General features: G+C 69.9%; 50 protein-coding genes (1 of these 50 running past the window's edge). 31 read left to right on the top strand and 19 right to left on the bottom strand.

From position 1 onward, the window contains the following. The 5 genes from AW272_RS17425 to AW272_RS17405 all read right to left on the bottom strand — a co-directional run. A protein-coding gene (locus AW272_RS17425) for a hypothetical protein (protein ID WP_066366097.1) crosses the window boundary here: on the bottom strand, window positions 1-161 show its beginning. 811 nt of this gene lie to the left of the window's left edge; 161 of the gene's 972 nt are visible here — the first part of the coding sequence; its start codon is at window positions 159-161; the stop codon falls past the left edge of the window. Window positions 162-174: 13 nt separating this feature from the next. Further along, window positions 175-1,767: a hypothetical protein gene (locus AW272_RS17420; protein WP_066366095.1), complete on the bottom strand. Its 1,593-nt coding sequence runs from the start codon at window positions 1,765-1,767 to the stop codon at window positions 175-177. Between the two features lie 167 nt (window positions 1,768-1,934). Next, window positions 1,935-2,687: a collagen-like protein gene (locus AW272_RS17415; protein ID WP_174551827.1), complete on the bottom strand. Its 753-nt coding sequence runs from the start codon at window positions 2,685-2,687 to the stop codon at window positions 1,935-1,937. 205 nt (window positions 2,688-2,892) lie between these two features. After that, the gene (locus AW272_RS17410; RefSeq protein ID WP_066366091.1) at window positions 2,893-5,862 is read right to left on the bottom strand and encodes a hypothetical protein; all 2,970 of its coding nucleotides are present in this window, start codon (window positions 5,860-5,862) and stop codon (window positions 2,893-2,895) included. Beyond that, window positions 5,859-7,187: an SWIM zinc finger family protein gene (locus AW272_RS17405; RefSeq protein ID WP_066366089.1), complete on the bottom strand. Its 1,329-nt coding sequence runs from the start codon at window positions 7,185-7,187 to the stop codon at window positions 5,859-5,861. The genes AW272_RS17410 and AW272_RS17405 overlap by 4 nt, the downstream gene beginning before the upstream one ends. Before the next feature lie 239 nt (window positions 7,188-7,426). Here AW272_RS17405 and AW272_RS17400 point away from each other — a divergent pair, with 239 nt between their 5' ends. Further along, the gene (locus tag AW272_RS17400) at window positions 7,427-8,272 is read left to right on the top strand and encodes a DUF1707 SHOCT-like domain-containing protein (RefSeq protein ID WP_066366087.1); all 846 of its coding nucleotides are present in this window, start codon (window positions 7,427-7,429) and stop codon (window positions 8,270-8,272) included. On the opposite strand, the gene AW272_RS17395 is transcribed toward AW272_RS17400, so the two are convergent. Beyond that, window positions 8,260-8,532 carry an ArsR/SmtB family transcription factor gene (locus AW272_RS17395; RefSeq protein WP_083958409.1) on the bottom strand — a complete coding sequence of 91 codons (273 nt, stop codon included), beginning with the start codon at window positions 8,530-8,532 and terminating at the stop codon, window positions 8,260-8,262. The two genes, AW272_RS17400 and AW272_RS17395, sit on opposite strands and share 13 nt — an antisense overlap. A 17-nt stretch (window positions 8,533-8,549) precedes the next feature. Here AW272_RS17395 and AW272_RS17390 point away from each other — a divergent pair, with 17 nt between their 5' ends. Then, window positions 8,550-9,089 (top strand): carboxymuconolactone decarboxylase family protein, encoded by a 540-nt coding sequence (locus tag AW272_RS17390; protein ID WP_066366085.1) that lies wholly within the window; start codon window positions 8,550-8,552, stop codon window positions 9,087-9,089. Here the strand turns inward: AW272_RS17390 and AW272_RS17385 are convergent. After that, a complete protein-coding gene (locus AW272_RS17385; protein ID WP_066366082.1) occupies window positions 9,081-9,350 on the bottom strand; it encodes a LuxR C-terminal-related transcriptional regulator in 270 nt (89 codons plus the stop codon). The two genes, AW272_RS17390 and AW272_RS17385, sit on opposite strands and share 9 nt — an antisense overlap. A 49-nt stretch (window positions 9,351-9,399) precedes the next feature. Then, window positions 9,400-11,178, bottom strand: coding sequence for a BTAD domain-containing putative transcriptional regulator (locus tag AW272_RS17380; protein ID WP_066366080.1), 1,779 nt, complete (start codon window positions 11,176-11,178; stop codon window positions 9,400-9,402). Between the two features lie 150 nt (window positions 11,179-11,328). Here AW272_RS17380 and AW272_RS17375 point away from each other — a divergent pair, with 150 nt between their 5' ends. The 7 genes from AW272_RS17375 (at window position 11,329) to AW272_RS17345 (ending at window position 18,395) form a co-directional block, all read left to right on the top strand. Next, window positions 11,329-12,273, top strand: a complete 945-nt coding sequence (locus AW272_RS17375; RefSeq protein WP_169807561.1) for an ABC transporter ATP-binding protein — start codon at window positions 11,329-11,331, stop codon at window positions 12,271-12,273. Beyond that, a complete protein-coding gene (locus AW272_RS17370) occupies window positions 12,270-13,094 on the top strand; it encodes an ABC transporter permease (protein WP_083958408.1) in 825 nt (274 codons plus the stop codon). Before AW272_RS17375 ends, AW272_RS17370 begins: the two co-directional genes overlap by 4 nt. 23 nt (window positions 13,095-13,117) lie before the next feature. Then, complete coding sequence (locus tag AW272_RS17365) at window positions 13,118-14,257, top strand: YcaO-like family protein (protein ID WP_066366076.1); 1,140 nt, start codon at window positions 13,118-13,120, stop codon at window positions 14,255-14,257. Further along, on the top strand, window positions 14,257-15,468 hold the full coding sequence (locus AW272_RS17360) for a TfuA-like protein (RefSeq protein ID WP_066366075.1): 1,212 nt from the start codon (window positions 14,257-14,259) through the stop codon (window positions 15,466-15,468). The genes AW272_RS17365 and AW272_RS17360 overlap by 1 nt, the downstream gene beginning before the upstream one ends. Next, window positions 15,468-16,577, top strand: a complete 1,110-nt coding sequence (locus AW272_RS17355; protein WP_066366072.1) for a cytochrome P450 — start codon at window positions 15,468-15,470, stop codon at window positions 16,575-16,577. Before AW272_RS17360 ends, AW272_RS17355 begins: the two co-directional genes overlap by 1 nt. Continuing rightward, entirely contained in the window at window positions 16,574-17,563 is a 990-nt protein-coding gene (locus AW272_RS17350; protein WP_066366070.1) for a methyltransferase, read from the top strand. Before AW272_RS17355 ends, AW272_RS17350 begins: the two co-directional genes overlap by 4 nt. Window positions 17,564-17,705: 142 nt before the next feature. After that, window positions 17,706-18,395: a response regulator transcription factor gene (locus AW272_RS17345; protein WP_066366067.1), complete on the top strand. Its 690-nt coding sequence runs from the start codon at window positions 17,706-17,708 to the stop codon at window positions 18,393-18,395. Here AW272_RS17345 and AW272_RS17340 read toward each other — a convergent pair. The 4 genes from AW272_RS17340 to AW272_RS17325 form a co-directional block, all read right to left on the bottom strand. Beyond that, a complete protein-coding gene (locus tag AW272_RS17340; protein WP_066366065.1) occupies window positions 18,376-19,680 on the bottom strand; it encodes an NAD(P)/FAD-dependent oxidoreductase in 1,305 nt (434 codons plus the stop codon). The two genes, AW272_RS17345 and AW272_RS17340, sit on opposite strands and share 20 nt — an antisense overlap. Beyond that, window positions 19,680-19,955, bottom strand: coding sequence for a PqqD family protein (locus tag AW272_RS17335; RefSeq protein ID WP_157518604.1), 276 nt, complete (start codon window positions 19,953-19,955; stop codon window positions 19,680-19,682). The genes AW272_RS17340 and AW272_RS17335 overlap by 1 nt, the downstream gene beginning before the upstream one ends. A 27-nt stretch (window positions 19,956-19,982) precedes the next feature. After that, complete coding sequence (gene stsB / locus AW272_RS17330; RefSeq protein WP_066366061.1) at window positions 19,983-21,425, bottom strand: StsB family radical SAM/SPASM domain sactipeptide maturase; 1,443 nt, start codon at window positions 21,423-21,425, stop codon at window positions 19,983-19,985. A gap of 75 nt (window positions 21,426-21,500) precedes the next feature. Further along, on the bottom strand, window positions 21,501-21,791 hold the full coding sequence (locus AW272_RS17325) for a StsA-related sactipeptide RiPP (RefSeq protein ID WP_066366059.1): 291 nt from the start codon (window positions 21,789-21,791) through the stop codon (window positions 21,501-21,503). A 193-nt stretch (window positions 21,792-21,984) separates the two neighbouring features. On the opposite strand from AW272_RS17325, the gene AW272_RS42085 reads away from it, so the two are divergent. The 6 genes from AW272_RS42085 to AW272_RS42080 all read left to right on the top strand — a co-directional run bounded on the left by AW272_RS42085 (window position 21,985) and on the right by AW272_RS42080 (window position 29,760). Beyond that, window positions 21,985-22,185: an aroma-sacti cluster domain-containing protein gene (locus AW272_RS42085; protein WP_157518603.1), complete on the top strand. Its 201-nt coding sequence runs from the start codon at window positions 21,985-21,987 to the stop codon at window positions 22,183-22,185. Continuing rightward, window positions 22,182-25,250: an ATP-binding protein gene (locus AW272_RS17320; RefSeq protein ID WP_066366056.1), complete on the top strand. Its 3,069-nt coding sequence runs from the start codon at window positions 22,182-22,184 to the stop codon at window positions 25,248-25,250. The genes AW272_RS42085 and AW272_RS17320 overlap by 4 nt, the downstream gene beginning before the upstream one ends. Further along, window positions 25,247-26,155, top strand: coding sequence for a S8 family serine peptidase (locus AW272_RS17315; RefSeq protein ID WP_218010934.1), 909 nt, complete (start codon window positions 25,247-25,249; stop codon window positions 26,153-26,155). The genes AW272_RS17320 and AW272_RS17315 overlap by 4 nt, the downstream gene beginning before the upstream one ends. Next, window positions 26,145-26,744 (top strand): GAF domain-containing protein, encoded by a 600-nt coding sequence (locus AW272_RS17310; RefSeq protein WP_066366053.1) that lies wholly within the window; start codon window positions 26,145-26,147, stop codon window positions 26,742-26,744. The genes AW272_RS17315 and AW272_RS17310 overlap by 11 nt, the downstream gene beginning before the upstream one ends. Window positions 26,745-26,922: 178 nt before the next feature. Further along, complete coding sequence (locus tag AW272_RS17305; protein WP_157518602.1) at window positions 26,923-29,517, top strand: helix-turn-helix transcriptional regulator; 2,595 nt, start codon at window positions 26,923-26,925, stop codon at window positions 29,515-29,517. A 48-nt stretch (window positions 29,518-29,565) separates the two neighbouring features. Beyond that, window positions 29,566-29,760 carry a hypothetical protein gene (locus AW272_RS42080; RefSeq protein WP_157518601.1) on the top strand — a complete coding sequence of 65 codons (195 nt, stop codon included), beginning with the start codon at window positions 29,566-29,568 and terminating at the stop codon, window positions 29,758-29,760. Window positions 29,761-29,765: 5 nt separating this feature from the next. Here the strand turns inward: AW272_RS42080 and AW272_RS17300 are convergent, their stop codons facing one another. After that, window positions 29,766-32,801 (bottom strand): AfsR/SARP family transcriptional regulator, encoded by a 3,036-nt coding sequence (locus tag AW272_RS17300; protein WP_066366050.1) that lies wholly within the window; start codon window positions 32,799-32,801, stop codon window positions 29,766-29,768. 156 nt (window positions 32,802-32,957) lie between these two features. Between AW272_RS17300 and AW272_RS45590 the strand changes: the two genes are divergently transcribed. Beyond that, a complete protein-coding gene (locus AW272_RS45590) occupies window positions 32,958-33,092 on the top strand; it encodes a hypothetical protein (RefSeq protein ID WP_275527300.1) in 135 nt (44 codons plus the stop codon). Here the strand turns inward: AW272_RS45590 and AW272_RS17295 are convergent. Beyond that, window positions 33,089-36,076, bottom strand: a complete 2,988-nt coding sequence (locus tag AW272_RS17295; protein WP_066366043.1) for an AfsR/SARP family transcriptional regulator — start codon at window positions 36,074-36,076, stop codon at window positions 33,089-33,091. The genes AW272_RS45590 and AW272_RS17295 overlap by 4 nt on opposite strands. 207 nt (window positions 36,077-36,283) lie before the next feature. Between AW272_RS17295 and AW272_RS17290 the strand changes: the two genes are divergently transcribed. After that, window positions 36,284-37,225 carry a carbohydrate ABC transporter permease gene (locus AW272_RS17290; protein ID WP_218010933.1) on the top strand — a complete coding sequence of 314 codons (942 nt, stop codon included), beginning with the start codon at window positions 36,284-36,286 and terminating at the stop codon, window positions 37,223-37,225. After that, window positions 37,222-38,049 carry a carbohydrate ABC transporter permease gene (locus tag AW272_RS17285; protein ID WP_066366040.1) on the top strand — a complete coding sequence of 276 codons (828 nt, stop codon included), beginning with the start codon at window positions 37,222-37,224 and terminating at the stop codon, window positions 38,047-38,049. Before AW272_RS17290 ends, AW272_RS17285 begins: the two co-directional genes overlap by 4 nt. Here the strand turns inward: AW272_RS17285 and AW272_RS17280 are convergent. Further along, complete coding sequence (locus AW272_RS17280) at window positions 38,046-39,191, bottom strand: AraC family transcriptional regulator (protein WP_066366038.1); 1,146 nt, start codon at window positions 39,189-39,191, stop codon at window positions 38,046-38,048. The genes AW272_RS17285 and AW272_RS17280 overlap by 4 nt on opposite strands. A 79-nt stretch (window positions 39,192-39,270) precedes the next feature. Between AW272_RS17280 and AW272_RS17275 the strand changes: the two genes are divergently transcribed. From AW272_RS17275 to AW272_RS17235, 9 genes are all read left to right on the top strand, one after another. Beyond that, window positions 39,271-40,386, top strand: a complete 1,116-nt coding sequence (locus AW272_RS17275) for a Gfo/Idh/MocA family protein (RefSeq protein ID WP_066366036.1) — start codon at window positions 39,271-39,273, stop codon at window positions 40,384-40,386. Next, a complete protein-coding gene (locus AW272_RS17270; RefSeq protein WP_066366033.1) occupies window positions 40,379-41,209 on the top strand; it encodes a DUF6807 domain-containing protein in 831 nt (276 codons plus the stop codon). Before AW272_RS17275 ends, AW272_RS17270 begins: the two co-directional genes overlap by 8 nt. Then, a complete protein-coding gene (locus AW272_RS17265) occupies window positions 41,206-42,159 on the top strand; it encodes an NAD(P)-dependent oxidoreductase (RefSeq protein ID WP_066366030.1) in 954 nt (317 codons plus the stop codon). Before AW272_RS17270 ends, AW272_RS17265 begins: the two co-directional genes overlap by 4 nt. Continuing rightward, window positions 42,156-43,103, top strand: a complete 948-nt coding sequence (locus tag AW272_RS17260; RefSeq protein WP_066366028.1) for a Gfo/Idh/MocA family protein — start codon at window positions 42,156-42,158, stop codon at window positions 43,101-43,103. The genes AW272_RS17265 and AW272_RS17260 overlap by 4 nt, the downstream gene beginning before the upstream one ends. Window positions 43,104-43,115: 12 nt before the next feature. Further along, a complete protein-coding gene (locus AW272_RS17255; protein ID WP_066366020.1) occupies window positions 43,116-44,510 on the top strand; it encodes an ABC transporter substrate-binding protein in 1,395 nt (464 codons plus the stop codon). A 60-nt stretch (window positions 44,511-44,570) separates the two neighbouring features. Continuing rightward, window positions 44,571-45,761 (top strand): MFS transporter, encoded by a 1,191-nt coding sequence (locus AW272_RS17250; protein ID WP_218010932.1) that lies wholly within the window; start codon window positions 44,571-44,573, stop codon window positions 45,759-45,761. 234 nt (window positions 45,762-45,995) lie between these two features. Then, window positions 45,996-46,265 carry a hypothetical protein gene (locus AW272_RS43800; protein ID WP_066366017.1) on the top strand — a complete coding sequence of 90 codons (270 nt, stop codon included), beginning with the start codon at window positions 45,996-45,998 and terminating at the stop codon, window positions 46,263-46,265. A 413-nt stretch (window positions 46,266-46,678) separates the two neighbouring features. Beyond that, on the top strand, window positions 46,679-46,951 hold the full coding sequence (locus AW272_RS43180) for a hypothetical protein (RefSeq protein ID WP_066366015.1): 273 nt from the start codon (window positions 46,679-46,681) through the stop codon (window positions 46,949-46,951). A 167-nt stretch (window positions 46,952-47,118) separates the two neighbouring features. Then, the gene (locus tag AW272_RS17235) at window positions 47,119-48,315 is read left to right on the top strand and encodes an RNA-guided endonuclease InsQ/TnpB family protein (RefSeq protein ID WP_083958405.1); all 1,197 of its coding nucleotides are present in this window, start codon (window positions 47,119-47,121) and stop codon (window positions 48,313-48,315) included. A 39-nt stretch (window positions 48,316-48,354) separates the two neighbouring features. Here AW272_RS17235 and AW272_RS17230 read toward each other — a convergent pair whose 3' ends face one another. Next, window positions 48,355-48,996: a DUF305 domain-containing protein gene (locus tag AW272_RS17230; protein ID WP_169807560.1), complete on the bottom strand. Its 642-nt coding sequence runs from the start codon at window positions 48,994-48,996 to the stop codon at window positions 48,355-48,357. A gap of 178 nt (window positions 48,997-49,174) precedes the next feature. Here AW272_RS17230 and AW272_RS17225 point away from each other — a divergent pair, with 178 nt between their 5' ends. Next, window positions 49,175-50,965, top strand: a complete 1,791-nt coding sequence (locus tag AW272_RS17225) for an LVIVD repeat-containing protein (RefSeq protein ID WP_083958403.1) — start codon at window positions 49,175-49,177, stop codon at window positions 50,963-50,965. 115 nt (window positions 50,966-51,080) lie between these two features. Beyond that, complete coding sequence (locus tag AW272_RS17220) at window positions 51,081-52,421, top strand: cytochrome P450 (protein WP_066366010.1); 1,341 nt, start codon at window positions 51,081-51,083, stop codon at window positions 52,419-52,421. Here the strand turns inward: AW272_RS17220 and AW272_RS45055 are convergent. After that, window positions 52,418-52,582, bottom strand: a complete 165-nt coding sequence (locus tag AW272_RS45055) for a DUF5999 family protein (protein WP_157518639.1) — start codon at window positions 52,580-52,582, stop codon at window positions 52,418-52,420. The genes AW272_RS17220 and AW272_RS45055 overlap by 4 nt on opposite strands. A 167-nt stretch (window positions 52,583-52,749) precedes the next feature. Between AW272_RS45055 and AW272_RS17215 the strand changes: the two genes are divergently transcribed. Next, a complete protein-coding gene (locus AW272_RS17215) occupies window positions 52,750-54,114 on the top strand; it encodes a hypothetical protein (protein WP_157518600.1) in 1,365 nt (454 codons plus the stop codon). On the opposite strand, the gene AW272_RS17210 is transcribed toward AW272_RS17215, so the two are convergent. Further along, window positions 54,067-54,786, bottom strand: coding sequence for a phytanoyl-CoA dioxygenase family protein (locus AW272_RS17210; protein ID WP_066366006.1), 720 nt, complete (start codon window positions 54,784-54,786; stop codon window positions 54,067-54,069). The genes AW272_RS17215 and AW272_RS17210 overlap by 48 nt on opposite strands. Then, entirely contained in the window at window positions 54,783-56,831 is a 2,049-nt protein-coding gene (locus AW272_RS17205; protein ID WP_066366004.1) for a spermine/spermidine synthase domain-containing protein, read from the bottom strand. Before AW272_RS17205 ends, AW272_RS17210 begins: the two co-directional genes overlap by 4 nt. 167 nt (window positions 56,832-56,998) lie before the next feature. Here AW272_RS17205 and AW272_RS17200 point away from each other — a divergent pair. Further along, a partial coding sequence (locus AW272_RS17200; protein WP_245657604.1) for a lytic polysaccharide monooxygenase auxiliary activity family 9 protein occupies window positions 56,999-57,671 on the top strand: 673 nt, incomplete at its 3' end.

Below are 57,671 nucleotides of genomic sequence, written 5' to 3'. Positions count from 1 at the left end.
AGGGTCAGCTGGGCGACCGTGCTCCAGCGCGAACCGAACGGCCCGCCGTCGCCGAGCAGCGTGGTCTCCAGCGACCGGAACGCCGATTCGGCACCGCCACGCAGCAGCTCGGCGAGACCGGGGTCGTCGCCCGAGGAGCCGCGTTTGGTCTTGGTGAGCATCGATGGCCGTCCTTCACTTGTTTTGGGGCAGGCCGATGAAAGAGGTGTCGCCCAGGAAGTAGGCGAGGTAGCAGTTGGCGGGGCCGACCTTCGATTTGATGAACTCGGCGTGCTTCCCGGCCTTGCCGTAGCCCGTCTTGACGTATTCGGAGTGGGGCTCGGGGAAGGGCGGGTCCATGCCGAGGATCTTCCGGCCGAAATCCTCGTCGTTCTTGATCGCTTTCGCGAGCACCAGGAAGAGGTCCTTGGTGATCATGTCGGTGAAGCCCTCGATGAGGACCTGTTTGTTGCCGATGCCCTGGGCCGTCAGGGTGAAGCCGGGATGGGTGACGCGGTGCAGGAACTCGTGGATGATCGTGCGGGCCAGCCGCCACCGCCAGTTGCCCTGGGACGTCACCTCAGGGTTCGGATAGAACGGCGGCACGCTGATCGTCTCGGTCTCGTGGCTGTGCGAGGCCGTGTTCGACAGCAGCAACCCGACCTTCCCGGCGACCTCCTCGTCCTTCAGCATCTCCTCGTAGATCGACTCCAGCACCCCGTTGTCACGCGAGGGGTCGTAGTTGGCGCCGGTGAACGGGGCGCCGTAGTCGTCGCTCCAGCCGATGAGATCGCCCCGGTTGCGCATCCAGTTCATCAGCCCGGCGTGGGTGATCTGCTTCTCGTGGGTGCTGCGCAGGCTGTCGGCGTAGCGGAAATCGAAGTGCAGGGGGCTCTGCGTGTTCGCCAGCACGAAGACCCACATCCGGTCGGCCACGAACTTCTGCAGCAGGTCGGCCACCCCCTTCAACTCCGGGAAGTCGACCGGGACGAGTTTCTTGCCGTGGGGCGCGATCCACTGGGCGGAGAACCGGTCGAGGACGTCGCCGATCTCCTTCTTCATGGCCACGCGCAGCCGCTTCTCGTCGAGCGGCCCGATCGTGGACTCGTCGCTGCCGACGATGGTCCGGCCCGGGAAGTAGATCGATCGAAGCCCCTGTACGACATCTCCATCGGGCCGATCCCGGCTGAGTAACTGCGCCGCCATCCACCCGCCGCGCAGCACCACCTCCTGCTCGAACGCGCCGTTCTCGTCACCGGGGACGGCCGGGTTCCTGGCTTTGGCGATCATCCCGACCAGGTTAGCCACGACGATCTTCCCGTCCAGGCCGAGCGCCTTCAGCTTGCCGATGTTGTGCGCGTACACGGTGAGCGCGTGCATCAGCCAGGTGATCTGGGTGGGATCGAGCTTCCGCATCGCCCACTCGCCGAAATGGGGGTGGTCGCCGCCGACGGCGAAGTAGACGTTCTGGATGTAGATGGCGTGGCTGTCATTCTGGATCGCCTTGTGCACGCCGGTGTAGTCGATGGTCGCGACCACACCCGAGTTCCCGCCGATGTAGTCGGGCCGTCTCCGCTGTTCGCCGCCGAGGCTGAGGATCTGGATCTCATCGCCCAGCTGGGATATCTCGGACTGCTCCGGCCCGTTCTGGTTGGAGATGACCAGGTCGTTGGGGTTGGGCTCGGTGTTGTCGCGTTTGTTGACGGTGAGCTGGCTGTCCTCGGTGCCCCTGTCGTCTGTCTGGGGGGTCGACTTCTTCCTGTCCTTGCTGCGGCTGCGCTTGATCACTGCTTCTCCTTGGTGGTCAGGCGCCGCAGGTGGGACCTCGCCTGAGGCGAGGACCGTTCCATATCAGGCGGAGAAGCCGCCTGACGGCTGCGATCTTGGGTGTACGCGTACATGCTCCACCTCTGATCACAGCCGTCAAACTAACCAATAAGCGATATGTCTGTCGCTCAGCCCTTGCCGCAGAGCAGCGTGATGGTCAACGTCACCTTGCCGTTCGTGTTGTTGTACGGGAACACCACGTTCACCGAGTCGTTCAACGGCCCGCCCGCCTGCGAGAAGGGCCGCGACCAGGCGACCGAGTGGGGGTTGAGCAGCGGCACGTTCTGGGCCGCGACCTGGAAGTCCGAGTCCAGCATGACCTTGCCCGCCGGGCAGTTGACGTTCGTCGTGCCGGCGGTGCTGGCCGCGTACTCCTTGGTCACGACGACCTTCTGCAGCCCCGCGACCCCATCGGCGCCGGCAGCCCCCCGCTCACCCTGCGGCCCCGGGTCGCCCTTCACGCCCGGAACGCCCTGCGCGCCCGGCTCGCCTTTTGCGCCGGGAATGCCCTGGGGCCCTGGCTCGCCCTTCGCCCCCGGAACGCCCTGCGCACCGGTGAGCCCCTCCGGCCCGGTGGCGCCCTGCTGACCGGGAGCACCTGCTGGCCCGGTATCACCGGTCGCGCCGGTGGGCCCGGTCTTGTTCCAGGTGATCTGCTGGTAGCCCGACGGGCAGGCGCCCGTGGTGGGCGACGCGGTCGGCACCGGCCGTAGCATCGTCTGCTCGATCCGCCCCGGCACCCGGAGTACCCCGTCGACACCCACACACGCCGTGATCTGCGTGTCGTCCGCCACCGCGACCGCCACCCCGGCTCCACCGGCGACCAGCCCGGCGGCGATCCCCACGGTCAGCCACATCGCTCGTTCTCTACGTCGACGCACGTCTTCTCCCCTATGAGACTGAAGTCGACGTCACACGGTAGGTGGAGGCACACCGGGAGATCGTCCCCCTGACAGCGCCGGACGATCATCCCCCAGGTGGACCCGCCGTCCCGGCCATCCGGGACAACCAGGGCTTTGACCTGGGGAAAGACATGCGCGACTTCTGTCGGCTGGTGCGGCCGGGGTGGGGTCGGCCGCATCAGGCTCAGACCCGCGCCGGGTTGAGTTGGTCGCGCAGGCGGCGGCACTCCCGGGCGAAGCGACTCCTGCTCCTACCGGCCGCGTAGGCCGTGATCTCCGGGATCTCGCCCCTCGCGCCGACCCACGACGCCACGTCGGCGGCGAAGACGATCGCCTCCGAGAGGGGAGCGGTGACCCGCCGGCCCTCGCCGGGGATCAGCGACGGCAGGAGCGGACGCAGGATGTCCCACACCTGGTGGGGCGCCCCCTTGTGGGCGAGGTCGGCCAGAACTTCGAACAGCGGGCCGACTTCCAGGCTCTGCCAGTAGAGCAGCACGCCCAGCTGCCTGCCGAGCGCCGTGGCGGGGAGGGAGTCGCGGGCGGCCAGGCTCAGCATGAGCTCGCCCACCTTGCCGGTCGGCTGGGAGGACAGGAACTGCCCGAGGATGACGGCCGTCGCGTCACCCGTCGGGCCGTCGGTGGTGGCGATCGGCTGGAAGGTTTTGATGGACATGGTCGGGTGTTCCCACGACGTCACGGCGTGGAGTAGATAGTTGACCGACGCCACCTCCCGATGCGACGGCACGATCGAGGGGAACCACTTCAACGCGTCGGGGTAACCGCCGTAGGCACGCGCGGTCGGTGTCGCCAGCAGCACCTCGTCGATCAACCGGTGGCCCGTGGGCGCGGCCACCCGCAGGACCGGGACCATCCGCCGGTCACCGGCGTGGGACGGGCGCGCCCAGCCGAACCCTGTCACCGGGTCGGGCATGCCGTCACCGGCGTAGGACGGGCGGGCGTAGTCGAACCCTGTCACCGGGTCGGGCATGCCGTCACCCGCCAGCCATTCGGCCGCCGCGTGGCCGGCCGACGAGCCGACCTTAGCGGCCCGTTCGGCCGCCGCCGGGTGGGCGCCTCTCGGCAGGCGCATCAGCGCCTGGGCCAGGTCGGCCGGGAGCGGTTCGACGCCGGCTTCGGCGCAGGTCTCCAGGCGGTCGGCCAGGACCTCCGGGTCGAGGTGGCCGTTGCCGAGGGTGGGCGTCGCCAGCAGGACGGGCGGCAGGGCGTCGGCGCGCAGGGCGTCGAGGAGTTCGTCGAACCGGTGCAGCAGGAACAGGTGCAGCGGCGGGACATGTTCGGCCGCCGGCAGCCGCTCACCGTTCCGCCCCATCTGACCGGGCTCGACCCACGGACCGGCCGGGGGACTGACCTCCACGAAGTGATGGCCGTGGAAGACGGCCGGCCCGTCGGGCTCGTCGACGGACTCCACGAGCTCCACATCGACCAGGCTCGCCACGTGTTCGGCGACCGCCGGCTCCGGCGCTTCGTAGACGAGCCCCGGCCTTTCGACACCGCTTTCGGCCGGCCGGTGACCGTGGGCGCTCGGATCCGGGCCGGGGAAGTATTCGTAGGGCTCGGCCGAGAAGGCGACGACATTCCCGGTGAACGTCCACCGCCGGGGATCGAGAGTGCGCTTGGTGGCCACCAGGTGGTCTTCAGGTCGCCAGGGGATGTGTTGCGGTTCGTCCGGGGTCGCGCCGGGGGTGATCAGCTCGGTGTACAGGGCCTTGATCCAGTCGCGCGGGTCGACCCACACGTCCCACCGGGGCTGCCACCTGCCGCGGTTCTGGTGGCGGTGCAGTTCGGCGCGCAGGGCCTCGCGGTCGGCGGTCGCGCGGGTCACGAACGCGGCCAGCCAGCGTTCGGCGGTCACCCAGTGGGCGGCCGCCTCGATGGTGGTGGAGACCGTCGGCTCGGGGAACGGCTGGGGTGCGGCGACCTCCGGCAGCGGCGGGAACGTCACGGCGGGCCGGGTCTCCTCGGGTGCCGCTTCGCCGCTGAAGTGGGCCGACAGACGGGCGCCCAGGCCGGCGGGCAGAGACTCGATCGCGTCGGCGATCAGAGAGGCGTCGGTCACGTGTTTGACGGTCAGGTCGACCGCTCTCGACTGGACGTCGAACGACGTGTGCCCGTAGGCCGTCAGCAGTGCCGGGGTGAACTCCGCCACCGCGGAAGGGTTGCGCTTGAGTTCGGCGTCGAGCCACCTCAGGCCGACGGTCGCCAGCTTCGCCTCCGGGCGGAACGTCAGCGACTCGACCGCTTCCACCAGGTCGGCGCGGTCGATCGGGAACAGGCGCTTGACCTGCTTGGCGGCGAGGTCGGCCACGGTGCCGGGTGCGGCCGGCAGCAGGCGCAGGTAGTCGCGGAGCCGTTCGGCCGTCTCGTCGAAGGTGGGGGCGAGGAGATCGTGGAGGCGGACGAAGAAGCGGAGGTCCTGGGCGTCGCCGCCGCGCAGGAAGCGGCTGACGCAGCCGTCGATCGCCTGGTCGCGGGGGAGGTCCTTGCGGGCGCGGGCGAGCCAGCGGGTGGGAGCGGGGGTGAGGTATTCGTCGCGGAGTTCGCGGCCGGCGCCCTCGGCGTCGAAGATCCGGGGGAGGAGCTTCGGGGTCAGCGGGTCGCCGGGGTGGGTGATCGCCCGGAGCCAGGCGGCCACCAGCGGGTCGTGGTCGGGAGGCTCGGCGCCGGAGGCGCGCAGCAGGGCGATCGCCAGGGGCGCGATGCGGTCGTCCGGACGGCGGATGCGGCGCGCCAGGCGCACGGCGACGTCCTGCTGCCACTCGATCGGGCGGGACGCGGCGATCTTGACGGCGTCGGCGACGTTGACGTCGCGGGCCTGGCGGCGGTTGACGTCGCGGCTGGTGATCCACGAGACGGCGGCGGCGGGGCCGGTGATCGTGCCGAGGCCGGCGAGCAGCAGCGCGGTCGCCCGGCTGTCGAGCATCTCGTCGACCGCGCGGCTCCGCTCCCAGTCGCGCTCCCAGTCGTCGTAGAAGTCTCGGCGGTTCAGCTCCTCGATCTGCTCCGCGCGCAGGTCTTTCACCACGCCGGGCAGGTCGCGGCCGATCTCGCCGCGCTGCGCCTCGGTCAGGGTGAGCAGCCGTTCGCGCAGTTCGCGGAGCCGGTTGTTCCTGATCAGGGCGACGATCGCGCTCACAGCGTCGCCGCCACGTCGGCGCGGGCGACGATCCGGGCGGCGAGCACGTGTTTGCACGGCCCCCGCGACCCGCGATGGTCCCACCACCACGGGCAGGTGCACGACCCGTCGGCCAGCGACACCGCACGCAGGCCGCCCGAGGTCTGGACGGTCGCCGTCTCGCCGGTCACCCGCACGGCTCCCGTCTCGACCAGCGCGCGGGCCGCCGCCAGGCGGGGGTTGAGGCGGGTGGCGTGGACGCTGTCGTAGGGGAGTTCGCGGTGGAAGTGGGCCGCCTCGGCCAGGTCGTAGCCGACCCGGCCGGCCACGCCGAGCTGGGTGAGTGCGGCCTTGACGCGGTCGGCGGGCAGGCCCGAGCGGTCGGCGAGCAGGCCGATCTCGACCTCGGGCTCGAAGTTGAGCAGCATGCCGACCACGTCGGCGTCGTTCTCGGCCTCGTCGGTGGACAGGTCGTCGAGGACGGCGCCCTCACCGGAGAAGCCGCGCCAGCGATCCGGCGACAGGGTCAGCGTGAAGCGCATGCCGGGCAGTTCGAGCTCCCACGCGCTGGAGGCGGCCTCCGTGGGGCCGTACACCCGCAGGCTTTTCGCGAAGCGCAGTAACGGCAGCAGCGTGGCGAGCCGGTGGGTGCCGCCCAGATACACCGAGCCCGGCGCCTCGTAGTCGAAGACGCGCAGCTCACGGCCGGTCTGGGCGACCCAGACGTCGGCCTTCTTGGGCAGCCCGCGCAGGAACCGGACGGCCGTCATGCCGGCCGACTCGCCGCGCTGGTCCATGCCCGCCGCGATGACCTGCACCTCGGCGAACCCGCGCAGCCACCGCTCGGGGAGCGGCACCTTCTTCTCCACCACAGCGCCGTCGAACGTGGTCACGACCAGCTCGTCGGCCCCCACACCGAGGTGCAGCGGATCGCGCCCGCCTACCCGGGCGAGCGCCTCGCGCAGCGGCGGGTTGACGTCGACGTTGGTGGTGCCCCGGTCGAAGACCTCGCCGTCGAGGGCGCCGCCCAGCAGGTCGAGCCGGGCGTAGACCCCGCCGCAGGCCGAGAACGACTCGAACCGCAACCGGTCGCCGTTGCAGGTGACGACCGGATCGCGCACCCAGCTGGGCCGCGCCTGCGCCTGGTGGTAGCGCGCCAGCGCGACGTCGGCCACCCCGAGCAGCGCCGCCGCGGCGGGCGCCGCCTGGGTGACCAGACCGCTGAAGAACTTGGGGGCCGCGACCGGACCGGAAAGGGCCCGCCCGCCGGACGTGGAAAGCCCGAGACGCCCGTCGACAAGAGAGGAGGGCGCGGCGTAGCTGTACGCCTGCGTCGCTGAGGTCATGCCCCCGGACCCTAGGCACCCCGACCGACAATCTCACGAACCCGCAGGCCAGATCGGACGCACCTGGCCGCCGTCATCGGCGAGCCCGAATAACCGCCGCGCCCTAATCCCTCTGTTCGCCAAACCGGAAATGTCGGTAAATGGGTTACCCATCTCCCGAGTCCCAAGCCGAATTCACCAGACCCGAATCAGGTCTTGGGGGTGAGCTAGTTTGGATGGCATACAGGGGGAGGTCGGAATTGCAGCACATCCGTGTTTCCGACGGCGAGCGCGAACGCGCCTGCGCCATTCTGCGTGAGCACTACGTCGTCGGGCGGCTCAACGACCAGGAACTGTCGACCAGGCTCGCCGGCGCGCAGACGGCTGTCACCTGGGGCGATCTCAACGAGCTCATGCACGACCTGCCGGCGATCCCCGGCATGCCGCTGGCGCCGGTGGCCTACCCGCCGCCCCCGGTCGCCTACGCGCAGCCCACTCAGGTCACCTATGCGCCGGCACCGCCCGGCTACCAGCCGGCGATGCCGTTGCAGGATCCCGGCAAGGGCTACATGACGGCCGCGTGGATCAGTTTCGTCCTGGGGTTCGCGAGCTTCGGCGTCATGTGGGCTCCGGCGCTGGCCTTCGCGTTGCTCGCCCGGAGGGCCCGGGCGCGGGGCCACCGCGATCCGAACACCGGCTGGAAGATCGGCCTCGTGGCCGGGGCGGCCGTACTGGCGGCGCTGGTTCTGCTGCCCGCCGGGTTCGACGATGGAGACGATTCCTGGGAGCGTCCGGACAGGTCCGGCGAGATGTTCGACCCGAACGGGCCCGGGATCCACAAGGGCGTCCTGGAGATCGAGGCCGACAAGCAGGAGGCGACCGCCGAAGACGTGTCGCTGGTCACGGCTGAGAGCGAGACCACGAGCCCGAGCATGGTGCTGCCCATCCGGGAACCGTTCGACGTCGACACGCTCGACGACCTGTCCGTCACGGCCAAAGCGCCAGACGGCGTGCGGCTGACCTGCCGCATCACGGTCGACGGCACGGTCGTCAAGGAAGACGTGTCGAAGCCCGGAGGCGAGTGCGAGGCCTCCTACGACGACTGATCCCGATAGCGGGTCAGCCACCGGTCGATCTCGGCGAGCGGGGCCGGGTCGACCGCGTAGAGCCGCCGGGCCCCCTCGGCCCGCACGGTCGCGAACCCGTTCTCGCGGAGCACGCGCAGGTGCTGCGACACGGCGGGCTGGGTGATGCCGAACTCCTCCTGGACGATCGCGCCCACCTCCCCGGCGGGCCGTTCCCCGTCGGCGAGCAGTTCGAGGATCCGCCGCCTGACGGGATCGCCCAAGACGTCGAAGGCGTGCATGCCACTACCTTATATAAGTGGCCACTGATACGAACCGCATCCCCTTCCCCGAAGAACCGACCGAGGCCCAGCGCCGCGCCGTCGACGCCATCACCGCGGGCCCGCGCGGCGAGATCTCCGGCCCGTTCGTGCCGCTGTTGCGCAGCCCCGAGTTGATGACCCGGCTCCAGCTCGTGGGGGAGACGATCCGCTTCGGTGGCGTCCTCGACGAGGACCTCGTCGAGCTGGTCGTCCTCACCGTGGCGAGGCACTGGGACCAGCCCTACGAGTGGGCCTTCCATCACCCGATCGCGCTGGCCAAGGGGGTGCCGGCCGAGGAGATCGACGCCGTCGCCCGGCACGAACGCCCGTCTGACGACCGGCTGGCCGCCATGTGGGACCTCGTCGACGAGTTGCAGCGCACCAAGGACGTCTCCGTGGAGACGTACACGAGAGCGGTGGCGGTTTTCGGGGAGGAGCGCGTGGTCGCGGCGGTGGCCACGGCCGGTTATTACACGACGCTGGCCATGGTCATGAACACCGCGCACACCGAACCGTGGCGGGCCGGGTCAGGCTGAGCGCTGCGGAGACGGTCCCGCCTTCAGGATCCCCGGCGGCCACACGCCGACGTTGAGGAACCGGTGGGCGTACGAATAGGCCACCAGCTCGCTGCGGTTGGAGCAGGCGAACTGCTCGAGGAGTTTGCTGATGCGTTCGGCGATGGTGTAGCGGCTGAGGTGCATCTCGCGGGCGATCCGGGTGGTCGTATAGCCCCGGGCCAGCATGACGATCAATGAACGGTCGCGATCGTTTATCAGGTCGTCGTACGCAAGATCCATTCTGACTCCTCGCGTGATCGCTTGCTTCTCCGAGCGTAGGATTGCGCGCTTAACCGCTGGTATTGCGAGGCCTTGTGGCCGGTTTGCCCATCAGGATCGACGTGTAGAGCTGCTTGAGCACGGGGCTGGGGTCGATGCCCAGGTCGGCCGACAGCCTGATGCGGACGGCCTCGAACTGGGCGAGCGCCTCGGGGGCCCGGCCGCAGCCCGCCAGGGCGGTCATCCGGGCGGCGATCAGGCGTTCCCTGGCGGGGAAGAAGGCGGCCAGGCCGTCGAGGCGGTTCAGCACGTCGACGAACCGGCCGCGCTCGATCTGCAGTTCGGCCCAGTCCTCGTTGAGGGTCAGGTAGAGCTCGGTCATGCGGCCGACCGCGTCGTCGACGAGGGGGACGCCGGCGAACTCGGCCAGGGGGCGTCCGCGCCACAGGTTCAGCGCACGGTCGAGCAGGGTCAGCGCCGCGTCGCCCGCGCCCCTTCTGCGCATCTCGCGTCCGGCCGCCGCCAGGTCGCGGAAGCGGAGGAGGTCGAGTTCGTCGCGCTGGGCGTCCAGGCGGTAGCCCCAGCCCTCGTAGGAGATGCGGTCGCCCAGGCGTTTGCGCAGCTCCGAGACGTACACCTGGAGGTTCTTGCGGGCGGTCGCCGGGGGGCGGCCGGACCAGAGGGAGTCGATGAGGTGGTCGGTGGGGACGACCTCGTTGGGGTTGGACAGCAGGATCGCGGCCAGCAGGCGCGACTTGCGGGCGCCGATGTGGACGGGCGCGCCGCCGATGCGCAGATCCAGCGGGCCGAGCACCCGCGTGTCCAGTGCGGGCGGCCGGCCGGGGCCGCCGAGTAGGAGGAACCCGGTCAGATCGATGCGGGTGGTCTCGCGGTGCAGACTCCGGACCATCGCCAGGGTGGCCATCGAGATGTCGTCCACCCCGGCTTTTGACTCGAACCAGCGCCAGTCGCCGTCGGGGTTGACCTCCAGGAACACCGGCCCGTCGGTGGTCAGCAGGAAGTCGAAGGCTCCGTAGCGCAGGCCCCACAGGTCGGCCAGGCGGGTCACCGCCTCGGCCACGTCGGAGGGCACCGCGACGGGGGTCACGGTCACCGAGTCCTCGTCGCGCCAGATCGCCGCCGGTGACGGTTTGTCGACCTGGAAGGCCCTGATCTCGCCGTTCACGTGATAGACCCGCAGCTCGGCGGTGTGCTCGACATACTCCTGGACGATCATCGGCACGTCCCGCGAGTGGAAGGCGGTCCGGTCGCCGATCTCCGGGAAGACGCCTTCGAGCAAGCCGGGTTCGGCCTCCACGAAGTGCCGGTTCAGCGCCTTGACCACGACCTTCCTGCTGGGGAACGACGCGCTGCCGGGGTCGGTGGTGACGATCGTGCGCGGCACCCGGATGCCGGCCTTCGCCGCGCCGTCGAGCTGGGCCAGCCTGCCGGGGTCGAGGCCGTCGGGGATGCGTACCGAGGAAAGGGCCGTGACCTGGTCGACCAGGGCCACCCATGACTCCGCGCGGAACAGGGCGTGGGCGCCCTGCCCCGTCTGGAAGGCGAAGTGCCGCACCCACGTCACCGTGGGCAGAATGCGGCGGCCGTCGATGGTGAGGGAGCCGTCTTCGTGCCGGGTCAGCGCGGCGACCGAACCGGCGTCGATGCGGACGCTCGGCACGCCCAGCGTGCGCAGGCCGCGTTGCAGGCCGGTGAACTCCCCCATTCCGGTGCGGTCGGCGAGCACCACGCAGGGGAGCGTGGCCCGGGGATCGGTGTCGTCGGGGAGCCGCCAGCTCACGCCGCGCGTCGCCACCGGCATGCGCAGGGTGTACGAGCCCGTGTCCATGGGCCGATGGTGTTCTCATCGACCCGGGCGACACAATCAGGCCTCTGCCGTTCGGCATAAGCCCACTTTCGTGGGGTTGTCGGCCCTACTGATCACAAGCCCATACTCAAGCCACAACCCGCTCCGAGAGACAGAGGGTGGAGTATGGCCGTGTCGAGTGACGTGGTGACGGCCACGGGGCTGACCAAGCAGTACAAGGGAATGAGCCGGCCCGCGGTGAACGACGTGTCGTTCGACATCGCGCGCGGCGAGACCTGCGGACTGCTCGGCCCCAACGGCGCCGGTAAGACCAGTCTCATCAAATTGATCTGCGGTGTCACCGCCCCCACCTCGGGCGACATCCGCGTGTTCGGCGTCGACCCGATCCGCCAGCCGGTCGAGGCCAAGAGCGGCATCGGTGCGATGCACCAGACGGCGCCGTTCGACATGATGTTGCCCGCGCTCGACAACCTGCACATCGCGGCCAAGTTCCGCGGCCTGAAGTGGCGCACCATCGAGCCGTGGGCGATGGAGGTGGTCGAGTTCCTCGGCCTGACCGAGGCCCTCGACCGGATGTGCTTCCAGCTCTCCGGCGGCCAGCGCCAGCGTCTCCAGCTGGTGCGCGCCCTGTTGAGCATCCCCCAGCTGCTGATCCTCGACGAGCCTTCCGCCGGTCTGGACGTCGCCGGCCGCCGCCAGGTCGAGAAGTTCGTCACCTGGCTCCGCGAGGAGCACGGCGTCACCATCCTGTGGACGACCCACCACATCGAGGAGCTGGAGCGCAACTGCCAGCGGGTGCTCGTCATCAACAAGGGCGAGGTGGTCAGGTTCGCCAAGCCCCGCGAGATCGTCGAGGAGTTCGGCAGCACCCACGTGCAGGTCACCGTGGAGGACGCGCTGGCCAGGGAGATGGTCGCCGACTGGGCGCGCGGCGCCGGCCACGAGACCTCGACCGGTGAGAACGAGGTGCGCATCCACGGGGCCAAGGCCCAGGAGGTGCTGCCCGCGCTGGCGGGCCTGGCCATCACGGGTGTGTCGACCGTGTCCGACTCGCTCGAAGAGGCGTTCCTGCGGATGACCGAGAAGGCTCCGGAGCCTGAGGAGGCGACGGCGTGAGCACCCCCACCGACCGGCTGACGTTCCAGCACCAGCCGCCGTCCGCCGGGACCGCCCGGCAGGCCGACCTGGGCGCCGTGGTCTACCGCGAGTGGGCGCTGCTGGCCCGCAACCGGGTCTACCTGATCCTCGGCCTGGCCCCGATGCTCATCTACTTGCTGCTGGTCAACACCTCGCTGAGCAACCTGGTGCAGACCGTGCAGTACAAGGGCCTGGCCGTCGGGTTCGCGGTGTTCCTGCTGCCGATGACGCTGGGCATGTCGGTCGTCAGCGCGGCCGGCACCTCGGCCATGGCGATCTTCCAGGAGGAGATGAGCGGGGTGGCGACGCAGCTCTGGTCGTACCCGCTCAGAAGATCGCGCTTCCTGATGGGCAAGATGATCGCCGGTGTGTCGCTGGTGCTCGGGCAGAGCCTGCTGGGCCTCATCGCCGCTGTGCTGATCTTCGAGTTCCCGTTCGACCTGGAGGGCTGGCTGGCCCTGCTGGTGGCGCTGACACTTGCGTCGCTGGCCATCAACGGGCTCTATCTGGCGGCGGCCATCACGGTCACCGACTACCAGGCCTTCATGGTCGGCTCGAACCTGTCGCTGCCGGTGCTCGTGTTCAGCGCGCCGTCGATGTACACCTACGACAGCATGCCGACGGTCCTGCAGTGGTTCTCCCACGTCAACCCGCTGACCTACGCCATCAACGGCATGCGTGACGCCAGTCTGTTCGGCTTCGGGGCGGCCGGGCGGGACATGGTCATCCTGGCCGTGATGGCGATCGTCGGCTACACGATCGGCGGCCGGGCGCTGCTGAACCGCGCACGCAACATCTGATCCCCTGGGGGCGAGACGAGACGATGACCGACACCACATGGCTGCGCTCCGCCGCCGACGCCTCGAAGGTGCTGCTCCCCGGCACCGACCGGGCGGTCGGACCGGCCCAGTCGCTGAAGATGGCCGGGCAGGCCGCCCCGCTGGTCGGGATCACCCGGGTGGCCGACATCACCCGGCTCGACCACATCGGCATCCCGACCTTCCAGGCGATCCGGCCGGCCTCGCGGACACTGGCGGTCTCGCAGGGCAAGGGGGTCACCCCCGACCTGGCGAAACTGTCGGCGATGATGGAGTCGATCGAGCTCTGGCACGCCGAGCAGCCCATGGAGGCGCTCACCGTCTCGCCGCCCAGGGAACTGCATCTCGGGTACGACGTGAAACACCTCCCGCTGTCGTCGCCGACCGTTCTGCACGATGGGCTGCCCATCGCCTGGGTCGCCGGACGGTCGCTGACGGACGGGGCCGAGACGCTGGTCCCCCGTGACACGGTCGCGTTCCGGCTGACCCGCAAGACGGGCTGGAACGCGCCGGTGTTCTTCGAGTCGACCAACGGCCTGGCCAGCGGGAACACCCTCGTCGAGGCCACTCTTCACGCCCTCTACGAAGTGATCGAACGCGACGCGGTGACCGGGTGGCTGACCGGCAGGGACAAGGGCGAGATCGTCGACGCCTTGTCGGTGGGATCACCGGTCATCGCCGTGCTGGTAGAGCTGATGGCCCGCGCCCGGGTCACGATGGAGTGCCGGTCGGTGCCCTCACCCACCGGGCTGTCGGTGTTCGTCGTGCGGATCACGTGTGACGACTATCCGCCGCCCTTCATGGGCTATGGATGTCATCTCAGCGCCGAGATCGCGCTGTCCCGGGCCATCACCGAGGCGGCGCAGTCGCGGCTGGCCTACATCTCCGGCGCCCGCGACGACCTCAAGGCCGGCGCGCAGAAACAGCTCGCCACCGACTATCCGGCCCTGGTCGAAGGCGGCGCCGGGATCCAGGAGGTGCCCGCGCGCGGCAGCCTCGTCGACGACCTCGACGACGTCGTCAAGCGGGCCGCCGTCGCCTTCGGGCACGCACCCATGGTGGCCGACCTGACCCGCGCGGACATCGGAGTCCCGGTGGCCCGCGTGCTGGCCCCCGGCAGCCGCGTCATCCCGGAGGTGTTCTGATGAAGGTCGTCGTCTACACCGGGCCGACCCTGTCGGCCGACGACGTGCACGCCGTTTTGCCCGAGGCCACTGTCGTCCCGCCCGCCGCGCGGGGTGACCTGCTCAAAGAGGAGTGGGGCCCCGACGACACCGCCGTCATCATCGACGGCTACTACCGCGAGCGGCTCTCCGTCGGGCACAAGGAGATCCTCTGGCTGCTCAACGAGGGCGTCCACGTCATCGGGGCGGCCTCGATGGGGGCGCTGCGGGCGGCCGAACTGTCCCCGTTCGGGATGAACGGCGTCGGCGAGGTCTACGAGATGTTCTCCTCCGGCGCGGTCGACGGCGACGACGAGGTCGCGGTGATGCACGGCCCGGCCGAGCGTGGCTACCAAGCCAGTACGGTCGCGCTGGTCAACCTGCGACACGGGGTCGCCCGGGGGACCGTCGACCCCGAGGCCGGCGCGCGGATCATCGCCGCCGCCAAGGCCCGGCCGTTCACGCACCGGTCGTGGGACGAACTCGCCGAGGCGCTCGATCCCGGGGACCGGCCGGCGCTGGCCGTACTCAGAGAAGAGCAGTGGGACGTCAAGCGGCTCGACGCCCTCCTGGCTCTGGAAGAGGTCAGCGGCGAGCGCCCCGACGTCGCCGGGGCCTGGTCGGCCGACATCGCGCTGACCGGGATCACCCACTACGAGGCGCTGAAGTGGCGCTCGGCCCGGGACCTCGACGTCATGAACGCGGCCAGGCTGTTCGCGCCCGAGTATCCCGACGTGCACGCCGCCGTCCTGGAAGAGCTGCTGACCGAGTTCGGCGGCGAGGCGTACACGCAGGAAAAACTCGGTGTGTACGGCGATGAGCTGCCCCCCGAGCTGGCGAAATGGCTGGCCCCAGCCGAGCACGCCCTGCCGATGGCCGAGCGGTTGAAGCTCGTCATGATGCGGGTCTGGCCGGTCTGGCAGTCGGAGGACTGGCGGCGGGCGGTGCTCGACCGGCTGCGCGCCCACGAGAAATGGGACGAGTGGTCCGGCCTGCTCATCGCCGCCAAGCTCGCCCGCGCCACCGCCAAGGCCGCCCCGCCGCCGCCGGAGTTCTGCGCGCGGCTGTTCCTGCGGCACTGGAAGACCGCGCCGCCGCACGTCGAGATGGCCCGGCGCGGCTTCTACGGCATGGACGACCTCGGCCGCACCGCCACGCCGTTCTTCGCCCTGGACGCCCAGCGGAGACGCTGATGCCCGGCATCCCGCGCGCCGATCCGCATCCGGTCCTGCACCGGATGCGGGCGGAGGCGCCGGTCTTTCACGTGAACGGCGCCTGGTACCTGACCCGGTACGCCGACGTGCAGCGGGCGCTGCTCGATCCGGCCATCGGGCGGCAGGTCACGGTGCACGCGGGCGTGGACGATCCGCTGGCCGTGGTCCGGCGGAACATGTTCAACCTCGACCCGCCCGACCACACCCGGCTGCGGCGGCTGATGGCGCCCGCGTTCGGCCCGCGCACGGTCGCCCGGCTGTCGGAACGGATCGACGAGATCGTGGCCGAGCTGGTCGCGGGCCTGCACGGCGAGGTCGACGTGATCGCCCAGCTGGCGTTGCCGCTGCCGATCCTGGTGATGGCCGACCTCGTCGGCTTCCCGTTGGCCGACGCCGCCAAACTGCGCGTGTGGAGCGACGCGATGCTGCGCAGCTACCACGCGCCCCGGATCAGGGCGGCCGGGCTGGCCTTCGTCCGCTACATCGAGAAACAGATCGCCGAACGCCGCGAGACACCGCGCGAGGACCTGCTGACCCGGCTTTCCCTGAGCGACGAGCTGGACCACGAGGAGCTCGTCTCCAGCGTGTTCCAGCTGGTCATGGCGGGTGACGAGACGACGGTCAACCTCATCGGCAACGGGGTGCTGGAACTGCTGCGACACCCTGGTCAGCTGTCTCTGTTGCGGGACGACCCCGAGCTCATCGACTCGGCGGTCGAGGAGATGATGCGGTTCAACGGTCCGGTCGGGCACTCCCGGCCGCTCTATGCGCTGACCGACGCGGTCTTCGGAGACGTCGTCATCCCTCGCGGAGACATGATCATCCCGGTGCTGCTGGCCGCCAACCGCGACCCGGCCGTCTTCCCCGACCCCGACGTGTTCGACATCGCCCGCACCCCCAACCGGCACCTCGGCCTCGGCCACGGCATCCACTTCTGCCTGGGGGCCGCGCTGGCCCGGCTGCAGGCGAGGGCCGCGATCGGTGCGCTCGTCCGGCGTCCTCTGGAGCTGACCACCGCCGAGTTGGAGTGGACCCCCGACCTGTTCATCCACGGCGTGCGCCGCCTTCCCCTGCGAGTGGGCCCATGAAGAATCTCTCGGCCATGGCCTTCGGCTTCGCCGGTTCCCAGATCCTGTACGCCGCCACGAAGCTCGGCCTGCCCGATGTATTGGCCCGAGGGCCGATCGGCGTGGCGGATCTGGCTGTGAAGGTCCAGGTAAATCAGGACTCACTCCACCGGCTGCTCCGCGCGCTGGTCGTGCTCGACGTCGCCATCGAGATCCCGCCGGGACGCTACGCGCTGTCGGCCTTCGGCCAGCCGTTGCGTGCCGGTCATCCCCGCTCGATCAGGTCGAGTGTGCTGCTCCTGGGCGACCCGGCGACCTGGCAGGCCTGGGGCGCGCTGACCTCGGCGGTGCAAACGGGCGAGACCGCCTGGGACCACGTTCACGGCCGGCCGCTCTTCGAGCACCTCGCGGCTTCGGAGGAGCTCTCGACGATCTTCAACACCGCCATGCGCGAGGGCACCGGCCAGGTCGCCGAGTTCGTCCCGTTCGACTTCTCCGGGACGACCGTCGTGGACGTGGGCGGCGGAAACGGCACCCTGCTGGCCGCACTTCTGGGCCGGCACCCCGACGCGCACGGTGTGCTCTTCGACTCGGCCGAAGGCACCGCGGCAGCTGTGCCGATCCTGGCGGACGTCGCAGACCGGTGCCGGATCGAGAACGGCGACTTCTTCGACGCCGTGCCCGAGGGCGACGTCATCATCCTGAAGGGCATCCTGCACGACTGGGACGACGACACCTGCGTCCGGCTGCTGAGGGGTTGCCGTAAGTCGTTGCGACTGGGCGGACGGTTACTGGTCATCGAGCCTGTCATGCCCGAGAGTCTGGCCGCGCCCGAGGCGTCGGGCGTCGTGATGAGTGATCTCGCGATGCTCGTCTACACCGGAGGAAGGGAACGCACCCGCTCGGAGTTCGGCGCGCTCCTGGACGCGGCCGGGTTCACGTTGACGCAGGTCAGTGAGCGTCTCGGGGCTTCGTCGATCCGGGTCGTCGAGGCCGCCGGAGACTGACCGGCCGGTTGACGCGGAGTGGGCGCGTGAGTATGCCGCCTCTGCGGGCGGCTCTCATGAGTAATCGCCCTGCTCTGGTGAGCATTTTCGTATGCGCGCATTCTGTGCCGGTGGCGGAAAAACGGTCAATTCAGGTAGTCAGGTGACACATCAGGCCGAATTGGCCCTCTCGGTCGAGACGATGCCCGTCAGGGTCGTCGTCGGCGAGCCGGACCGGGGGGTTCGGGCCAGACTCAGGGGATCGCTGCACATGGGCACCGGTGTCTACGTCGTCGGCGAGGCCGGCGCCGGGACCCGGCTGAGCGATCTGGTGGCGCGTCAGCGCCCCCGGGTCGTCGTGGTCAGCGCCGCGCTGCTCGCCTCCGGGGTGGACTTCGCGCTCACGGTCGGGGCGCTGATGCGGTGCCGTACTCAGGTCGTACTGGTCGCCGACGAACTCGACGAGGAGCTGCTCGGGCGGGCGCTGCGGGAGGGCATCGGCGGATTCGTCCACCGGGAGTCGCTGTTCGCGGAGATCGTGCCGGCGATCCGGACGGTCGCGGCCGGGCACACGTTCATCTCGACGGCGATGATCACCCGGCTCAGGGACCGCATCGCGGGCGCGATGACCGGCGTCGACCACCACCTGGCGGCGCTGACCCGCCGGGAGGCCGAGGTGCTGGCACTGGTGGCGACCGGGCTGTCGAACGCCCAGATCGCCGACAAACTCGGTATCGGCGCGGGGACCGTGCGGTCGCACCTGGCGCGCATCCTCGACAAGCTGCAGGCGGCCAACCGCGCGCACGCGGTCGGCATCGCCTACGAGCTGGGTTTCATCGGTCCCAAGCGTTGAGCTCCGGGAACTGCGCGCGGGCCTGTTCGGCCGTGAGCGGCTCCTCCAGGTCGTTGACTATGGCCTGAAATATGGCCTGATGGTCGCGTACGGCCGGGATGAGAGCCTGGCTGTGGAACAGTTCGGCGGCGATGCCCGGACTGCTCAGCAGCGCACGGCCGACCCTGGGGTTACCGGCGCCCTTGATCGGCTCGGCCACCGCCATCCGCCACGACCGGTCCGCCTCCTCCGCGACGGCCTGCTGGCTCGGGCCCTCCTTGGCGATTCTCAGCGCGGTCAGCGCGGCGACCGACATGCCGTGTGAGTAGACCGGGTTGACCGTGACGACACTGTCCCCGACGGCCAGGAACCCTTCGGGGAGCCGGGCCCTCTCGAAGTAGCGCCGGCGGTTGGCGGTGTCGTGACACGGCCGGATCGGCCCGACGGGCTTCGCGTTCTCGATCAGGTCGGCGATGACGGGGTCTCTGAGAGCCCGCGCGTACTCGTCGAATCCTGTTTCGTCGAGGGGCGGGTCGCCGGTCATGGTGACGATCCACCGGTTGCCCTCGATGGGGAACAACGTCCCGCCTCTGGCTGGGGTGTATTTGGGGTGGACCATCACGGCAGGAATGTCGCCGGGGCCCTCGTAGAGGCGGGTGGCGTAGGAGACACCGGAGGGGACTCTGACCTCTTCGATCGGAGGGACGCCGAGCGCGGCCAGCCAATGGAGCACCTGGGAGCGGCGGCCGGTGGCGTCGACCACGAGATCGGCACTGATCACCCCGGTCCCGGCAGCCTCCCGAATCTCGTCGGGAGTCGCGCCGGTTGTGGTGACCTCTCCCGGTTCGCCGGTCATCACGTCGGTTGTGACGCTGACTCCGGTGACCCTTCCCGCATCCCCGGCCAGCCCGACTGCGGTGACGCCCTGGATGACCTCGACATCTATGTGTCTTCTGACCACCTCGTCCAGCAAGGGTCTGCTGCAGGCGATCAGGTCGGCATCGGTCCTGACCCGGTGGAACCAGCCCTCGCCGGAGAAGATCAGGCAGTCGCCGGGCATGTTGCGGCGGTGGGCCCCCGCGTTCAGGAGATCGTCGATCACTCCGGGCAGGAGTTCGTCCAGGGCCCGGATGCCTCCCGCCACCAGCACGTGGTTGTGGTGGGACTGCGGAAGCCCCCGCCTCGGGCGGGGGCTCGCCGGGTAGTGGTCGCTTTCGAGGACCACGACCTCGTCCGCGTGCCGGGTCAGCGCGGCGGCGGCCAGCACCCCGGCCAGCCCGCCGCCCAGAACCACAGCGCGGGACATCACGCCTCTTCGAGGATCATGCCGTTCTCGACCATGGAGCCGATGAACCGGTTGACCTCGGACACGATGCGGTGGCTCACGGCGTCGTTGCCGCGCGCGTAGGCCCGCGACATCGTCAGGGCGATCGGCTCCCGCTCGCCGGTCTCCTCGACCATCATCCAGATCTTGGAGCCGGTCTCGTTCAGCGTCGAGAAGTCGCCGGTCTCGGTGTGGTAGAGCGACACGCCGTCGGCGGTCTCCTGCCAGATCACCGAATCGCTGATGGTCAGAGACATGGTCCGCACCTCACTTTTGATCGGGCTTTAGACGGGAGTGATGGGGAGGAGTTTGCCGACCTTGATGGGCTCGCGCATCGGCGGGACGTACCGGGTCCAGTCGTCGAAGACGGGGTGGATCGAATCGTCGGCGACCAGCCGCGGGGTCGTCATGACCTCGTTGTTCCTGGCCAGCTCCTCGCCGGAGGTGCCGGACTCCAGCCAGAGCTGGGTGGCGATGCCGTGGCGCAGGATGCGGCACTGGTGGCGGCTGTTGCGCCGGATGTCCAGCGACTCGGCCATGTGGGAGGCCCGGCAGCCGCCGCCGCACGACGCCTTGATGTAGCAGCGGTCGCAGTCGGCGTGGTAGTCGCCGCCGTAGACCGTGCTGGTCCGCATCTCCTTCAGCACCGGGGCGCCGAAGATCTCGGCCAGCGACTGCTGACGCACGTTGCCGGCGTGGTGCTCGTTGCCGGTGACCAGCTTGCACGGGTAGACGTCGCCGAGCGAGTTGATGTAGATCTCGTTGCCGCCCATGCCGCAGTTGCCCTTGATGGAGCACGTGTTGACCGGTTTCGGGCCGTCGGGGCTGAGCTTGCCGGCCGCCGGGGAGGTCCACGCGATCTCCTGGATCCGCATGTGGTCCTGCCAGCCGAAGTCGGCGTCGTCGTTCACGCCCCGGCCCAGCTTGTTGTGGTACATCAACCGGATGCTGTGGACGTCGAGCCCTTCGAGGAACTCGGCGAAGTCCTCGAGCTCGTCGATGTTGTCCGACGTCACGATGTGGTTGATCTTGGGGATCACGCCGACCTGGTTGAGCAGCTGCAGGGCCTTGTGGGTCTTCGCGAACGAGCCCGCGCCTCTCGTGCGGTCGTGGGTCTCGGCGGTGCCGCCGTCGACGCTGACCGTCACCGAGTTGAACAGGTCGGCGAATCGCTGGGCCGTCTCCAGCTTCCTGATCATCGTCGCGTTGGTGACGATGTTGCACTTCAGGCCGAGGCTCTTGGCGTATTCGACGATCTGGAACAGGTCCTTGCGGAGCATCGGCTCGCCGCCGGTGAAGATGACGTACTCGGCCCCGAAGTCGGCGATCTCCTCGATCAGGCGCAGCGACTCGGCCGTGTTCAGCTCGTTCGGCAGGCACTTCTCCGACGACGCGTAGCAGTAGGGGCAGCGCAGGTTACAGCCGTCGGTGATCGCGTAGTAGGCCTGCTTGAGCTTCGGCTCCTGGAGCGTCACGTTCGGCCGGTGGCCGTTGTAGTAGGCCACCCAGTTCAGGACCAGCTTCGCCAGGGCCTTCTCGTTCTCCACGGTCTCGTCGAGCGGCAGGGAACGGGCGAGCGCCGACAGGACGCCGAACTCCCGCGATGTCAGCATCACACGGCCACCCGAGTGCGGGTTGACCACGAGATGGCTGTCGTCGTGCACGAAATAGGTGAGGCCTTCGGGGACCTCGAACAAGGCGCGGTTCTTGACCAGCTTCCCAGGCATGTCTGCTCTCCCTCCCAACTCCCTGCGCGGGACGCGGCCCCGACATCCGGGGCCGCGTCCGCGAACTGGTGGAACTTAGTTGGCCGCGCCGGAGCCCGAGCCGGACCAAGCGCCACAGAGGCAGTCGGCCGCGACCGGCACCGAGTGGGCGACGACCTCGGGCTCGGACCATTCGCCGTCGGCGCTCACGCCGGCGCTGACACCCGCGAGCACGCCGGGCAGCGCGTTCGGGAGCTTGTCCTTGAGGGAGACGAGCAGGTCCACTTCCTCACGAGTCAGGGTGGCGAACGCCTCCTCGACCTCGGCGGCGAGGGGGGAGTTGAGGATTCCGGCCTGACGCAGTTCTTCCGCGGGATCGAAGGACATGCCTTCACCTTCCTAACAGATGGGCTTGCGTTGCGAGTCGAGTATGTGCCGGGGACGCGAGGCCCAGACAACCCCACAAACGTGGGCTGACCGGCGGAAAAGACCCCACAAACGTGGGGTGGCTGATCGCCCGGCCCGCTTTCAGACTTACGCAAAAGCGGACTTTTCAGACGTGACGCGGTGAGGACGAGTGATGAACAGAACCGGTTCGGGGGCGTTTGACGCATTGGCCGATCTACGTGCCGCAGGGCACCCCATCGATCTGCTCGACGAGCGGCAGCGCGACGTGTTCGCCTCGCTCAACGAGACCGAGGTCATCCTGCTGAACTCCATCAAGCGCCGCCTCGACGACGTCGCGCCCGAGGTAGAGGGCCAGGAGCTCAAGCTCGTATGAGCACCCAGGGGTCGCGGCCGTCGCGCCGTCACATCGTGGTTCTGTTCATCGACCTGTCCGGGTCGACCGAACTCGCGGAGCGTCTCGACCCCGAGCTGCTCATGCAGATCCTGGAGCGCTACTACGCGGGGTGCAGGGAGGCGATCTTCGCCAACGGCGGCGTGATCGAGAAGTACATCGGGGACGCCATCATGGCCGTCTTCGGCATCCCGCTCAGCCGCGAGGACGACGCGCTGCGCGCCGTGCTCGCCGCCCACGGCGCCATGAAGTCGGTGTACGAACTGGCCGACCAGCTGGAGCGCACCGTCGGCGTCCGCATCGGGGCGCACGTCGGAGTGGCGTTCGGCGAGGTCATGGTGGTCGGGAACACCGGCACCGACGTACGGGTGATCGGCGACACGGTCAACACCGCCGCCCGCATCCAGTCGGCCGCCAAGGAGGGCGAGATCCTCCTCGGCGACGACGTGGCCCGGCTGGTGCGCCAGCACGTGGTCGTGGAGGAGGTTCCGCCGCTCACGCTGAAGGGCAAGAAGGACCCGGTCCGCGCCTGGCTGCTCCTCGACGTCGAGCCCGACCGCGCGGCCGAAGCGAGCACCGACACCGTCCCGCTGATCGGCCGGGACGACGAGCTCGCCCAGCTCACCCGCCTGCACGAGCGCGTGATGCGGGAACGGCTCTGCGGGATGGCGACCCTGCTGGGGGTGCCGGGTATGGGTAAGTCCCGGCTGGTCCGCGAGTTCCTGCACCGGCTCCCGCCGGAGGTGCGGGTGCTGACGGGACGCTGCCCCTCCTACGGCATCGGCGCCACCTACCGCCCGATCGCCGAGATGCTGGAGGACGTCAACGGCGACTGGCCCGCCGTCGCGGCGGCCGTGGGGCCCGACGGCGAACGGACGCTGAAGGCCCTGGCGGGCAACGGCCAGACGCCCGGCGTCAAGGAGATCGCCGGGGCGGTGCGCAGTTTCCTTGAGGTCATGGCCGACAACCGGCCGCTCGTGGTGGTGCTCGACAACCTCCAGTGGGCCGAGCCGACGCTGCTCGACCTCATCGACGACTGCGTGTCGTGGCTGACCGACGTGCCGGTGCTGTTCGTCTGCGTGGCCCGGCCGGAGATCTACGAATTGCGCTCCGGCTGGGGCGGCGGCGTGACCTGCGGGATGTCGCTGGAGCTCGGGCCGCTGGGCGGGGCGGACATCGCGCGGCTCGTCCAGGAGCTCTGCGCCGAACGCGTCGAGGTGATGGCGCACGCCGACGACGCCCTGCACTGGCGGGTGGCCGCCAGCAGCGACGGGAACCCGCTGTTCGCCGAGCTGATGCTGGAGGCCCTGATCGACGGTGACGGCTCGCTGCCGCCCACGATCACCGCGCTGCTGGGCGCCCGGCTCGACCGGCTCGGCGGCGACGAACGCGAGGTGCTGGAGCGGGCCGCGACCATCGGCCAGAAGTTCACCCTCGGTCAGGTCGAGATGCTCGGCCCAGAAATATCCTCGGGAACCGCGTCGGTGCCGGTACGCAGCCTCCAGCGCGACCGCCTGGTCAGAAGGGGTTCCCAGCCGGGGGCCTTCGAGTTCACCCAGACCCTCACCCGCGAGACCGTCTACTCGCTGACCAGCAAGGAGCTGCGCGCCGACTGGCACCGCCGGCTGGCCGACTGGCTCAGCGACCAGGACCCCGCCGACGACGCCCCGTTCCGCAGTTGGACCTCCGGCGACATCAGCCGCCACCTGCTCGCCGCCTGCCGCTTCACCCGCGAGGTGCGCCCGTTCGACCCCCTCCTCGACGACCTCACCGACCGGGCCGCGACCGCGCTGATCCGGGACGGCGGCGAGGCCCTGCACCGCAAGGACCTCCCGGCCGCCATCGCCCTGCTGGAACGCGGGCGCGAGATCCTGCCGAAGGGCCGCGAGGAGCACCGGCGGCTCGCGGTCCTGATCAGCGACGCCGAACTGGCGCGCGGGGAGGCGGGCAAGGCCGCCGCCGCGCTGGACGTCGCCGAGGAGATGCTCCCCGGTGACGCGCGCAGCGCGCTGACCTGCACGATCCAGCGGGAGAGCATGGGGATGCGCTCGGGTCGTACAACAGATCTGGAAGCTTTGAGAGACCGGCTGGAGTCCGGCGACGACTTCAGCTGGTGCCGGTTCCACCAGCTCGAAGCCTGGACGCACATCGACGCCGGCCGGTTCGGCGCGGCCGACCAGGCTTTGCGCAACGGGCTGGCGCGGGCCCGCGCGATGGGCGACCGCTACGAGGAGGACCGGCTGCTCGGCGGCCTGTGCGAACTGGTCCAGTGGTCGCCGACGCGGGTGGACGAAGGGCTGCTGTTGTGCGCCGACCTGCTGGAGCGGTTCGTCGGCGACCGCGCGCTGCTCGTGCCGGTGCTGCTCACCAGGGCCCGGCTGCTCGCGCTGAGCGGTGAGATCGCCACCGCTCGCGAGACCCTCGACACCGCCGTCCATTACGTCGACGAGCTCGACCTCGGTCTGCCCGCCATCGCGGTCACTCAGGTCCGCGGCCTGGTCGAGTCGCTGGCAGGCGACCACGACCGGGCCCGGAGCCTGTTCCGCGACGCCGCCGCCGCGCTGCACGCGGCCGGGCACGGCGGGGCCGCCGCCACGCTGGAGATCTACGCCGCCCGCGAGACCCTCCGCCTGGGCGATCCCCGATTGGCAGGCCAGGAACTCGCGAGACGGGAAGGCCCGCGCCAGCTCAGAGGCGAGGTCACCGCGCTGGTGCTGAGAGCAGCCATCGCTGCCCAGATGGCCGGCCAGAATGCCACCCACAGCGCCGACCAAGATGCTGCCCCCGATGCCGACCGGGCCGTCAACGCCGTCGCCGAACCCGCAGCCCTCGCCGAAGCTCTCGGCGACGCCGATCGCGCCGCCGAGCTCATCGAGACGACGGACGACCCCGTGCTCCGGGGAGACATCCTCATCGAGATCGCCCACATCCGGCGGGCGGCCGGACGTGACCCGTCGGGCGTCCTTCGCCGGGCGCTGGACGCCTACGACAGCAAAGGGGCGAGCCTGCTCGCCCACCGGACCCGCGACCTGCTGGGGGACCAGTGACCGTGACGCCCACCAACCCGCCTCCGCCGCTGCCGCCCTGGCGGCGGGCGCAGCGTGACCACTTCCCGGGGGTGCCGGCCTGGGGGCTGGCCACCCGCCGGGCCTCCCCTGAACCGTTCGAGATCAGCCGTCTGGAGACGGTGAACAAGGAGTGGGCCTACGGCGGCGCCGACGGCACGGGGGTGCGCGTCTGCGTCCTGGACACCGGAGTTCAGGCCGACCATCCGCAGGTCGGGGGACTGGAGGCGTCCTACCAGGTGGTCGTCGACGACGGCGGCAAGCTGTCGGTCGCCGAGTGTGAACCGCACGATCCGGCCGGGCACGGCACCGCGTGCGCCTCGGTGATCCGGCAGGTCGCGCCGGGTTCGTCGATCAGCTCGCTGCGGGTGCTCACCGACGGCAAGAACGGCAGCGGCGACGCGCTGCTGACCGGCCTGCGGTGGGCCATCGAGGCCGGGTTCGACGTGATCAACATGAGCCTGTCGACGACCAAGTCGGACTTCCGGCACACCCTCCAGGAGCTGGCCGACCGGGCCTACTTCCGGCGCTGCCTGCTGGTCGCCGCCGCGCACAACATGCCGGTGCTGAGCTTCCCTTGGACGTTCTCCTCGGTCGTGTCGGTGGCCAGTCACGACCAGGCCGACCCGATGACCTACTTCTACAACCCCTCGCCACCCGCCGAGTTCCACGCCCGCGGTGTCAAGGTGCCGGTGGCCTGGGCGGGCGGCAAGGTCGTGCGCAGCACCGGCAACAGCTTCGCCGCCCCGCACATCGCCGGGATCTGCGCGCTCATCCTGAGCAAGCACCCCTGGCTGACGCCGTTCCAGCTCAAGACCGTGCTCTATCTCGCCGCGGACAACACTGCGGACAACATCACGCAGAACGGAGAGCCCGATGTCCACTGAGGACTTCGACAGCACCGAACGCAAGTTGCTGCAGTCGATCGTCGAGGTGGCCCGCCACATGTTCGGCGCGGCCGCCGCGTCGATCTTCCTGGTGGACCCGGAGACCGGCGAGCTGGTCTTCGAGGCCGTCTCCGGCGAGGGCGAGAAGGAACTCGTCGGCAGCCGGTTCCCGGCCGGGACGGGCATCGCCGGCTGGGTCGCCACCAGCGGCCAGCCGATGGTCGCCGACGACCTCCAGACCACCAAGTTCGACCACGACGCCGCCGAGTCGACCGGCTACGTGCCCGCCACGATCATGGCGGCGCCGCTGATCCGCTTCGAGGAGTGCGTCGGCGTCTTGGAGGTGCTCGACCGGGCCGAGTCGCGCAGCGACCTCGACGACATCGAACTGCTGGGTATGTTCGCCACCCAGGCGGCCTGTGGCCTGGAGTTCCTGCTCCGGGTGAGGCAGAGCACCGAGCCCCGTTCCATCGACGCCCGAGCCGTGCTGGGCCGCATCGGCGACCGCCTGCCGAACGGCGACGGCCCGCGCGACGTCGCGGCGCTGAAGCTGCTCGCGCTGGCGGATGAGCTGCTCTCGCTCTCTTGAGGCAGGTTCGTGGCGCGAGCCACGGCCGCGTCTCGCTTTAAATACCTCTATGTGCAGATCTGGGCAATGACCGAATCGCGCCAGATTTCTGACATTTCTTGACATGGCGTGCGTCAGCAGAATTCTCGTCTACTCGAATTGTCAACGCGGCATTCGAAGGGACGTTATGGGACCTGACGTGCGCCCCAGAAGTTCATGGCCGCTCGTCGGACGCGCCGCGGCCCTCCGTGTCATCACCGAATCGGCGGAGCGGCCGGACGTCGAAGGCGTCGTGGTCGTCGGCCCGCCGGGGGTGGGCCGCACCCGCCTCGCCAAAGAGGCGGTGACCAAGCTGGCGGTCGCGGGCCACCCCGCCTCCTGGGCGACCGGCACCCGCGCGGCCGGCACGATCGCCCTCGGCGCGCTGCTGCACCTCGCGCCGCCGGGCGACGCGCTCGGCACCTTCGCCCGGATCGTGGAACGCTTCAGCACTCCTGGCGGAAAACGGCCGGTCCTGGTGGTCGACGACGCCCACCTGCTCGACTCGGCCTCGGCCGCGCTGATCTTCCAGCTCGCCGTGCACACCCACACGTTCGTGCTGCTCACCGTCCGGCAGGGCCAGGCCGCCCCCGACGTGATCACCGCGCTGTGGAAGGAGCGGGTGGCCCGGCGGGTCGAACTCCTGCCGCTCGCCGACGACGAGATCGACGCCGTGCTCGAGCGCGGCCTCGGCGGCCCGCTCGACGCCGTCACCAAGCGCACCTTCCGCCGCCTGTCGGCGGGAAACCCCCTGGTCCTGTACGAACTGGTCCAGTCAGCCCTGGAGGGCGAGACCCTCCGCAACGTCGACGGCCTGTGGCACCTCGACGGGACCCTCCAGGTCACCGGCCGCCTGGGCGACCTCGTCGAGGCGCAGATGGACGTCGACGACGCGGCCGTGCTGAGCGTTTTGGAGGTGCTGGCCTGCAAGGAGCCCCTGAGCCAGCCCGTGCTGGAGGCGATCACCGGGCACGCGGCCGTCGTCCAGACCGAACGCCGCGGGCTCGTCATGCTCGAACGTACCGGCCAGCGCCTGCAGACCCGGCTGTCCATCCCGGCGTACGCCGGGGTGATCAGGGCCCGGATGCCCCGCGCCAGGTACCGGGCGATCTGGGAGAACCTGGCCGAGTCGCTCGGCAAGACCCCGCGCCGCCGCGCCGACGACGTGCTGGAGCTGGCCGTCGCCCGGCACCGGGCCGGGCTCGGCTCCTCGGTCGGGGAACTGCTCGCGGGGGCCCGCCAGGCGGCCGAACACATGGAGTTCGACATGGCCGAACGGCTGGCCATGGCCACACGTGACGCCGGCGGCGGGGTCGACGCCGACCTGACCCTGGCCGAGGTACTGGCCTGGCAGGGCCGCTACGAGGCGGCGGCCGGCATCCTGCCCGAGCCGGAGGAGTGCCCCGACGAGGAGAGCTCCGACCGCCGCGCGATGCTCCAGGAGCGCATCGAATACTGGCACCGCGAAGCGGCGCCCGCCGGAGGCCACCCGACCGGCGAACGCGCCGCCGAGGCGGTCTCGACCTGGATCATCCTGCTGGAGGGCCACGTCGCCCGTTCGATCGCGGTCGGCACCGCCCTGCTGGCCCCGCCCGACCCCCACCTCCCGGCCCGCGCCACCACCTGGGCCGCCACGGCGGTCATGGTCGCGGCGGGCCTCGCGGGCGACCGGCGGCTCGTCGACCAGGCCGCCGCGACCGGCCTGCACGTCGCCACCGAACACCGCAACACGCTGCCCCGCGCGCAGGCGCAGGTCCGCAGCGTCCGCTGTGTGGCGCTGGTCCTGGCGGGCGCGCTCGCCGACGCCGCCGAGGCCGTCGAGGCGGGCTACGAGGAGGCGCTGCAGACCCAGCTCCCGCAGCTCGTCGGCATCTGGACGGGCCTGCGCGGCATCGTCGCCAAGGCCCAGGGCCGGATGACGCTGGCCCAGCAGGCGCTGCGCGAGTCGATCGTGCTGCTCGAAGGCCACGACCCGCTCCGCCTCCAGCGCCTCTACCTGTCCGAACTCGTCGGCGCCCACGCCATGGCGGGCGACACTGCGGGCGCCGACCAGTGGCTGGCCCGGATGGAGGACTCCCCGGCCCCGCCCGGCGCCCTGGTCGATCCGTGGATCAACCGCAACCGCGCCTGGGCCGCCGTCGCCGCCCTCGACCTGCCCCACGCCGTCGAACGCGCGGTCACCGCCGCGAAGGAGGCCCGCAAGGCGGGAGCGCCGCTGCTGGAGGCGCACGCCCTGGCCGACGCCTGCCGGATGGGCGGCGCGACGACGGTCCGCGACCGCCTGACCGAACTCTCCACCACCACCCCCACCCCGGTGACCAGGGCGTTCGCCGCGATGGCCACGGCCTACGCCACCGAGGACCCCGACCTGCTGCTGGAGTCGGCCGTGGTGTTACACCGCCTCGGGCACATGCTGGCGGGCGCCGAATGCGCGGCGACGTCGTATCGGTTACTCGTGGCGGCCGGACGACGGACGGCCGCCAAGAACGCACAGGCACTGGCCACAGAACTGCTGGCCGACTGCGGCGGGGCGAGGACGCCGCAGTCGGAACTGTCGGGGGGCGAGACGGCCCTGACGCCGCGTGAACTGCAGATCGCCAAGCTGGTGGTCTCGGGCCTGTCGGGCCGCGCGGTGGCCGAACGGCTGGACCTGTCACTGCGGACGGTCAACAACCACCTGGGCAGGGTCTACACGAAGCTGGGGGTGTCGGGGCGGCAGGCCCTCGCCGACGTGCTCAGCCATGCGCCGGAGTGACCCGGCCCGTATACCGGTCTTATACGCGGGCCGTGGAACGGTGAACAGGTGTTGAGAAAATCACGCAAGACACTGGGGGCTCTTCTCACCGCCCTGACGATGATCACTGTGCTGCACGCGACTCCGGCCGAGGCCCACTGCAGGGGAGACGGCTGCCCCAACATGCCGTGGGGCACCTTGGACCCCGGCAAACCCGCACCCGGCGACCCCACTCCTACTCCCAGCCCCAGCCCTCAGGGGTAGGAGCCCTAGCCGAGCCGCTCGGCCACCTCCGCCGCCTCGGGAGATCCCAGCGACACCAGCAGGGTGTGCGCCTCCCGCCACAACTCCCGGGCCCGGGAGTTGTCGCCGCCGTCCTCGGCGATCGTGGCCAGCGCGCGTAGCGCGCGGGCCCGCCACGGGCCGTTGCCCATCGCGGTGAACAGCGTCAGCGCCCGGCTGACCTGCTCCGCCGCCTCGGGCCGTCCCTTGTGCAGGACGCCCAGCGCGAGCAGCACCCCCGCCTGGGCGAACGACTCGTCGAGGGCGTCGGCGATCTTCAGGGCCGAGCGCAGACTGTGCTCGGCTTCGGCCGTCTGCCCGAGCTCGGCCTGCGCCTGGCCGAGCCCGCGCAGCAGATAGGTCTCACCCAGGAGGTCACGCAATTGCCGGACCAGCGGCAACGCCGCCTCGAACACGTCGGCCGCCTCGCCCGGACGGCCCTGCCGCAGGTAGGCCTCCCCGAGCCGGAACCGGGTCTGCGCCTCGCCCCGGGCGTTGCCGATCCCGTGGAAGATCGCCAGCGCGGTCTGGAGCAGGTCCTCGCTGGTGTCGAAGTGCCCCCGGTCGAGACTGATCTGGGCCATGCCGGTCAGCACGTTCGCCTCGGCCGCCCGGTCTCCGGCGGTGCGCAGAATCGGCAGCGCCCGCTCGTAGGCGTGTGCGGCGTCGTCGAGGCGGCCGGTCGAACGGTCGAGCAGGGCCAGGTTGCGCAGCGCCAGCGCGTGGCCGTGGTCCTCTCCGACGGAGGCGAACAGGTCGCACGCCTCGACGAGCAGCTCACGGGCCTCGGGGTAGCGCTGGCGGGTGAGGGCCAGGCTGCCGAGCCCGTAGACCATGGCCGCCTCGCCTCGGACGTTGCCCGACCTCCGGACGGCCGCGAGCGCGGTCTCGTGGGTGGTCTCCCAGTCGGACAGATGGGTGTGCGCCTCGAACAGGGTCACGCCTGTCATCGCCAGATCCCACGACAGCCGGTCGTCGCCCAGCTCGGCGGTGTGGGCGACGGCCCTGACCAGGGTGGCGCGCTCGGCCTCCAGCCATTCGAGCGGGTCGGCCAGGATGCGGTCGGTGAGCTGCGGATCGGGGTGCCAACGGGGCGCGTCGTCGTGGAGGATCACGTGGTCGCCGCCGTACACCCGGATGTGCGCCTCGCCCGCCAGGGCCAGCAGGCCGCCGTAGGCGCGGGTCAGCGCGGCGCCGCGTTCGGCGGCCGGCTCCTCGGCCAGGGCGCACTCGCGGGCGTAGAGGCGGACCAGGTCGTGGAAGTGGTAGCGGGGCGGCAGCGCCGGGCCGCCGGAGTCGACCTCCAGCAGTTGCGCGGCGACGAGCTGCTCGATCAGGTCCTGGGCGGTCTCGGCGCCGGTGCCGAGCAGCGCCGCGCAGAGCCAGCTCCCGAAGGAGGCGGTGTCCAGCAGGCCGAGCAGCCGGAACAGCCGGGCCTCGGCGGGGCGCAGACCCCGGTAGCTGAGCGCGAAGTGGGACCGGAGCTGGGTGTCGCCGTGCGCCAGTTCGTCGAGACGCCGCCGTTCGTCGGCGAACCGTTCGGCCAGCAGGGCCGTGGTCAGGTGGGGACGGTTGGCCAGCCGGGCCCCCGCGATGCGCAGCGCCAGCGGCAGTCCGTCGCACAACCCGGCGAGCCGGGCGGCGGCCGGGTCGTCGCGCAGCCACGCGGCCCCGGCCACGTCGGCCAGCACGGCGACCGCGTCGTCCGCCGCGAGCGTGTCCAGCCGGACCACCTGCGCGCCCTCCTGCGACACCAGGCCGTCGAGACCGTCGCGGCTGGTGATGATGGCGGCGCAGCTCGGAGAGCCGGGGAGCAGCGCCCTGACCTGGGCGGCGTTGCGGGCGTTGTCGAGCACCATGAGCACCCTGCGGCCGGACAGCGCGCTGCGCAGCAGCCCGGCCCGTTCGTCGGCGTCGGCGGGGATCCTGGCGCCGGGCACCCCCAGGGCCCGCAGGAACCGGTCGACCACGCTCTCCACCGGCAACGGTTCGATGTGCTCGGCGTAACCGCGCAGGTCGGCGTAGAGCTGCCCGTCGGGGAAGCGGTGCGCGACCCGGTGGGCCCAGTGCACCGCCAGGCCCGTCTTGCCGACGCCGCCCATCCCGGTCACCCCCACGAAGGCGGGCACCGCCCGGCCGTGCCGGTCGGCCAGCATCCTGTCCAGTTCGGCCACCTCGCTGTCGCGGCCGACGAATCCGGCCACGTCGGGCGGCAACTGGGCGGGCACGGGAACCAGCCGCGACACCGGGGCGGTGAGGCCGCGCGCCTGTCCCGGCTGAGCGGGTTCCAGCGACGGGTCGGACCGCAGGATCGCGGCGTGCAACTCGACCAGTTCGCGGCCGGGTTCGAGGCCGAGGTCCTCGATCATGGCCCGGCGGCCCGCCCGGTAGACCTCCAGGGCGTCGGCCCGGCGGCTGGCCCGGTACAGGGCCAGCATCAGCAGGCCGCGCAGCCGTTCGCGGGTGGGATGCCGGGCGACCTGGGCGGTCAGCTCGCCCACCAGGTCGGCGTGCCGTCCGAGGGCCAGCCCGGCCTCGACGCGCAGTTCCTCCGCGCGCAACCGGGCCTCGTCCAGGCGCATCGCGGCCTGCCGCAGGAGCGGGGCGTCGGCCAGGTCGCCGTAGGCGGAGCCGCGCCACAGGTCGAGGGCGGCGGTCAGGACTTCGCCGGCGTGGGCGGGATCACCGTCGGCCAGGGCGCGGGCGCCCTCGGCCGCGCGGGCCTCGAACTGGTGGGCGTCCAGTTCGCCGGTACGCACGTTCAGCGCGTAACCGGAGGGGTGCCGGACGATGCACTCCATGTCTCCGAGGGCGCGGCGCAGGTGGTAGACGTACAGCCGCAGGTTCTCCTTGGCCGACGCGGGCGGGTCGTCCCACAGCAGGTCGTAGAGGCGATCCATGGGGACGATCGTGTTGGCCCGGCTGGTCAGCCCGGCCAGGAGTAATCGCTGCTTGGCCGACCGGAGCGGGATCGTCTGACCTCCGGCCATGAGGGTGAGCGGGCCGAGGACCCCCAACCACATAGCAGCCGCCCTTTTGATCGTTGATCGTGAGAAGCGAGGCAAATCTACCTGTTCCGCCGCGTATATGCCGCTGCACACGTTGCTCGGGTATACGGGCCTTATACGGAACCTGTGGAAACGTGAAAGGAAAACGAACCACGTCAAGGGGGTTACCGAATGTCAGCAAAAATCCGGAAAACGGCGGTCGCGCTCATGGCGACCTTCGCGGTGCTCACCGTGCTGCACGCTCCTGCGGCCCAGGCTCAGGTCCATCCACCCAAGAACGCCGTTTCGAGCATGCCCTGGGTCTAGCCGAGCCGGGCGGCGATCTCCTCGGCCTCACGGCGCAGACGCAGGGCCCGATCGTGGTCGCCGCCCGTTTCGGCGATCGCGGCGAGCGCCCTGAACGCGCGGACCCGCCAGAGATCGTTCTCCGCCGAGGTGAAGACGGCCAGTGCGCGGCCGGCGTTCTCCGCCGCCTCGGGCCGGTCTGTGTGCAGCTCGCTGAGGGCGACCAGGGCCATCGCCTGGGCGAAGGGCTCGTCGAGGGCGCCGGCGATCCTCACCGCCGACTTGAAGGTGTGCTCGGCCTCGTCGATCAGGCCGAGATCGGCCTGCGCCTGACCGAGGCCGCGTAGCAGGTAGGCCTCGCCGAGCAGGTCGTGCAGCCCTCTGACCATCGGGAGAGCCGCTTCGAAACACCGGGCCGCCGCCTCGTGGCGGTGCTGCCGCAGGTAGTTCTCGCCGAGCCCGAACCGCACCTGCGCCTGACCTCGGACGTTGCCGAGTTCCTCGAAGGCGGCCAGCGCCTCGTTGAGCAGTTCCTCGCCATCGGCGAAGTTCCCCCGGTCGAGGCCGATCTGAGCCAGGCCGGCCAGCACATTGGCCTCCGCCGCCCGGTCGCCCGCCGCGCGCAGGATCGGCAGCGCCGTCTCGTACGCGGCCGACGCGTCGTCGAGTTGCCCGGCCGAGCGCTCCAGCGTGGCCAGGTTGCGCAGGGCCAGTGCGTAGCCGTAGGTCTCACCGGCCGAGCTGAACAGGTCGCACGACTCGGTGAGCAGACGACGGGCCTCCGGGTAGCGGCGGCGGGTGAGGGCGAGACTGCCCAGGCCGTAGAGCATCGCGCCCTGACCGCGGAGGTTGCCGGTGGCGCGGGTGGCCGCGAGGGCGGTCTCGTGGGTGGTCTCCCAGTCGGCCAGGTGGTGGTGCTGCTCGAACAGGGTGAGCGAGCTCATCGCCAGGTCCCACGCCAGCCGATCGTCATCGGTGTGGGCGACCGCTCTGACCAGGGACGACCGTTCGATCTCCAGCCAGCCGAGCGGATCGGCCAGCAGCCGGTCGACCGTCGCCCGGTCGGGCCGCCAGCGGGGCGCGTCGTCGTGGAGGATGACGTGGTCGCCGCCGTACACGCGGATGTGGGCCTCGCCGGCGAGGGCGAGCAGGCCGCCGTAGGCGCGGGACAGGGCGGCCGTCCGGTCGGCGGCGGGTTCCTCGGCCAGGGCGCGTTCGCGGGCGTAGAGGCGGACCAGGTCGTGGAAGTGGTAGCGCGGCGGATGGTCGGCGGGCCGGCACTCGACTTCCAGGAGTTGCGCGGCGACGAGCTGTTCGATCAGGCCGTGGGCGGTCGGGAGGTCGCCGTCGAGGAGGGCGGCGCCGACCCAGGTGCCGAACGAGGTGGTGTCGAGCAGGCCGAGCAGCCGGAAGAGGCGGGCCTCCGCCGGGTCGAGGCTGCGGTAGCTGAGCGCGAAGTGGGTGCGGAGCCGGAGGTCGCCGTGGGCCAGTTCGTCGAGCCGCCGCCGCTCGTCGGCGAACCGTCCGGCCAGGTCGGCGGCGGTGACGTCGGGGCGTCCCGCCAGGCGGGCGCCGGCGATGCGCAGGGCCAGCGGCAGGCCGTCACAAAGGGCGGCGAGCCGGGCCGCCGCCGGGTCGTCGCGTAACCGGTTCGCCCCGGCGACGTCGGCGAGGACGGTCAGCGCGTCGTCGGCGGCGAGGGTGCCGAGCCTGATCACCGGGGCGCCGTCGAGGGACATCAGGCCGTCGAGGCTGTCGCGGCTGGTCACGATGGCCGCGCAGGTCGCCGAGCCGGGCAGCAGCGCCCGGACCTGGGCGACGTTCCTGGCGTTGTCGAGCACCATGAGCACCCGCCGCCCGGCCAGCGCGCTGCGCAGCAGCCCGAACCGTTCCTCGGGGTCGGCCGGGATGCGGTTGCCCGGCACTCCGAGTGATCTGAGGAACCCGTCGACCACGTTCTCGACCGCCACCGGTTCGATGTGCTCGGCGTATCCGTGCAGGTCGGCGTAGAGCTGCCCGTCGGGGAACCGGTGCGCGACGCGGTGCGCCCAGTGGACGGCCAGCCCCGTCTTGCCGACGCCGCCCATCCCGGTCACCCCGACGAACGCGGGCACCCCCTTGGCCGACCTGTCGGCCAGGATCTGGTCGAGCCGGGCCAGTTCGGCGTCGCGGCCGGTGAACCCGGCCACACCGGGAGGGAGCTGCGCGGGCACCGGCACGAGGTGTTCGGCGGGCCCGGTCTCGCGCACGACCCGCTGCCGGGGCGGTTCGAGCGCCGGGTCGGAGCGCAGCATCGCGGCGTGCAGTTCGACCAGGCCTGCGCCGGGTTCGCGGCCCTGTTCGGCGACCATGAGGCGGCGGCCCGACCGGTAGACCTCCAGCGCGTCGGCGCGGCGGCCGGTGCGGTGCAGCGCCAGCATCAGCAGGCCGCGCAGCCCGTCGCGGCCCGGGTGCCGGGCGACCTCGGCGGTGAGCTCGCCCACCAGGTCGGCGTGCCGCCCGAGCGCCAGGTCGGCCTCGACGCGCGACTCCCCGGCGCGCAGCCGGGCCTCGTCGAGGCGCAGCGCCTCCTGGCGCAGGAACGGGACCCCGGCGAGATCGTCGTAGGCGGGGCCGCGCCACAGCGCGAGGGCTTCGGTGAGCAGTTCACCGGCGCGGGCCGGGTCGCCGTCGGCCAGGGCGCGGGCCCCTTCGGCCGCGCGGGCCTCGAACAGGTGGACGTCGAGTTCGCCCGTACGGACACTCAGCGCGTAACCGGAGGGGTGCCGGACGATGCACTCCATGTCCCCGAGGGCGCGGCGCAGCTGGTAGACGTACAGCCGCAGGTTCTCCTTGGCCGACGCCGGCGGGGCGACCCACAGCAGGTCGCAGAGCCGGTCCACGGGCACGATCGTGTTCGCGCGGCTGATCAGCCCGGCCAGGAGTAGTCGCTGCTTGGCCGACCGCAGCGAGATCGCGCCGTCGTCGGCCATGAGGGTCAGCGGGCCGAGGACCCCCATCCACATAAGCGGCAATCTATCGGGTCGCCGTGCTCATGGGTGTGTAAGGGATCGAAGGACTCCAGCGAGATACTGCATGGCCCTCGGCGGTGCGGGCTACGAAACTCGCCGATACGGCACCGTAACCGTTTGTACCTCCCATTCGTACTTCCAGGGATGAAGAGTGCATACGGCGTAATACGGCCGAAATCCGACAAGAAGGGAGCCGGCGATGTGGCATCGCTCCCCCCGGAGGGTGGCCGGGAGATGACGACCGTCGCGCTCGAGGCCGAGCGCCGCCGACGCAGGCGCAACCGGCGGATGGTGGCCGTCGCCTTCGCCCTCCCCGCGCTCGCCATCAACCTGCTGGTCATCGCCGGCCCGGCGGCGAGCAGCCTCTACTACGCCTGGACCGACTGGAACGGCTTCACCATCCCGCGGTTCACCGGCCTCGAGAACGTGATGAGGCTGGTGGAGGACACAACCTTCTGGAACGCCCTCGGCCACAACTTCATCTGGCTGGGGATCTTCCTGTCCGTACCGACGATCATGGGACTGACCGGTTCGTTCATGCTGTCGCGCATCAAAAGAGGCGCGGCGCTGTTCCGGGTGATCTTTTTCATCCCGTACGTCATCGCCAGCGTCGTCAACGCCCAGATCTGGAAGAGCCTGCTCGACCCCGCCACCGGGATCGCCGCCCAGCTCGACAAGATGGGCATCACCTTCCTCAACGACGTCTACTTCTTCGGCGACTCGCACCTGTCGCTCTACAGCGTCGCCTTCGTCGACAACTGGCACTACTGGGGCTTCCTGGTGGTGCTGTTCCTGGCCGCCATGCAGGGCGTCGACCCCGCCCTGTTCGAGGCGGCCCGAATCGACGGCGCCTCGCCGTTCCGGGAGTTCTGGCACGTGACGCTGCCCGGCATCCGGTCGACCCTGATGTTCGCGATCATGATCGTCTCGGTCGGGTCGCTGCTGGCCTTCGACTACGCCTACGCGATCACCGGGGGCGGCCCGGCCGGGTCGAGCGACCTGGTGTCACTGCTGATCAACCGGACCGCCTTCACCGGCGGCGAAGCCGGCTACGCCTCGTTCATGGCGCTGGTGATCTCGCTGCTCGGCGGGGTCATGCTCGTGATCTTCCACTTCATCCGCAGAAACGAGGCCGCGCGATGAACAAGGGGCTGCGGCGCACGCCGATCTCCTACACGGTGCTGATCCTGCTGGCCCTGTTCGCCGGGCTGCCGCTGCTGGTCCTGGTGTTCAACTCGTTCAAGTCGAACCTGGAACTCGGCAACAACCCGCTCGGCCTGCCCTCCGGCCTCGACTTCACGAACTACGTCGAGGCCTGGACGCAGGGCAGCATCGGCCGGGGCATGTGGAACAGCGTCATCCTGGTCGGCGGCACGGTCATCGGGACCTGCGTGACGGCGGGCATGTGCGCCTACGCGATGGCGCGGCTCGACCTGCCGTTCAAGCGGGGGTTCGAGAACTACCTGTTCGTGGTGATCTCGCTGCCGGTGCAGATGTTCATCGTGCCGCTGTTCTTCCTGTGGTCGAACCTGTCCCTGATCGACAGCCTGTTCGGCCTGATCATCATCTACGTCGCGCTGAACACGCCGTTCTCGGTGCTGCTGCTGCGCACGTTCCTGGTCGGCATCCCCAAGGAGCTCGACGAGGCGGCCAGGATCGACGGCGCCAACGAGATGCAGATCGCCTGGCGGATCATCCTGCCGCTGGCCCGTCCCGGGCTGCTGACGGTGGGGCTGGTGTCGGGGCTGGGGGCGTACTCGGAGCTGCTGTTCGCCGTCATCTTCGTGACCGATCCGGACAAGCTGCCGATGGCGACCGCGCTGCTCAACTACAGCCAGGGGCACACCCAGCTGTTCGGGCTGGTCAACGCGGCCGCCGTGATCATGACCGTGCCGGCGGTCGTGCTGTTCCTGTTCATGCAGCGCAAGTTCATCGCCGGCCTGGCCAGCGGTGGGGTGAAGGGCTAGAGGGCGCGATGGGCGCGGCGATACTCGCCCGGAGACTTGCCGGTGAACTTCTTGAACGCGACCCCCATGTATTCGGAGTGACTGAAGTTCATCCGGGCGGCGAGCTGCGGCAGCGACCAGTCGGTCTGCAGGAGCAGGTCGGAGAGGCGCTCCATCCGTACACGGGTGATCTCCTCGTGCACCGTGCGGCCCAGCACCTGCATGAACCGATAGTCGAGCGAGCGGCGCGACAGGCCCACGTGGCGCTGCACGGTCTCGACCGGCAGGCCGTCGTCGACGCGGTCCCTGATGAGCTGGAGGGCCCGCGCCACGATCGGGTCGCCGACGGCCAGGATGTCGCTCGACTGGCGGGTCACCACCCGCAGCGGCTTCATCAGGTGGAGCCGGGGCTCCAGGTTCGCGCCGGTCATCATCTGGTCGAGCAGGGAGGCGGCCAGGAAGCCGGTCTCGGTCGTGTCGGGCTGGACGCTGGACAGCGGCGGGGTGGTCAGGTTGCAGATCAGCTCGTCGTTGTCGACGCCGAGCACGGCCACGGTGTCGGGCACCGCCAGCCCGGCGATCTTGCACGCCTCCAGGATCTCCTGCCCGGCGATGTCGTAGCAGGCCAGCACGCCCACCGGCTTGGGCAGCCCGTCGAGCCAGCGGGCCATCGCCTCGCGCTCGACCGCCAGGTTGCGGTGGTGCTCCATCTTGAACTCGTGGGCAGTCACGCCGTGGGCGGCGGCGTGCTCGGCGAACCGGGCGCCGCGCTTCATCGACCAGCCGAACCTGTCGTCGCCGCAGAAGGCCAGGGTGCGCAGCCCCCGGGTGGTGAAGTGCTCCACGGCCAGCCGGGCGATCGCGTCGTCGTCGGTCTCCACGCAGGGCAGCTCGGGGGCCAGGTAGGCCGCGCTCAGGTCGACCGCCGGGACCCCCAGCCGCCGCACGTGGGAGGCGGTGTGGGCGTTCTCGATCCGGGCGAGCACGCCGTCGCCGCGCCAGCCGTCGAGCCACGACAGGTCGGTCTCCTGGCGGCTGTGCTCACCCAGGTAGATCGACCAGCCGGGATGGGTGACGAGGTACTTCTTGATGCCCACCAGGAGGCCGCGCGCGTAGGCGTTCGACGTCTCGACGAGGAGCGCGACGTGACGGGTTTGTGCCATTCGGTGACTGTACTAAATCATAGGAAGGCTGCGAGATAATGCATGGTCGCAGTTCAGCGTCGTTCGTAGCTTTGACGCCATGACAGACCCCATCAGTGGCAAGGTGCGAGTCGCCATCGCCGGGCTCGGGTTCGGAGCCGAGTTCATTCCGATCTACCAGGCGCACCCCCACGCCGAACTGGTCGCCGTGTGCCAGCGCTCGGACGGCCCTCTCAACGAGCTCGCCGACCACTTCGGCATCGCGGGCCGCTACACCGACTTCGACGCCATGCTCGAGGACCCCTCGATCGACGCGGTGCACATCAACACCCCGATCCAGGCCCACGCCGAGCAGTCGATCAAGGCGCTGAACGCGGGCAAGCACGTCGCCTGCACGGTGCCGATGGCGATCTCGCTGGAGGACTGCGCCCGGGTCGTGGCGGCCCAGGAGGCGTCCGGCAAGGCGTACATGATGATGGAGACCGCGGTCTACTCGCGGGAGTTCCTGCTGGCCAAGCAGATGTTCGACAGCGGTGAGCTCGGGCGCATCCAGTTCCTGCGGGGCGCCCACATGCAGGAGATGGCCGGATGGCCGGCCTACTGGGAGACCATGGCGCCGATGCACTACGCCACCCACGCGGTGGCGCCGCTGCTGGCGCTGGCGGGCGCCGAGGCCGCGACGGTCAGGTGCGTCGGATCGGGACGGGTCGGCGGCCGCGATCCCGGGACGGGCCTGCACTTCGCGGCCGAAAGCGCCGTCTTCACCCTCCGCGACTCCGACGTCGCGATGGAGGTCACCCGCTCCCTGTACGACGTCGCCCGCGAATACGTCGAGAGCTTCGACGTCTACGGCTCCCTCAAGAGCTACGAGTGGCAGCAGCTCGAACGGGAGCGGCCGGTGGTCTTCACCGGCGAGGACGGCCGGCGCGTGGAGGTGCCCGACTTCGCCCACCTGCTCCCCGAGGAGATCCGCGCCTTCACCACCGGGGGCGTCTACGACGCCGACGAGAACCAGCACCTCTCCTTCACCCAGGGCGGCGGCCACGGCGGCTCCCACCCCCACCTGGCCCACGAGTTCCTGACGGCGATCCTGGAAGGCCGCCGCCCGTTCCCGGACGTCTATCAGGCGGCCAACTGGACCGGCGCCGGCATCTGCGCCCACGAGTCGGCCCTCCAGAACATCGAGATCGAACTGCCGAGGTACGGAAATGCTTGAGGTCACCTCCGACGCGGGCTGGGCCGGGATCTTCCACACGGGCTCCCCGACCCCGATCGTGGTCCAGAACGCCTCGCCCGACACGAGGCCGTACATCCACCCGATCGTGGTCCCCGGCGGCACCGCCGCGATCACCGAGGACGCCCCCGGCCACCACCCGTGGCAGCACGGCCTCTACGTCGGCCTCAACGACGTCAACGGCATCGGCTTCTGGCTGGAGGGCCTGCGTCCGGCCGCCGCCCCCACCGACGGCACCTTCCACCCGCGCCTCCGGGACACCCCGAAGGCCGAGGGGAACCGGGCCTGGTGGTCGGTCGCCACCGAATACCGCCACCCGGACGGCTCGCCGATGATGCGGGAGACCCAGGACTGGCTGCTCACCGACCACGGCGACCGCTACGACCTCGACGTGGTCCTCACCTTCCACGCGGAGGTCGCGCTGACGTTCGGCGAATACCCGTACGGAGGGCTGTTCCTGCGGATGCCGTACCGGAAGGAGACGGGCGGTCACGTGGTCAACAGCGAGGGCCTCGAAGGACCTGAGACAGAGCAGCAGCGGGCCCGCTGGGTGGCCGTCCGGATGGAGGTCCCCGGCCACACCGGGGAGACGCAGGTCGCGATGATGGACCACCCCGGCAACCTCGAACACCCCGTGCCCTGGCGGGTCGACAACGAACTCGGCGTCGCGCCGAGCGCGTGCGTGGCCGGCGCCTGGTCCGTGGAGGCCGGTTCGAGCAGGGCCTTCCGGCACCGCCTGGCGGTCTTCGCCGCGCCTGTCGACACCACGACCATCGACGAGATCTGGACGGCGTTCGCCCGATGAAGAAGACCGTGATCGTCGCCACCTCCGACTACGAGTGGCACTGGCCCTTCACCGTCGACCACCTCGCCGGACTGCTGCCGGGAGAGCTCTTCCGGCAGAACAGCCTGGAAGGTCTGCCGGCGGACACCGAGAGGTTGATCTCCCTCGGCGCGCTGCCGTCGGCTGAGGACCTGGACCGGCTGCCCCATCTGACCGAGGTCTACGCCAGCAACGGCTACCGGGCGCCTGCCGAGACCGTGGATCTCCTGCGCGAACGCGGACTCCACCAGGTCACCCTCCCCTCGGAGGGCTACTGGGGCCAGTCGGTGTCGGAGTTCGCGCTGGGCCTGACGATCGGCGCGCTGCGCCGCATCCCGCAGACCCACCACGAGATCATCGGCGGCCTCGGCGAGTGGGAGTACAAGTACGGCCAGTACTCCGACGACCCCCGGTTCACCGGCGGCACGGTGGAGGGCACCAGGGTCAGGATCGTCGGCGCCGGCAACATCGCCAGCCGCTACGCCTCCTTCACCCACATGCTGGGCGCCGACGTCGCGGCCTGGGACCCGTTCGCCCCCGAACCGTCGTTCCACCGGGCCGGCGCCCGCCGGGTGCTCCAGCTGGAGAACCTGCTCCACGACGCCGAGATCTTCGCGCCGATGGTGCCGCTGCTGCCCTCGACCGAGGGCCTGATCACCCCCGAGCACATCCGGGCGCTGCCCACGGGCTGCCTGGTCGTGCTGGTCACCCGGGCCGCGGTGGTGGACATGCCGGAGCTGCGCCGCCGCGTGCTCGCCGACGAGCTGAGCCTGGCCGCCGACGTGTTCGACGTCGAGCCGGTGCCGCTCGACGACCCGCTGCTCGGTCGGCCGAACGTGGTGCACACGCCGCACAACGCCGGGCGGACCCGCGAGTCCAACATCCGGCTGGCCGAGGCGCTGGCGGCGCTGTTCCCGGAGTCAGGCAGATGATCAAGGTCGCGGTGGCGGGCCTGGGGTTCGGCCGCGCGTTCGTCCCGATCTACCGCGACCATCCCCTCGTGTCGTCCGTGGTGACGGCCGATCCCCGCGAGGGCACGTCCCTGGAAGAGGTGCTGGCCGACCCCACGGTGGACGCGGTGCACATCGTCACCGGGCTGCACCAGCGCGCCGACCACGTGGTGGCCGCGCTGGAGGCGGGCAAGCACGTCGCAAGCACGGTGCCGATGGCCCTGTCGTTCGGGGACGTCGAGCGGATCCTGGCGGCGCGGGAACGGGCCGGGACGACGTACATGATGATGGAGACCGCGGTCTACACCCGCGCCTTCCTCTACGCCCGTGACCTCGACTTCGGCGCGGTGACCTACGCGCGCGGCGTGCACACCCAGGACATGACCGGCTGGCCCGGCTACTGGCGCGACCTGCCGCCCATGCACTACGCCACCCACGCCGTCGGCCCGATCCTGCACCTGCTCGATCGCCGCGCCGCGGAAGTGACCGCCTTGGGTGGCATGGCCGTCGAATCCGCTCTCGTACGTCTCGCCGGACACGACGCCGTCGTGGAGCTGACCCGGTCGCTCCACCGGGTGGCCCGCCCCTACGAGGAGTCCTTCGCGATCTACGGAGACCGGCTGGGCTTCGAGTGGGACCGGGTGCACGTGTTAGGCGACCTCGAAACGCGGGGCCGGAAGGTGACCACGGAGATGATCGCTCCGCCCGACCGCCCCGACCTGCTCCCCGCGGAGATCCGCGCCCACACGAGCGGCGGCCACGACGGTTCGCATCCGCATCTCGTGCACGAATTCGTATCCGCCGTCGTCGAGGGCCGCACGCCCGCGATCGACCAGACCCGGGCCGCCAACTGGACGGCGGTGGGTCTTGCCGCCCACGTCTCGGCCCTGCGCGGTGGCGTTCCCGTCGCCGTACCCCCTTTTTAGAAGGAGCCCGACATGGTCCCACGCCGAACCTTCGCGCTGGTGGCCGCGCTCGCCCTGCTGGGCGGTTGCGCCTCGGAACCCCCCGCTGTGAAGAACAACACGGTCGTGCCCACCGCCGCCGCCCCCGCCGAGATCGGCGGCGAACTGACGATGTGGTACGGAGTCGACGCCAACACCGAGAAGGCGCGCAAGGACTACGAGACCTGGTACATCGACCCGTACAAGAAGATGTATCCCAAGGTCACCGTGGACGCCGTGCCCAACGTCGCCAGCACGCTCAAGCAGAAGGTCAAGACCGCCCTGGCGGCCGGACGCGGCCCCGACTTCATCGAGACCCCCGGCTCCTCCGACGCCGTCCCCTACGCCCAGGCCGGATATCTGGCCGACCTCGGGCCGCTGGCCGACAAGGAGGGCTGGAAGGACCGCATCCTGCCGTGGGCCTATGACATGGGCGTCATCGACGGGAAGTTCCAGGCCGTCCCGCTCTACTACGAGAGCCTCGTCCTCTTCTACAACAAGACGCTCTTCGAGAAGAACGGCTGGACCCCGCCGACCGACCGGGCCTCCCTGGAGAAGCTCGCGGACGAGATGCAGGCCAAGGGGATCATCCCGTTCGTCAACGGCAACGCCACCTACCAGGGCGCCACCGACTGGCTGGTGTCGTCGTTCATGAACGGCTACGCCGGCCCCACCAGGATCCACGACGCGCTCACCGGGAAACTGCCCTTCACCGACCAGGCGTTCGTCGACTCGATCCAGCTCCTGACCGACTACTTCAAGAAGGGCTACTTCGCCGGCGGCCCCAAGGAGTACTTCACCCTTCAGGACCCGCAGAAGTACGCCATGCTCGCCGAGGGCAAGGGCGCCATGCTCATCTCCGGCAGCTGGGAGTTCGGCGCCCTCGACCAGTACTTCAAACCGGCCGGCCAGGAATGGGCCGAGGTCGCACTGCCCCCGCTGGCCCCGGGCGTGCCCGCCGAGGTCTACCCGCTGTCGGTCGGCGGCACCATCTCGCTCAACTCGCGTTCGAAGAACCTCCCGGCCGCCGCGGCCTACGTGAGCTGGATGCTCAACGACGTCAAGAGCATGTGGGAGGCCACCGCGGCCGGCCAGCGGCTGCCGCTCCCGATCTCCTTCACCGCGGCCGACGTCCCGCCGGGCACCGACACGAAGATCGTCGACCACTACCAGAGGATCAACGACGCCTCGGAGAAGGGCGCCGTCGGCTACACCTCGTGGACGTCCTTCGGCGGCAAGGCCGAGCAGTACATCGTGGAGAACATCGACAAGGTCGTGAACGGCGACATGGGCGCGGCCGCGTTCTGCGCCGGGATGGACAAGGCGTTCAAGACCGACCTGGCGGCAGGGGTGATCCCACCGGTCTATTCGACGACGGCCACCGGATGATCCGCCCGGCCGCCGTCCCTGCCAGGGGACGGCGGCCAGGCGCGTGCGAGCATGTCCCGGGTGAGTGCGCGATCGCAGGTCATGACCCCTCGCCTGACTTTCCTGTTCGCCGTCGCCGGTGGCGCGGCGGTCGGGAACCTCTACTACGCCCAGCCCCTCCTCGACTTCATCGCGGCCGACCTGCACGCCTCGACGGCCAGCGCCGGCCTGCTGGTGACGCTCACCCAGGTGGGCTACGCGCTGGGGATCCTGCTGATCGTGCCGCTGGGCGACGTGCTGAACCGGCGCAAACTCGTCCCGGTGATGCTGCTCGTCTCGGCGGTGACGCTGGTGCTCTGCGCCCTGGCGCCGACGTTCGGGCTCCTGCTCGGCGCGATCACGCTGCTCGGCGTCACGACCGTGGCCGGGCAGCTCCTCACGCCCCTGGCCGGGGACCTCGCCGACGAGGCGCACCGGGGCCATGTGGTCGGGACGGTGGTCTCGGGCATCCTGACGGGCATCCTGCTGTCCCGGACGATCAGCGGCCTCGTCGCCCAGTTCGCGGGCTGGCGGACCATCTTCGTGGCGGCGGCGGCCGTGGCCGTGCTGCTGGCGATGCTGCTCTACCGGGCGCTCCCCGAGCTGGAACCCAAGACCCGGCTGCCCTACCACCGGCTGATCGCGTCGGTCTTCGCGGTGGTCCGGCGCGAGCGCGTGGTGCGGTGGACCCTCGTCCTGTCCGCCACGGGCTTCGCGACCTTCACCATGTTCTGGACGTCGCTCACCTTCCTCCTCAGCGCCCCGCCCTTCGAATACCCGGTCTCGGTGATCGGCCTGTTCGGCCTGGCCGGCCTGGCCGGAGCCGTGGCCGCCCAGCGGGCCGGGCGCCTGCACGACCGGGGCTGGTCGCTGCCCGCGACCGGCCTCCTCTGGGTGCTGGTCCTGCTGTCGTTCGGCGTGGCCGGGCTCGCCGGGCGGTCGGTGGCGCTCATCCTGGTGGTCGTGGTGCTGGTCGACGCGGGGATCCAGGGTCTGAACATCCTCAACCAGACGCGGATGTTCGCGGTGTCCCACGAGGCGCGCAGCCGGCTGAACACGGCGTTCGTGACGGGCAACTTCATCGGCGGCGCGATCGGATCGGCGGCGGCCTCGGTGCTGTGGTCGGTGGGGGAGTGGCGGGCGGTGAGCCTGGCGGGGATGGCGATGTCGGTCGTCGCGCTGACGATCTGGGCCACCGGCCGCCGGAACGCGCTCGTCGTTACCTCAACGTGATTGGCGAACGCCGCTGCCGACGGTGATTTCCCCGATTTCGCAGGCTTCGGTCACCGTAATCCCAGCCGACGGCCATTCAACGGTTTTCCTGCGGCCCTCTGTGCAAGGCACGCCTTTGGCCACCTACAACCTCCGCCAAGTTGCCTCAAAACGACGCCACTTCGCTCGCTATTCGGCCGAAAGTCGAAAAAGGTAGAAGTGTACACAACGTCGGGAGAACCCAGAGGAGTGACCATGTACGGAAAGCGATTCGCGATGGTGGGGGCGGGGTTCCTCGGAGCGGCGGCCCTGGTTATGGGCCCGGTGTCGGCGGCGTCCGCCACTGAGGCCGCGAGCCCGGCGACCACGACTGCGGTGAGCACTTCGGCGAGCGTCATGCCCACCCACGACCGCTGGGACAACGGCTACAACCACTACCGGAACTACAACTACAACCATCACAACTACAACCATCACAACCACTACAACCACCACAACCACCACAACCACCACGGCTGGTGGTGAGCCGGATAGCGAAGCGAGCTGAGCAGCTCCCACATCCACCGCTTGGGTCGTCCCGGGCGGTGGATCTTCGTGTGCGGGGGCTCAAGCGCTGCCGCCGGGGGGCTGCGGCGTCCAGGACGTCCACAATCGTCAGCCGCTCGGATAAGGGCCGCATAAGCGCTTTGCCAACGAGTGGTGGGCCACACCGTCGCCGCCCCCGGGGATCCCGGGCTTCGGCCTGGTCCGTCCCCAACCCATTCCCACTCAATGCGCACCGCAACGTATCCCAATAAGCCCGACATAAAAGCGCAGGCCCCTCACCCGCCCAGGACCTCGCCGGGTCGTCGTCAAAAGGACGCCACGCCCCCTAGAACCGTCCCCCGGTCGTCGGCAAGCCTGAAATGGCAAGCCAGGCGAATCCAGGAGGAGAAGCCATGATCGGTAAGCGCGTCGCGACGGTGGGGGCGGGAGTCCTCGGAGCAGCTGCCCTGGTGCTGGGCCCTATTTCGGCGGCTGACGCCGAGACGGCCAGTACCGCGACCACTACCGCGGTGAGCACGGTCGCATCGCCCGCCTCTACGACCTACGACGACTGGGACTACTGGGACGACGACGACTACTACTACGACGACTACTACTACGACGACTGGGACGACGGCGGATGGGACGACGACTACGTCGTCGAGGAGTACTACTACTGGGACTAGAAACTAGCTCCCGCCTCCACCGCCCGGGTCATCACCCGGGCGGTGGTGGTCTCTCACCGGATACCTACAGCGTGGATGCCCCGTCCTTCAGGGCGGGGAGGAAAAGCGGATCGGCGCGGCACTTCGTTCCCCTGTTTATGTCGGTGGGGTCTAGTAAACTTTTATCCATGTCCCGCTACCGCCTTTCTCCGACGCCTGCCCAGGAGGCGGCGTTGGCAGAGCATTGCGGGCATGCGCGGTACGTGTGGAATTTAGCGGTGGAGCAGCATTCGCATTGGCGTCCGGGCCGGAAATCCGCGCCGGGATTCGCCGAGCAATGCCGGCAGTTGACCGAAGCGCGCGCCGAATTCGCATGGCTGCGGTCCGGTTCGATCGTCGTTCAGCAGCAGGCGTTGAAAGACTTCACGCAAGCGATGGCGAACTTCTTCGGCGAGACCCACAAGCGGCCGACGTGGCGTAGACGCGGGCAGGGTGAGGGGTTCCGGATCGTCGCGGTGAAAGCGGGCGACGTGCGCCGCCTTTCCCGCAACGTCGGCGAGATCCGCGTCCCCAAGGTGGGCCGGGTCCGGTTCCGCTGGTCCCGCGCCATCCCCGAGGGCGTGAAGTCCTATCGGGTCACCCGCGACAGCGCCGGGCGCTGGTTCGTGGCGTTCGCCGCGATCCCCGAATCGCTCCCGACGCCCGGCACCGGTGTGGTCGTCGGCGTTGACCGGGGTGTCGCGGTCAGTGTGGCGCTCTCGAACGGCGAGATGACCAGCGCGCCCACCCTGCGGGAGACCGAGAAGGCCCGTCTGCTGCGGCTTGTCCGCAAGCTGGCGCGAGCCCGGAAGGGCTCGCGTCGGCGCGGTGAGGTCAAGGCCGCGATAGCCAGGTTGAGGGCTCGCGAGACCGACCGCCGCAAGGACTGGGTCGAGAAGACCAGCACCGGCCTGGCCCGCCGCTTCGACGTGATCGGCGTCGAAGACCTGAAGGTCAAGAACATGACCCGGTCCGCAAAGGGCACCGTCGAAACGCCGGGGAGGAACGTCCGTCAGAAGGCGGGACTCAACCGGGGCATACTCGCCGCCGGTTGGGGCCGGCTCGTCGAGCGCCTGGAGCACAAAGCGCCCGGCAGGGTCGTGAAGGTCAATCCGCGTTTCACGTCGCAGACCTGTAACGCCTGCGCGCATATCGCCAAGGAAAACCGTGAGAGCCAAGCGGATTTCTTGTGCGTCGCGTGCGGGCATCAGGCGAACGCCGATGTGAACGCGGCCAGAAACATTCGTGATATCGCCGCGGGGCACGCGGTGAACGCGCGTGGAGGCGACCGGGTTGCCGGGCCTGTGAAACGCGAACCTCAACACGATCTCCTCCTTGTGGGGTAGTCGCTGTTGGAATCCCCTTCCTTCAGGAAGGGGAGGATGTCAATGGAGAGGTCCCCCCATGGCGGCCAGCAGTTGCTGCATCCGGTCGATCTCGATGCGCTGGTCGGCGTCGACGTGGGTGGCGAAGACGTAGGTCTCGGTCTCCTGGCCCCCGCCGGAGCCGAACAGCTTCCCGACCATCTCCAGGGCGCCCATGTGGTGCCCGATCATGAACTGGGTGAAGAGCCGGTCGAAGTCGGCGCCCTTCGTCTTCTCCAGCCGGGTGAACTGCTCCTCGGTGAGCATCCCCGGCATCAGCCCTCCAGCCCCGTGCCCGTGCTCCGTCGAGGGCACGTCCTGCCCCCGCGAGGTCAGCCAGCGGCGCATCTGGGCGATCTCGTCCTCCTGCGTCGAGGCGATGCGCTCGGCGATCAGGGTCACGTCCCGGTTCTCGGTACGCGCGGGCACGAGCGCCGTCAGCCGGAGCGCCTGGGCGTGGTGGGGGATCATCCCCTGGAAGAAGATCACGTCGTCGGCGGTGAACGGCGCGGCGGTGGCCGAGGGCACGGCGGAGCCCGAGAGCGTCTTGCCGGCCTGCCCGGGGGCGCCGGGCTGGATGACCACCGGCGCATTCGGGGCGGGCGGCGGTTCTTCACTGCAACCTGCGAGAACCAAGCCCGTGACCAGCAGTAACGCGCTCATGTGTCGCAATTGGTTCATGGTGGGGTGCTGCTCCCGCTGTACCGTCGGCATCTGTCCGGAAAAGTAGATATGTCTACGTATAGAACATCAAGACCCTTTCGGTTACGGTACGCGGTGAAATACCACATAGGACCTACGCCCAACAAAAGGCAGAGGTTCCAACCAGAAGGGACGGCCCTTGACCAGTAGCCGTTCGGCGCGTGGTGCACGCGCGCGACTACGCACTCTCGGGATCATCGCCGCCGGCGCGTTAGTCGCGGGGCTCCTGCCCGCACCCGCGCAAGCCGCCGACGACCCACGTGTCGGCCTCGGAGCCGGTTGGCTGGACGCCCAGTCGGCCATCAGCGGCCTCGAACTGACCAAACACAACGACAAGCCGGCCGGGTTCGTCAACCCCGACAGCCCCGGCCAGGGCTCGTTCCTCAACTCCGACCTCGCGTTCAGCGGCAACTACGCGTTCTCGGGGAACTACCAGGGCTTCAACATCTACGACATCAGCACCGGCGCCGATCCGGTCCTGAAGACGTCGGTGGTGTGCCCCGGTGGACAGGGTGACCTGTCCGTGTACGGGAACCTGCTGTTCATCTCGGTGGAGGAGACCCGCGGTCGCATCGACTGCGGTACGCAGGGTGCCACCGGCACCGTGAACCCGGAGCGGTTCCGCGGTGTGCGCATCTTCGACATCAGCAACATCAGCGCCCCCGTCCAGGTGGCGGCCGTCCAGGCGTGCCGTGGTTCGCACACGCACACCGTCGTGACCAGCCCCGCGGACAAGAAGAACGTCTACATCTACGTCCAGGGCACCTCCAGTGTCCGGTCCGCGGATGAGCTCGCCGGTTGCGCCAACACCGCCGCGACCGACCCGAACACCTCCCTGTGGCGCATCGAGATCATCAAGGTCCCGCTCGACGCCCCGCAGACCGCCGCGATCGTGGCGCAGCCCCGTCTGTTCACCGACCCGGCCACGGGCGCGATCGACGGCCTGCAGAACACCCCGCCGACGGCGACCCACCCGTCGGGCACCAACTGGTCGCCTCGCCCCGTGACCAGCGCGTGCCACGACATCACCGCGTACCCGGAGATCGGGCTGGCGGCCGGAGCCTGCGCGGGCAACGGCATCCTGCTCGACATCAAGGACCCGGTGAACCCCAAGCGCCTGGACGCGGTCTCCGACCCGAACTACGCGTACTGGCACTCGGCGACCTTCAACAACGACGGCACCAAGGTCGTCTTCACCGACGAGTGGGGCGGTGGCTCCGGCGCTCGCTGCCGTGACACCGACCAGCCGTCGTGGGGCGCCAACTCCATCTACGACATCGTCGACGGCAAGCTCGTCTTCAAGAGCTACTACAAGCTGCCGGCTCCCCAGACGACCCTCGAGAACTGCGTGGCCCACAACGGCTCGCTGATCCCGATCCCCGGTCGTGACGTGATGGTCCAGGCGTGGTACCAGGGCGGTCTGTCGCTCTTCGACTTCACCGACTCGGCCAACCCCAAGGAAATCGCCTACTTCGACCGCGGGCCCGTCAGCCCCACCGCGCTCGTCACGGGTGGTTTCTGGTCGGCGTACTGGTACAACGGCCACATCTTCGGCAACGAGATCGCCCGCGGTTTCGACGCCTTCAAGCTGATCCCCACCAGCTCCGTGGCCAAGGAAGAGATCGCCGCGGCTCAGACGGTCAAGCTGAACCTGTTCAACGCGCAGGGTCAGCCGCGACTGCAGTGGCCGAGCAGCTTCGAACTCGTCCGCGCCTACCAGGTGCAGGCCGAGCGCTCGGGTCTGGGCAAGCTCCAGGCCAAGGCCGTCGACGCCCTGATCGACGAGGCGCAGCGACTGAAGGACCGCCGCCAGAAGCTCCTGGCGGCAGTGGCCCTGAAGACCGCCGCGGCTCTGCTCAAGAAGTCCGACCCGGCGCAGGCCCGGCTCCAGTCGGCGCTGAACGACCTGGCGAAGACCGTCATCAAGTAGTCGAGTGAGACGGGCGGGTCTCCCAGCCAGGGAGATCCGCCTGTTTACATGATGTTTTCTTGATCGGCCGACCGACCCCGTTTACGCTCCGCACGAGCGAACGGATGTGTGCGGCATGGCCAAATTGTTCGACACCTCGCTGCGGATCGACGCGGCCGGGCCCAGTGGAATCCCCGTCGTCAACAATCTCCGATTTCTCCGGCACACCGCCTGGTTCGCGATGGACCGTGTGCACGCCGGGTTCCCCGGTCCCGTCGTCCCCCTGACCAAGGGAAACGCCTCGATCGTGCTGCTGCGCGGTGAGGAGGGCGCGCGGCGCTACTTCACCGACAACGACATCTTCGAGCGGCTCAGCGACGGCATCTTCTCCCTCCCCGAGGGACGCCCCTGGTCCAAGATGTTCGACGCCGTCATCACCTTCAACGGCGACAAGCACCGCCGGACCCGGAAACTGCTGATGCCGATCGTGCACAAAAGCGCGATGGACCACTACGCGACCGTGTTCGCGCGGACGTTCAAACGCTCGAAGTTCGCCGTGAGCGACGGCGAGCCGTTCGACATGGCGGCCGAGTTCCTCGCCATCACCCGTGCCAACCTGCTGGTCTGCCTGCTCGGCCTCGACCCCGACGAGGAGAACGTCGAACTCGCCGAGGCTGTGGCACAGCTGCTCGGGCCGATCACGAACCCGATGGTCTTCATGTTCCAGCGCGAATCCGGCTGGACCCCCTACGGCCGCTGGACCCGCGACATCGCCGCGATCTACGACCGGCTGGCACTGCTCATCGAGCGCAAGCGGGTCGACGAACCACGCCGCGACGCCCTGTCGATCCTCTGTCACACCGTCGACGAGAACGGCGACCGGCTCAGCACCCCCGAGATCGCGGGGGAGCTGCACGCCCTGTTCTCGGCCGGGTTCGAGACCACCGCCATGTCGATGACCTGGGCGCTGCTGACCATCCTCGGCACCCCGGGCCTGACCGTCGGCAACGAGCAGGAACTCGACGCCGTGGTCCGGGAGTCTCAGCGGCTGATCCCGACCGTGCCGTTCAGCCTGCCCCGCCGGGTCGTCCAGGACGTCGAGGTGGGCGGGACGACGATCCCGAAGGGCGCGCTGGCCTTCGCCTCACCGCTGCTCGAACAGCGCGACCCGGGCTCGTTCCCCGACCCGGCGACCTTCCGCCCCGAGCGCTGGACCGATGCGAAGGTCTCGCCCTACGCGTTCCTGCCGTTCGGCGTCGGCGCGCGGCGCTGCCTCGGCGCGTCCTTCGCCGATTTGCAGATCCGCACCACCCTCGGCCTGATGGCGTGGCCGTCGCTGCTCACCACCGAGGTCGACTACGTGATCAGGCACGGCGCGACGGCCTTCCCCAGAAAGCCGATTCTCGTACGAACCGGCACACACTCCCCTGCTCCCGGGCCCGTCACCGGAACGGTCCGTCGTCTCTGGGCTGCCTAGCGCATGGCACTTCCGTCGGGGAGTAGCAGGCCAAGGTCCTCGAACAGCACGACCCCGTTGCACAGCAGGCTCCAACCCTGTTCCGGGTGGGCCACCACGACATGGGCGGAGACGCGGTCGGAGGCGTAAGGGGACGGACATTGGGGCTGATGCTGACACATCATCGCGACCTCTCAGGTGGGCTCCTGGATCATCAAACGAACGAATCTGCGGATTTGCGCCCGGACTTCCTACTTTGGACATCTACAGAGTGACTCGTGTCACTATCACTCCGCTTTCCGTCCGCTGTACGCGGATTGCAGCCCAAGTCCGGGGCAGTTGCAGGGACATGACGCGGGTTGTCGTGTTCGTCATGGCCGTCGCCATGGGGATGTGGGGCCTCGACCGAGGCTCGATGTGGCAGGACGAGGCGACCACCTACGCCATCGCCAGCCGTCCGCTCGGCGACCTGTTCGCCACTCTGGGAAACGTGGACGCCGTCCACGGCCTCTACTACCTGATCGTCCACGCCGTGCTGCAGTTCCCCGGCGACCCGGAGGTGCTGATCCGGCTGCCCTCGGTGCTCGCCACCGGCCTGGCCGCGCTCGCCGTCGCCGGGGCGGCCCGGCTGATGGGCGGCAGCGGTCTGGCGGCCGGTGCGGCTTACGCGTTGCTGCCCGTCGTGTCCCATTACGCCCAGGAGGGCCGTTCCCCCGCTCTGGTGTGTGCAGCCGTGGCGTGGGCGGTGTATGCGCTCGTACGGCGATCCTGGGTCATGTACGCGGTCGCGGTGACCGTGGCGGCCTACCTGAACCTGACCGCGTTGCTCGTGCTCGTCGCGTTCGCGGTGCCGGGCCTGATGATCAACTGGCGTCGCTGGGCGATCGCCTCGACCGCCGCTGTGGTCGCCGCTGTGCCGCTCATCCTGGTCGCTTATCCGCAGAGCGCGCAGGTGGCCCGGTTGACCGCGCCGACGTGGGCGGACGCCGGGGATCTGGTGAGCGGGTTCGCCGGGGTCACGGTGGTGCTGGCCGTGCTGGGGTCGCTGCGCGGCGGGCCGCTGCGGGTGGTGGCGCTGCCGCTGGCGGTCGTCCCACCCGCGCTGCTGTTGCTGTTGTCGCAGGTCAAGCCTTACTACGAAGAGCGCTATGTCCTGTACGCCGTCATCGGGCTCGCCCTTCTGATCGGCTCGGCCGTGGACGGGATCGCCCGGCTGGCCCGCCCTCTGCTGGCCGTCCCGGCCGCCGCGTTGCTGATGGCGTTGACGATGCTCCCGGCGATGCCCGCCCAGGCGGAGACCAGGCGGCTCGACTCGCGGCGCGACGACCCGGCCGCCATCGCGGAGCTCATGGGCCGGCTGGCGCTGCCGGGTGACACGGTCGTCTACCTGCCGTCGATCCGGCGGCTGGTCGCGCAGGCGTATCCGGCGGAGTTCGCGAACCTCCGGGACGTGGCGCTGCTGGAGACGGGGTCTGCCTCCGGCACGCTGGCCGGTCGCGAGAGACCCGCCCACGAGATCAGGCTCGGCGACCGGGTCTGGACGGTCAGCCGCAGCTACCCCAAGCCCGCGGACCTCGACTCCGAGCAGGACCAGGCCAAACAGCTCATCCTGCGCTACCACTACAAGAAGGGGCCGATCTACCGGGAGCTCGGCTACGCCATCCGCCTATACGTTCGGCGCGAAGCCCTGGAGCATCATGCCCTGACCCAGTGACCGGTGCACGTCGTCGGCCGGGGCGTCCTCCGGGTCGCGGAACTGCACCAGGAACGTGGTGCGGTCCTCGCCGGAGGTGTTCACCCCCGAGCCGTGCACCAGCAGGTAGCTGAGGAACAGCACGTCGCCGGCCTCCGCCTCGACCGGGACGGCCGACGCCAGCGGCCACGCGTCGAGGGGCAGGTGCCAGCCGCCCTCTTCGATGTGGGGGAGCGGGCCGTCCTGGTGGCTGCCGGGCACCACACGTACACAACCCTTGTCTTCGGAAGCGTCGTCGAAGTGGAAGATGGCGGCGGCCATCGTGTGGCGGGTGTGCGGGAAGTGCGCGGCGTCCTGGTGCATCGGGAACGGCGAGCCGCGCTCGGCCGGCTTGATGAAGATCTTCGTGTGGTGCAGCTGGACGTTCGGGGAGCCTGCGATCTCGGCGGCCACCCCGGTGAAGCGGGGGTCGACCAGCAGGCGGGTGAACGCGGCCTCGTAGTACTGCGCGTCGTGGCAGTGGCGGAGTTCCGTGCGCTGATCGGTCAGCTGCCTGGCGACCGCCCACGTGGGGTCGACCGCCCGTAACCGGGAGATCAGCGCATGCGTCTTCTCCCGGTAGGCCGCTGCCTCGTCTTTCGACAGCAGGCCTTTGACCAGCACATATCCGTTCTCGCGATAGAAGTCGATCACGCGAGCGCCCGGGAGGTGCGCGGCAGCAGCACGAACGCCCCCAGGTACAGCAGGCCCGCCACGATCAGCAGGGCGTTGTAGCCGAACACCAGGGCCGCGTATTCGAGGCAGCCGCCGACCATCGCGCCGAGCAGGTTGGCGCCGAAGGCGGTCGTCCCGTCGGAGGTGTCGCTGAACCGCTTGGCGAACACCACGTTGGCCGCGAAGATCGGCAGGAACGCGATGACCACCGCGACGGGGATGCGCAGCGCCAGCGGCATCGACAGCAGCCACGAGTTCGGCACGAGCCACCCGATGACCAGGCCGACCGCGATCACTCCGTACATGACCGGCATCGACGGGGTGCGGAAGCGGCGCGTCACCTCCACCGCGGCGAGCACCGCGACCAGGACGCCGGCGAAGACGATCGCGTTCACCACCCAGGTGGTGCCGAACAGCAGCGCGAAGCCGGTGATGCTCTTGGTCTCCAGCAGCATGAAGCCGACCCCGAGCAGGAACAGGTCGGCGTAGGGCCGCATCTGCCGGAACGGCCCCGCCACCACCCGCACCGCCAGCAGGCTGAACAGCAGGATCAGCGCCAGCGCGATGAGGTAGAGCGACGGGACCGACGAGGTGCTGAGGTAGAGGAACGGCCGGTCGTCGCTGGTCGGCGGCGGGGTGTTCGCCGCCGCGCCCGCCCACTCGCCGCCACAGGCCTGGTCGGCCGTGGTGAGCCCGGCGGTGATGACGGCCTGCCCGCCCCAGCCGGTCATGTCGACGCACGGCTTGTGCCCGAACGCCGCCTCGGCGGTCAGCGCGAGCCGGTCGATCAGCCAGTTCTCGCGGTAGTAGTTGTACATCGAGAAGGCGCCACCCGGCTTCAGGTGCTCCTTCGCCGCCTGCATGGCCTGCTCGGTGAACAGGTAGCTCTCCAGCCGCAGCGAGCTGGCCCCGGAGACGAGGGTCAGCGAGTCGGGCAGCGCGAAGAGGATCAGGTCGTACTTCTTGTCGGTCCGCTCCAGGAACGCCCGGCCGTCGTTGATGTGCGTGGTCACGCGCGGGTCGGAGTAGGGCTTGTCGGGGTGGAACTCCCCGCCGAGCTGCCGCAGCTTCGGGTCGATCTCGACGGCGTCGACGCGCTTGGCGCCCTTCAGCAGCGAGATCGCGACGTCGGTGCCGCTGCCCGCGCCGACGATCAGCACGTCGTCGAGGCTCTTGCTCGCCGAGACGGCCCGCTGGTACGGCATCCCGTACTGCGCCTCCCACTCCAGCCGCTTGGCCGCCGGGATCGCCTGCTGGTGCGGAATGCCGTTGACCTGGATGTCCAGGACGTCCACACCCTGGGTCTGGAAGGCCTTGGTGGTGACCTTGTAGTAGGGCGACCAGAGGGCCCCGGCCGAGAACGTCTCCAGGGCCAGCGCCCCAATGACGAGCAGCGCCGGCACCGCCAGCGCGACCCCCGTGAGGATCGTCCGGGGCCGCAGCACCACGAAGTAGCCGATCGCGACCACGAGCCCCCACGCCAACGGCGGCGCGCTCAGGAACGACAGCAGCGTGAACAGCCCGATCCCGCAGAGCGACCCGACGAGGTCCCATCGGTAGGCCTCGAGCCGGGGCAGCTCAGGGAAGCACTGCCCGACGAGCTCGGCCGGCCCCATCAGCACCAGCGCGACCACCACGAAGATGACCGGCAGGATCAGCCAGGCGGGCGGCCCGGTCGTCTCCAGGCTGGTGAAGTAGAGGATCCCGGACGCCTCCCGGTTGACCTGCACCGGGAAGAAACTGACCACCAGGACGAGCACCGCCAGCAGGACCGGCGAATAGTAGGGCTGCCGCTTGGTCCGCCCCACCCGAAGGAACCCGAGCCCGATGCCGAGGAACGACCCCAGCAGGACGAAGTTCGTGAAGTAGCTCAGGTGGACGACATTGGAGCCCGTCCACCGAATGAGCGACAACTCCAGGAACAGCATCAACCCGCTCGCCACGACCAGGCGCGGACGCACCGACAGCCAGTGGCGGGGTTCGTTGTCGTCCTGACGGGTGGGGGCTTCCTTCTGGACAGTCACCTGGGGCAGGTTAGCGAACCGGCCAAAGTGTGACCAGGGTCATTGAACCGTTCAGCGGGTTCGTTATGAACCCACAGGTCGCATCGCCGGTTCCGGGCATCACCGTTGTCCCTGACAACGAGTTAGGAGACGTTGGGCGCCCCCCACACCTCTCCTAGGAGGAGCCCGTGCACACGCTCTCCCGGACCTGGCTCATGGCCCTGGGCGCCCTGTTACTCCTCGCCACCGCGCTGGTCGTGCCCGCGAACGCGCACGGCTCCGTCACCGACCCGCCGTCCCGCAACTACGGTTGCTGGCAGCGCTGGGGCGGCGACTTCCAGAACCCCGCCATGGCCCAGCAGGACCCGATGTGCTGGCAGGCCTGGCAGTACGACGTCCAGGCCATGTGGAACTGGAACGGCCTCTACCGCGAGGGCGTGGCGGGCAACCACCAGGGCGCCGTCCCCGACGGCCAGCTCTGCAGCGGCGGCCGGACCTTCGGCGGCCGCTACAACGCGATGGACACCCTCGGCGCCTGGAAGACCGTCGACAAGCCCACGCGCTTCACGCTGAACATGACCGACCAGGCCATCCACGGAGCGGACTACATCCGCGTGTACGCCACCAAGCAGGGCTTCAACGCCCTGACGACACCCCTTCGATGGAGCGACCTCGAACTGGTCGGCCAGGTCGGGCGGGTGCCGACAGGCGCGACCACTCCCGTCGAGGTCAACGCCCCCAACCGGTCGGGCCGGCACATCGTGTTCACGGTCTGGCAGGCCAGCCACATGGACCAGTCCTACTACTTCTGCAGCGACGTGAACTTCACCGGCGGCTCCAACCCCACCCCGACCCCGACCC

Source organism: Herbidospora mongoliensis (assembly GCF_001570545.1).
In the GTDB taxonomy this organism is placed as follows: Bacteria; Actinomycetota; Actinomycetes; order Streptosporangiales; family Streptosporangiaceae; genus Herbidospora; species Herbidospora mongoliensis.
Note: the sequence above shows the minus strand (reverse complement) of the source record. Positions and strands in the feature narration are given on the sequence as shown.

Coding starts and splice junctions, on each gene's coding strand:
- AW272_RS17405 (WP_066366089.1), bottom strand. CDS start 7,187: ATGACCTCAGCGACGCAGGCGTACAGCTACGCCGCGCCCTCCTCTCTT.
- AW272_RS17395 (WP_083958409.1), bottom strand. CDS start 8,532: ATGCACGCCTTCGACGTCTTGGGCGATCCCGTCAGGCGGCGGATCCTC.
- AW272_RS17385 (WP_066366082.1), bottom strand. CDS start 9,350: ATGGATCTTGCGTACGACGACCTGATAAACGATCGCGACCGTTCATTG.
- AW272_RS17380 (WP_066366080.1), bottom strand. CDS start 11,178: ATGGACACGGGCTCGTACACCCTGCGCATGCCGGTGGCGACGCGCGGC.
- AW272_RS17365 (WP_066366076.1), top strand. CDS start 13,118: ATGACCGACACCACATGGCTGCGCTCCGCCGCCGACGCCTCGAAGGTG.
- AW272_RS17360 (WP_066366075.1), top strand. CDS start 14,257: ATGAAGGTCGTCGTCTACACCGGGCCGACCCTGTCGGCCGACGACGTG.
- AW272_RS17355 (WP_066366072.1), top strand. CDS start 15,468: ATGCCCGGCATCCCGCGCGCCGATCCGCATCCGGTCCTGCACCGGATG.
- AW272_RS17350 (WP_066366070.1), top strand. CDS start 16,574: ATGAAGAATCTCTCGGCCATGGCCTTCGGCTTCGCCGGTTCCCAGATC.
- AW272_RS17340 (WP_066366065.1), bottom strand. CDS start 19,680: ATGTCCCGCGCTGTGGTTCTGGGCGGCGGGCTGGCCGGGGTGCTGGCC.
- AW272_RS17335 (WP_157518604.1), bottom strand. CDS start 19,955: ATGTCTCTGACCATCAGCGATTCGGTGATCTGGCAGGAGACCGCCGAC.
- stsB (WP_066366061.1), bottom strand. CDS start 21,425: ATGCCTGGGAAGCTGGTCAAGAACCGCGCCTTGTTCGAGGTCCCCGAA.
- AW272_RS17325 (WP_066366059.1), bottom strand. CDS start 21,791: ATGTCCTTCGATCCCGCGGAAGAACTGCGTCAGGCCGGAATCCTCAAC.
- AW272_RS42085 (WP_157518603.1), top strand. CDS start 21,985: ATGAACAGAACCGGTTCGGGGGCGTTTGACGCATTGGCCGATCTACGT.
- AW272_RS17320 (WP_066366056.1), top strand. CDS start 22,182: ATGAGCACCCAGGGGTCGCGGCCGTCGCGCCGTCACATCGTGGTTCTG.
- AW272_RS17310 (WP_066366053.1), top strand. CDS start 26,145: ATGTCCACTGAGGACTTCGACAGCACCGAACGCAAGTTGCTGCAGTCG.
- AW272_RS17300 (WP_066366050.1), bottom strand. CDS start 32,801: ATGTGGTTGGGGGTCCTCGGCCCGCTCACCCTCATGGCCGGAGGTCAG.
- AW272_RS45590 (WP_275527300.1), top strand. CDS start 32,958: ATGTCAGCAAAAATCCGGAAAACGGCGGTCGCGCTCATGGCGACCTTC.
- AW272_RS17295 (WP_066366043.1), bottom strand. CDS start 36,076: ATGTGGATGGGGGTCCTCGGCCCGCTGACCCTCATGGCCGACGACGGC.
- AW272_RS17285 (WP_066366040.1), top strand. CDS start 37,222: ATGAACAAGGGGCTGCGGCGCACGCCGATCTCCTACACGGTGCTGATC.
- AW272_RS17280 (WP_066366038.1), bottom strand. CDS start 39,191: ATGGCACAAACCCGTCACGTCGCGCTCCTCGTCGAGACGTCGAACGCC.
- AW272_RS17275 (WP_066366036.1), top strand. CDS start 39,271: ATGACAGACCCCATCAGTGGCAAGGTGCGAGTCGCCATCGCCGGGCTC.
- AW272_RS17270 (WP_066366033.1), top strand. CDS start 40,379: ATGCTTGAGGTCACCTCCGACGCGGGCTGGGCCGGGATCTTCCACACG.
- AW272_RS17265 (WP_066366030.1), top strand. CDS start 41,206: ATGAAGAAGACCGTGATCGTCGCCACCTCCGACTACGAGTGGCACTGG.
- AW272_RS17260 (WP_066366028.1), top strand. CDS start 42,156: ATGATCAAGGTCGCGGTGGCGGGCCTGGGGTTCGGCCGCGCGTTCGTC.
- AW272_RS17255 (WP_066366020.1), top strand. CDS start 43,116: ATGGTCCCACGCCGAACCTTCGCGCTGGTGGCCGCGCTCGCCCTGCTG.
- AW272_RS43800 (WP_066366017.1), top strand. CDS start 45,996: ATGTACGGAAAGCGATTCGCGATGGTGGGGGCGGGGTTCCTCGGAGCG.
- AW272_RS43180 (WP_066366015.1), top strand. CDS start 46,679: ATGATCGGTAAGCGCGTCGCGACGGTGGGGGCGGGAGTCCTCGGAGCA.
- AW272_RS17235 (WP_083958405.1), top strand. CDS start 47,119: ATGTCCCGCTACCGCCTTTCTCCGACGCCTGCCCAGGAGGCGGCGTTG.
- AW272_RS17230 (WP_169807560.1), bottom strand. CDS start 48,996: ATGAGCGCGTTACTGCTGGTCACGGGCTTGGTTCTCGCAGGTTGCAGT.
- AW272_RS17220 (WP_066366010.1), top strand. CDS start 51,081: ATGGCCAAATTGTTCGACACCTCGCTGCGGATCGACGCGGCCGGGCCC.
- AW272_RS45055 (WP_157518639.1), bottom strand. CDS start 52,582: ATGTGTCAGCATCAGCCCCAATGTCCGTCCCCTTACGCCTCCGACCGC.
- AW272_RS17215 (WP_157518600.1), top strand. CDS start 52,750: ATGACGCGGGTTGTCGTGTTCGTCATGGCCGTCGCCATGGGGATGTGG.